This is a genomic window from Bradyrhizobium sp. SZCCHNRI3052 (assembly GCF_032484895.1).
GTDB lineage: Bacteria > Pseudomonadota > Alphaproteobacteria > Rhizobiales > Xanthobacteraceae > Bradyrhizobium.
This window is the reverse complement of sequence record NZ_JAUETW010000009.1, coordinates 1-56152: the sequence shown is the minus strand read 5'-3', so window position 1 is coordinate 56152 and position 56152 is coordinate 1. Positions and strand designations below refer to the sequence as shown.

The 56152-nt window shown below is 66.8% G+C and carries 53 protein-coding genes (1 of these 53 cut by a window edge); 27 read left to right on the top strand and 26 right to left on the bottom strand.

Translation table 11 applies throughout. From position 1 onward, the window contains the following. From ctaD to QW887_RS23240, 9 genes are all read left to right on the top strand, one after another. On the top strand, positions 1–428 hold the end of the coding sequence (gene ctaD / locus QW887_RS23280) for a cytochrome c oxidase subunit I (protein ID WP_315717924.1). The gene continues 1186 nt to the left of window position 1, outside the view; only the last 428 of its 1614 coding nucleotides appear in the window; its start codon lies beyond the left edge, outside the window; its stop codon occupies positions 426–428. Between the two features lie 147 nt (positions 429–575). Next, positions 576–1514: a heme o synthase gene (locus QW887_RS23275; RefSeq protein WP_315751287.1), complete on the top strand. Its 939-nt coding sequence runs from the start codon at positions 576–578 to the stop codon at positions 1512–1514. Between the two features lie 20 nt (positions 1515–1534). Further along, positions 1535–1711 (top strand): CoxF protein, encoded by a 177-nt coding sequence (locus QW887_RS23270; protein WP_315717922.1) that lies wholly within the window; start codon positions 1535–1537, stop codon positions 1709–1711. Between the two features lie 7 nt (positions 1712–1718). Continuing rightward, entirely contained in the window at positions 1719–2378 is a 660-nt protein-coding gene (locus tag QW887_RS23265) for a cytochrome c oxidase assembly protein (protein WP_409999276.1), read from the top strand. A gap of 87 nt (positions 2379–2465) precedes the next feature. Continuing rightward, on the top strand, positions 2466–3323 hold the full coding sequence (locus QW887_RS23260) for a cytochrome c oxidase subunit 3 (RefSeq protein ID WP_315751289.1): 858 nt from the start codon (positions 2466–2468) through the stop codon (positions 3321–3323). Positions 3324–3489: 166 nt separating this feature from the next. Continuing rightward, positions 3490–3879, top strand: coding sequence for a DUF983 domain-containing protein (locus tag QW887_RS23255; RefSeq protein ID WP_315717920.1), 390 nt, complete (start codon positions 3490–3492; stop codon positions 3877–3879). Between the two features lie 205 nt (positions 3880–4084). Then, positions 4085–4846, top strand: a complete 762-nt coding sequence (locus QW887_RS23250) for an SURF1 family protein (RefSeq protein ID WP_316195050.1) — start codon at positions 4085–4087, stop codon at positions 4844–4846. 84 nt (positions 4847–4930) lie between these two features. Beyond that, a complete protein-coding gene (locus QW887_RS23245; RefSeq protein WP_316195049.1) occupies positions 4931–5410 on the top strand; it encodes a MerR family transcriptional regulator in 480 nt (159 codons plus the stop codon). Further along, positions 5349–5753: a carboxymuconolactone decarboxylase family protein gene (locus tag QW887_RS23240; protein WP_315827985.1), complete on the top strand. Its 405-nt coding sequence runs from the start codon at positions 5349–5351 to the stop codon at positions 5751–5753. Before QW887_RS23245 ends, QW887_RS23240 begins: the two co-directional genes overlap by 62 nt. 25 nt (positions 5754–5778) lie before the next feature. On the opposite strand, the gene QW887_RS23235 is transcribed toward QW887_RS23240, so the two are convergent. The 4 genes from QW887_RS23235 to QW887_RS23220 all read right to left on the bottom strand — a co-directional run bounded on the left by QW887_RS23235 (position 5779) and on the right by QW887_RS23220 (position 8101). Beyond that, positions 5779–6366, bottom strand: coding sequence for an NADPH-dependent FMN reductase (locus QW887_RS23235; protein WP_316195154.1), 588 nt, complete (start codon positions 6364–6366; stop codon positions 5779–5781). 86 nt (positions 6367–6452) lie between these two features. Continuing rightward, positions 6453–7286 (bottom strand): PhzF family phenazine biosynthesis protein, encoded by an 834-nt coding sequence (locus QW887_RS23230; protein WP_316175651.1) that lies wholly within the window; start codon positions 7284–7286, stop codon positions 6453–6455. A 267-nt stretch (positions 7287–7553) separates the two neighbouring features. Further along, on the bottom strand, positions 7554–7781 hold the full coding sequence (locus QW887_RS23225) for a hypothetical protein (protein WP_316195047.1): 228 nt from the start codon (positions 7779–7781) through the stop codon (positions 7554–7556). After that, complete coding sequence (locus QW887_RS23220; protein ID WP_315717915.1) at positions 7778–8101, bottom strand: heavy metal-binding domain-containing protein; 324 nt, start codon at positions 8099–8101, stop codon at positions 7778–7780. The genes QW887_RS23225 and QW887_RS23220 overlap by 4 nt, the downstream gene beginning before the upstream one ends. A gap of 242 nt (positions 8102–8343) precedes the next feature. On the opposite strand from QW887_RS23220, the gene QW887_RS23215 reads away from it, so the two are divergent. From QW887_RS23215 to QW887_RS23195, 5 genes are all read left to right on the top strand, one after another. Further along, the gene (locus QW887_RS23215; protein WP_316175653.1) at positions 8344–8832 is read left to right on the top strand and encodes a hypothetical protein; all 489 of its coding nucleotides are present in this window, start codon (positions 8344–8346) and stop codon (positions 8830–8832) included. 1498 nt (positions 8833–10330) lie between these two features. Next, on the top strand, positions 10331–11746 hold the full coding sequence (gene thrC / locus QW887_RS23210; RefSeq protein WP_315717913.1) for a threonine synthase: 1416 nt from the start codon (positions 10331–10333) through the stop codon (positions 11744–11746). Then, positions 11746–13035 carry a pitrilysin family protein gene (locus QW887_RS23205; RefSeq protein WP_315751523.1) on the top strand — a complete coding sequence of 430 codons (1290 nt, stop codon included), beginning with the start codon at positions 11746–11748 and terminating at the stop codon, positions 13033–13035. Before thrC ends, QW887_RS23205 begins: the two co-directional genes overlap by 1 nt. 114 nt (positions 13036–13149) lie before the next feature. Further along, complete coding sequence (locus tag QW887_RS23200; RefSeq protein ID WP_315717912.1) at positions 13150–13737, top strand: GNAT family protein; 588 nt, start codon at positions 13150–13152, stop codon at positions 13735–13737. Between the two features lie 142 nt (positions 13738–13879). Continuing rightward, positions 13880–14497, top strand: a complete 618-nt coding sequence (locus tag QW887_RS23195; RefSeq protein ID WP_316165809.1) for a hypothetical protein — start codon at positions 13880–13882, stop codon at positions 14495–14497. A gap of 107 nt (positions 14498–14604) precedes the next feature. Here the strand turns inward: QW887_RS23195 and QW887_RS23190 are convergent, their stop codons facing one another. From QW887_RS23190 to QW887_RS23170, 5 genes are all read right to left on the bottom strand, one after another. Continuing rightward, positions 14605–15096 carry an ATP F0F1 synthase subunit B gene (locus QW887_RS23190; RefSeq protein ID WP_315717911.1) on the bottom strand — a complete coding sequence of 164 codons (492 nt, stop codon included), beginning with the start codon at positions 15094–15096 and terminating at the stop codon, positions 14605–14607. Continuing rightward, positions 15096–15671, bottom strand: a complete 576-nt coding sequence (locus QW887_RS23185; protein WP_315717910.1) for a F0F1 ATP synthase subunit B' — start codon at positions 15669–15671, stop codon at positions 15096–15098. The genes QW887_RS23190 and QW887_RS23185 overlap by 1 nt, the downstream gene beginning before the upstream one ends. Positions 15672–15699: 28 nt before the next feature. Further along, positions 15700–15927, bottom strand: a complete 228-nt coding sequence (locus tag QW887_RS23180) for a F0F1 ATP synthase subunit C (protein ID WP_006615622.1) — start codon at positions 15925–15927, stop codon at positions 15700–15702. 40 nt (positions 15928–15967) lie between these two features. Beyond that, positions 15968–16711: a F0F1 ATP synthase subunit A gene (locus QW887_RS23175; protein WP_316187859.1), complete on the bottom strand. Its 744-nt coding sequence runs from the start codon at positions 16709–16711 to the stop codon at positions 15968–15970. Between the two features lie 87 nt (positions 16712–16798). Continuing rightward, complete coding sequence (locus QW887_RS23170; protein WP_315717908.1) at positions 16799–17176, bottom strand: AtpZ/AtpI family protein; 378 nt, start codon at positions 17174–17176, stop codon at positions 16799–16801. 284 nt (positions 17177–17460) lie between these two features. On the opposite strand from QW887_RS23170, the gene QW887_RS23165 reads away from it, so the two are divergent. From QW887_RS23165 to QW887_RS23155, 3 genes are all read left to right on the top strand, one after another. Then, positions 17461–18084 (top strand): 2-hydroxychromene-2-carboxylate isomerase, encoded by a 624-nt coding sequence (locus QW887_RS23165; RefSeq protein ID WP_316195045.1) that lies wholly within the window; start codon positions 17461–17463, stop codon positions 18082–18084. A 102-nt stretch (positions 18085–18186) separates the two neighbouring features. Beyond that, positions 18187–18753: a hypothetical protein gene (locus tag QW887_RS23160; protein WP_315828027.1), complete on the top strand. Its 567-nt coding sequence runs from the start codon at positions 18187–18189 to the stop codon at positions 18751–18753. A gap of 24 nt (positions 18754–18777) precedes the next feature. Continuing rightward, positions 18778–19245, top strand: a complete 468-nt coding sequence (locus QW887_RS23155; protein ID WP_315717905.1) for a secondary thiamine-phosphate synthase enzyme YjbQ — start codon at positions 18778–18780, stop codon at positions 19243–19245. A gap of 109 nt (positions 19246–19354) precedes the next feature. On the opposite strand, the gene QW887_RS23150 is transcribed toward QW887_RS23155, so the two are convergent. Next, positions 19355–21025 carry an MFS transporter gene (locus QW887_RS23150; protein ID WP_316165574.1) on the bottom strand — a complete coding sequence of 557 codons (1671 nt, stop codon included), beginning with the start codon at positions 21023–21025 and terminating at the stop codon, positions 19355–19357. A 352-nt stretch (positions 21026–21377) separates the two neighbouring features. Between QW887_RS23150 and QW887_RS23145 the strand changes: the two genes are divergently transcribed. Next, on the top strand, positions 21378–22052 hold the full coding sequence (locus tag QW887_RS23145; RefSeq protein ID WP_315717903.1) for a response regulator transcription factor: 675 nt from the start codon (positions 21378–21380) through the stop codon (positions 22050–22052). Between the two features lie 834 nt (positions 22053–22886). On the opposite strand, the gene QW887_RS23140 is transcribed toward QW887_RS23145, so the two are convergent. Both QW887_RS23140 and QW887_RS23135 read right to left on the bottom strand, forming a co-directional pair. Beyond that, positions 22887–23249 (bottom strand): hypothetical protein, encoded by a 363-nt coding sequence (locus QW887_RS23140; protein ID WP_315827991.1) that lies wholly within the window; start codon positions 23247–23249, stop codon positions 22887–22889. 26 nt (positions 23250–23275) lie between these two features. Next, entirely contained in the window at positions 23276–24247 is a 972-nt protein-coding gene (locus tag QW887_RS23135; RefSeq protein WP_316195043.1) for an alpha/beta hydrolase, read from the bottom strand. A 103-nt stretch (positions 24248–24350) separates the two neighbouring features. On the opposite strand from QW887_RS23135, the gene QW887_RS23130 reads away from it, so the two are divergent. Beyond that, entirely contained in the window at positions 24351–25283 is a 933-nt protein-coding gene (locus tag QW887_RS23130; protein ID WP_316195041.1) for a LysR substrate-binding domain-containing protein, read from the top strand. Between the two features lie 14 nt (positions 25284–25297). Here the strand turns inward: QW887_RS23130 and QW887_RS23125 are convergent, their stop codons facing one another. From QW887_RS23125 to QW887_RS23100, 6 genes are all read right to left on the bottom strand, one after another. Then, positions 25298–28816 (bottom strand): PAS domain-containing hybrid sensor histidine kinase/response regulator, encoded by a 3519-nt coding sequence (locus QW887_RS23125; protein ID WP_316195038.1) that lies wholly within the window; start codon positions 28814–28816, stop codon positions 25298–25300. Positions 28817–29250: 434 nt separating this feature from the next. After that, a complete protein-coding gene (gene hemA, locus QW887_RS23120; protein WP_315717898.1) occupies positions 29251–30480 on the bottom strand; it encodes a 5-aminolevulinate synthase in 1230 nt (409 codons plus the stop codon). A 209-nt stretch (positions 30481–30689) separates the two neighbouring features. After that, positions 30690–31748: an MBL fold metallo-hydrolase gene (locus tag QW887_RS23115; protein ID WP_316195036.1), complete on the bottom strand. Its 1059-nt coding sequence runs from the start codon at positions 31746–31748 to the stop codon at positions 30690–30692. Positions 31749–31939: 191 nt separating this feature from the next. Continuing rightward, positions 31940–34078: a methyl-accepting chemotaxis protein gene (locus QW887_RS23110; protein ID WP_316175655.1), complete on the bottom strand. Its 2139-nt coding sequence runs from the start codon at positions 34076–34078 to the stop codon at positions 31940–31942. Between the two features lie 243 nt (positions 34079–34321). Further along, positions 34322–35056, bottom strand: a complete 735-nt coding sequence (locus QW887_RS23105) for a porin family protein (protein ID WP_315717895.1) — start codon at positions 35054–35056, stop codon at positions 34322–34324. A gap of 219 nt (positions 35057–35275) precedes the next feature. Beyond that, the gene (locus tag QW887_RS23100; protein WP_315717894.1) at positions 35276–35587 is read right to left on the bottom strand and encodes a hypothetical protein; all 312 of its coding nucleotides are present in this window, start codon (positions 35585–35587) and stop codon (positions 35276–35278) included. 285 nt (positions 35588–35872) lie between these two features. On the opposite strand from QW887_RS23100, the gene QW887_RS23095 reads away from it, so the two are divergent. Then, a complete protein-coding gene (locus QW887_RS23095) occupies positions 35873–37861 on the top strand; it encodes a methyl-accepting chemotaxis protein (RefSeq protein WP_316175657.1) in 1989 nt (662 codons plus the stop codon). Positions 37862–37942: 81 nt separating this feature from the next. Here QW887_RS23095 and QW887_RS23090 read toward each other — a convergent pair whose 3' ends face one another. From QW887_RS23090 to QW887_RS23080, 3 genes are read right to left on the bottom strand one after another with little or no spacing between them, the layout of a single operon-like run. Next, a complete protein-coding gene (locus tag QW887_RS23090; RefSeq protein WP_316175659.1) occupies positions 37943–40207 on the bottom strand; it encodes a xanthine dehydrogenase family protein molybdopterin-binding subunit in 2265 nt (754 codons plus the stop codon). Next, positions 40197–41255: a xanthine dehydrogenase family protein subunit M gene (locus QW887_RS23085; RefSeq protein ID WP_316175661.1), complete on the bottom strand. Its 1059-nt coding sequence runs from the start codon at positions 41253–41255 to the stop codon at positions 40197–40199. Before QW887_RS23085 ends, QW887_RS23090 begins: the two co-directional genes overlap by 11 nt. After that, the gene (locus QW887_RS23080) at positions 41252–41746 is read right to left on the bottom strand and encodes a (2Fe-2S)-binding protein (RefSeq protein ID WP_316175663.1); all 495 of its coding nucleotides are present in this window, start codon (positions 41744–41746) and stop codon (positions 41252–41254) included. The genes QW887_RS23085 and QW887_RS23080 overlap by 4 nt, the downstream gene beginning before the upstream one ends. A 196-nt stretch (positions 41747–41942) precedes the next feature. On the opposite strand from QW887_RS23080, the gene QW887_RS23075 reads away from it, so the two are divergent. Then, positions 41943–42533, top strand: coding sequence for a TetR/AcrR family transcriptional regulator (locus tag QW887_RS23075; RefSeq protein ID WP_315751324.1), 591 nt, complete (start codon positions 41943–41945; stop codon positions 42531–42533). Between the two features lie 281 nt (positions 42534–42814). On the opposite strand, the gene QW887_RS23070 is transcribed toward QW887_RS23075, so the two are convergent. The 3 genes from QW887_RS23070 to QW887_RS23060 form a co-directional block, all read right to left on the bottom strand. After that, the gene (locus QW887_RS23070; protein WP_315717888.1) at positions 42815–43111 is read right to left on the bottom strand and encodes a zinc-ribbon domain-containing protein; all 297 of its coding nucleotides are present in this window, start codon (positions 43109–43111) and stop codon (positions 42815–42817) included. Positions 43112–43157: 46 nt separating this feature from the next. Continuing rightward, a complete protein-coding gene (locus QW887_RS23065) occupies positions 43158–43859 on the bottom strand; it encodes an alpha/beta hydrolase (RefSeq protein WP_316175665.1) in 702 nt (233 codons plus the stop codon). A gap of 811 nt (positions 43860–44670) precedes the next feature. Next, complete coding sequence (locus QW887_RS23060; protein WP_315751330.1) at positions 44671–45471, bottom strand: IclR family transcriptional regulator C-terminal domain-containing protein; 801 nt, start codon at positions 45469–45471, stop codon at positions 44671–44673. A 211-nt stretch (positions 45472–45682) separates the two neighbouring features. Here QW887_RS23060 and QW887_RS23055 point away from each other — a divergent pair, with 211 nt between their 5' ends. Together QW887_RS23055 and QW887_RS23050 are read left to right on the top strand one after the other, a co-directional pair. Further along, a complete protein-coding gene (locus QW887_RS23055) occupies positions 45683–47041 on the top strand; it encodes an aromatic ring-hydroxylating dioxygenase subunit alpha (protein WP_316175667.1) in 1359 nt (452 codons plus the stop codon). Positions 47042–47234: 193 nt separating this feature from the next. Continuing rightward, positions 47235–48674 carry a glutamine synthetase family protein gene (locus QW887_RS23050; protein WP_316175668.1) on the top strand — a complete coding sequence of 480 codons (1440 nt, stop codon included), beginning with the start codon at positions 47235–47237 and terminating at the stop codon, positions 48672–48674. A gap of 15 nt (positions 48675–48689) precedes the next feature. On the opposite strand, the gene QW887_RS23045 is transcribed toward QW887_RS23050, so the two are convergent. Further along, positions 48690–49394, bottom strand: coding sequence for an SDR family oxidoreductase (locus tag QW887_RS23045; RefSeq protein ID WP_315717883.1), 705 nt, complete (start codon positions 49392–49394; stop codon positions 48690–48692). 257 nt (positions 49395–49651) lie between these two features. Between QW887_RS23045 and QW887_RS23040 the strand changes: the two genes are divergently transcribed. Further along, positions 49652–50689, top strand: coding sequence for a magnesium and cobalt transport protein CorA (locus tag QW887_RS23040; RefSeq protein ID WP_315717882.1), 1038 nt, complete (start codon positions 49652–49654; stop codon positions 50687–50689). Between the two features lie 207 nt (positions 50690–50896). Here the strand turns inward: QW887_RS23040 and QW887_RS23035 are convergent, their stop codons facing one another. Continuing rightward, on the bottom strand, positions 50897–52180 hold the full coding sequence (locus tag QW887_RS23035) for a hypothetical protein (RefSeq protein ID WP_315717955.1): 1284 nt from the start codon (positions 52178–52180) through the stop codon (positions 50897–50899). A gap of 120 nt (positions 52181–52300) precedes the next feature. Here QW887_RS23035 and QW887_RS23030 point away from each other — a divergent pair, with 120 nt between their 5' ends. From QW887_RS23030 to QW887_RS23020, 3 genes are all read left to right on the top strand, one after another. Next, entirely contained in the window at positions 52301–53029 is a 729-nt protein-coding gene (locus QW887_RS23030) for an SDR family oxidoreductase (protein WP_315717881.1), read from the top strand. Between the two features lie 16 nt (positions 53030–53045). Continuing rightward, positions 53046–53393 (top strand): hypothetical protein, encoded by a 348-nt coding sequence (locus tag QW887_RS23025; protein ID WP_315717880.1) that lies wholly within the window; start codon positions 53046–53048, stop codon positions 53391–53393. Positions 53394–53523: 130 nt separating this feature from the next. After that, positions 53524–55599, top strand: coding sequence for a HAMP domain-containing methyl-accepting chemotaxis protein (locus tag QW887_RS23020; RefSeq protein ID WP_315717879.1), 2076 nt, complete (start codon positions 53524–53526; stop codon positions 55597–55599). The last annotated feature ends 553 nt before the right edge of the window (positions 55600–56152 follow it).

Below are 56152 nucleotides of genomic sequence, written 5' to 3'. Positions count from 1 at the left end.
TCGTCGCGCACTTCCACTACGTGCTGTCGCTCGGGGCCGTGTTCGCCATCTTCGCCGGCTGGTACTACTGGTTCCCGAAGATGTTCGGCTACATGTACAACGAGACGATCGCGAAGGCGCACTTCTGGGTGACCTTCGTCGGCGTCAACTTGGTGTTCTTCCCGCAGCACTTCCTCGGCCTGTCGGGCATGCCGCGCCGCTACATCGACTATCCCGATGCCTATGCCGGCTGGAACCTGGTCTCGTCGATCGGCTCCTACATCTCGGCCTTCGGCGTCCTGATCTTCATCTATGGGGTGGTCGACGCCTTCATGCGCAAGCAGCAGGCCGCGAACAATCCGTGGGGACCGGGTGCGACGACGCTGGAATGGACCCTGTCCTCACCGCCGCCGTTCCACCAGTTCGAGGTGCTGCCGAAGGTGCAGTGAACCTGATCTCTCCGACGCGGCGCCATCCGGCGCCGCGTCGATCTCTGCCGGTGGCGCGCCTGGTGCCGGGCCGGAAGCGCGGTTCTGGCACTCCCTTTCCCCAGAGCCTTTTGAATTGAAGTCTGTGAATTGAAGTCTGGATTCGCCGTGTCGGTCATCGATCAGAACGCCATTGCCGTCGGCCCGCGGATTTCCGAGGCCGATGTCGGCGATTATCTCGCGCTCCTGAAGCCGCGGGTGATGTCGCTCGTGATCTTCACGGCGCTGATCGGCCTGCTGATCGCTCCGGGCCATTTCCACCCGGTGCTCGCCATCACCTCGCTGCTGTGCATCGCGGTCGGGGCCGGCGCCTCCGGCGCGCTCAACATGGCGCTGGAAGGCGACATCGACTCGCTGATGTCGCGCACCGCCAACCGCCCGATCCCGCGCGGCCGCGTCACCCGCCAGGAGGCGCTCGCCTTCGGCATCACGCTGTCGTTCTTCTCGGTGCTGACGCTCGGCATCCTCGTCAACTGGTTTGCCGGTGCGCTGCTCGCCTTCACCATCTTCTTCTACGTCGTCATCTACACGCTGTGGCTGAAGCGCTGGACTGCGCAGAACATCGTCATCGGCGGCGCCGCCGGCGCCTTGCCGCCGGTGGTCGCCTGGGTGTCCGCCACCGGCTCGATCGCGCCGGAGCCGCTCTGGCTGTTCCTGATCATCTTCTTCTGGACCCCGCCGCATTTCTGGGCGCTGGCGCTGTTCCGCAGCGATGATTACGCCCGCGCCGGCGTGCCGATGCTGCCGGTGGTCGCCGGCCCCGATGCGACCCGGCTGCAGATCCTGCTCTACACCATCGTCCTGGTGGCGATCGCCGCCGCGCCGTGGCCGCTCGGCTATTTCGATGCCGTCTACGGTGTCGTCTCGCTGGCGCTCGGCACGGGCATGCTGTGGCTCGCGGTCGAGGTGTTCCGCAAGCGCGAGCGCAGCGCCTCGCTACGCGCCAACCGCAAGCTGTTCGCCTTCTCGATCCTTTATCTGTTCGTGCTGTTCGCTACGCTCGGACTCGAAGCGGTCGCGCGCATGATCGCGCCGCTGATCTGGTAAGAGGCGCGAGACTGGAAAACATGGCGACCACGATGGCAGATCCGAACGAGCAAGAGGGCATCGTCCTCACCGAGGCGCAGCTGCGCAGCCGCCGTCGCCGCTCGATCGCGATTGCGCTCGCGCTCGGCGTCCTGGTGGTGCTGTTCTTCGCGGTGACCATGGTGAAGGGTCCCGCGGTGCTGAATCGGCCGATGTAGGGACGTGATGCAGGACGGGACGAAGCAGACCGCGATGGAGACAACCGACCAGATCGTTCCGGCGACCGCGCCGGCCGCGCCGCGCCGCGGCCTCAGCCGCGATGCGCTGGTCGGCGGCATCTGCGGCGCCGTCGTGGTGCTGATGGTCGGCGCGTCCTATGCCGCCGTGCCGTTCTACAACTGGTTCTGCCGCGCCACCGGCTTCAACGGCACCACGCAGGTGGCGACATCAGCGCCATCCTCGGCGCCGCTGGCGCGCCGGATCTCCGTGCGCTTCGACTCCAATGTCGCCGGCGGTTTGCCCTGGAAGTTCGAGCCGGAGAAGACCGAGATCGAGGTCGCGATCGGCGAGGTGGTCACGGTCTACTACACGGTCACCAACCAGTCGGCGCGCACCACCATGGCGCAGGCGGCCTACAATGTGTCGCCGCTGACATCGGGCGCCTACTTCCAGAAGATCAACTGCTTCTGCTTTACCGAGCAGACCATGGCGCCGGGCGAGACCCGCGAGATGCCGGTGGTGTTCTACGTCGATCCGGCGATAGCAGCCGATCACGAGAACGACAGTTTGAAGACGATCACGCTGTCTTACACCTTCTATCCCGTCCGCGACGCACCGAAGCCGGTCGCGGCGGGCGAGCCGGACAAACCGCGGGGCAGCCTATGACCGCGCGGACGTCCGATATTCGGGGACCATCGCTGTTGAACGACACCGTGCCGGCGCGACCGGCATCGATCTGGGGAGAGACTTGCCATGGCTGAGGCGCACGCCAAGCATCACGACTACCATCTCGTCGATCCGAGCCCTTGGCCGTTCGTCGGCTCGGTTTCGGCCTTCATCATGGCGTTCGGTGCGATCGGCTGGATGCACAAGATGTTCGGCGCCGCGCCGATCGTATTCGGCATCGGCACCATCGGCGTGCTCTACACCATGGCGAGCTGGTGGGGCGACGTCATCAAGGAAGCGCAATACAAGGGCGACCACACCCGCGTGGTGCAGCTCCATCACCGCTACGGCATGATCCTGTTCATCGCCTCCGAGGTGATGTTCTTCGTCGCCTGGTTCTGGGCCTATTTCAATGCCGCGCTGTATCCGAACTTCGAGGTGCAGGCCACCCGCGAGGCCCTGTTCGGCGGCGTCTGGCCGCCCAAGGGCATCGAGACCTTCGATCCCTGGCACCTGCCGCTGCTCAACACGCTGATCCTGCTGACCTCGGGCACCACGGTGACCTGGGCGCACCACGCGCTGCTCGAGGGCGACCGCAAGGGCCTGAAATATGGCCTGATCCTCACCATCCTCCTGGGGGCCACCTTCACCTGCGTGCAGGCCTATGAGTACAGCCACGCAACGTTCTCGTTCGCCGGCCACGTCTACGGCTCGACCTTCTTCATGGCGACCGGCTTCCACGGCTTCCACGTCCTGGTCGGCACGATCTTCCTGACCGTCTGCCTGGCGCGCGCCTATGCCGGCCACTTCACGCCCAAGCAGCATCTCGGCTTCGAGTTCGCCGCCTGGTACTGGCACTTCGTCGACGTGGTCTGGCTGTTCCTGTTCATCTGCATCTACGTCTGGGGCCACGGCGCCGAGGCGATGGCCCACGGCGCGCACTGAAGCCGGCGCGCACCGGTTCCGTCGAACGTGCTAAGAAGGGGCGGCCGTCGGGCCGCCCTTTCTCGTTGCAGCGGCGCCCGGCGGTTGATCGAAATGTGATCCGCTCTCGTCGCCTCCGGTTGTATCACCATGAGGCGTCGCCCGGCCGCTCAGGGGGCAAGACACCATGACCACCCATCCGCCCGTCACTTTGGCCCAGACCGTCCTGCGCGGGCTCGCCTGCCGCTGCCCGCGCTGTGGCCAGGGCAAGCTGTTCGACGGCTTCCTCAACCTGCGCAAGCGCTGCGAAGCCTGCGATCTCGACTATGCCTTCATCGACACCGGCGACGGTCCGGCGATCTTCATCATGATGCTCGCCGGCGCCATCGTGGTCGGCGCCGCGCTGATCGTCGAGGTGAAGTATCAGCCGCCGTTCTGGGTCCATGCCGCGCTCTGGGGACCGCTGATCCTGGTGACGACGCTGCTGCCGTTGCGCGCGATGAAGTCGCTGCTGATCGCCCTGCAATTCCACCACAAGGCCGCCCCCGGCCGCCTGGTGGACAAGACGCCGCGATGAGCTGGCGCCTGCGCGTGCGAGTCGCACATCTGAGCGGCGCCGAAGGTGTGCTCCCTCCCCCCTTGTGGGGGAGGGCTGGGGAGGGGGGTAGCCCCAGCGGCAGTCTTTGTTGGGCCACCCCCACCCCCAACCCCTCCCCGCAAGGGGGAGGGGAGCGCACCGTTCGCTCCGGCAAAGCGTTCACCTCGCCGCGGACATCTCCGCAATGACGAGTGCGCCCAGCCGCAAAACGTCCTCCCGCGCCTTCGCCGCCTTCACCGTCGTCATGGTCGCGCTGTTCGCAGGCCTCGGCATCTGGCAATTGCAGCGCCGTGCGGAAAAGCATGCGCTGATCGCCGCGCTCACCGATCGCGTTGCTGCTGCGCCCGCACCGCTGCCGCCACAAGACAAATGGCGTATGCTCACTCCGGAACGCGACGAATTCCGTCGCGTCAGCTTCACCGCGACCTACGCCGGACTGCCCGATGCGATGGTCTACAGCGCCGGCTCCGCCGTGCGCGAGGACGTCTCCGGGCCGGGCACCTGGGCGTTCCTCCCGGCGCGCTTGCCGTCCGGCGAGACCGTCGTGATCGACGCCGGCTTCGTCGCCAACACGATGCAGGAACGCGCGGTGCAGGACCGCGCCACCGCCAAGCTCGTCACCGGCGAGCCCGTGACCCTGACCGGCTATCTGCGCTTTCCCGAGGCTGCCGGTTTGCTCACCGCGGCCGAGAGCCGCGAAAAGCGGCTGTGGTTCACGCGCGACCATCGCGCGATGGCCAAGACGCTCGGCTGGGGCGAGGTCGCGCCGTTCTACATCGATCTGGAATCGCCGGTGCCCGACAATGGCATTCCCAAGCCCGGCCCGCTGTCGCCGCATCTGCGCGACGAGCACATGCAATACGCGATCACGTGGTTCTCTCTGGCCGCCGCGTTGATCGTCGCGTTCGCGGTGTGGGTGCGGGGTCGGCGCGCAGCGAACCGATGAGCCCGTAGTCCGCGAAACGTCGCTTGACTTAGAGCGCACTCGAACCCCTAGCCTGCGCGGCGTCGTGAATGGAGATAGGGGCGCATGAAGATCGGCGAGCTGGCCAGGCAGTCGGGGCTGACGCCCCATACGATCCGCTACTACGAGCGGATCGGGCTGCTGCCCAGGGCCGATCGCGATCATGCCCGCCAGCGGGACTACGACGCATCGATCCTGACCTGGATCGAATTCCTCGGCCGGATGAAGGCCACGGGAATGCCGATCCGGGACATGCTGCGCTACGCCGAGCTGCGTGCGGGCGGCGCTGCCACGGAGCCGGAACGACGCCGGCTCCTGGAGCGGCATCGCGACGCGGTCCGGACGCGGGTCGCCAGCCTGCAGGACTGCCTTCTCGTTCTCGACGGCAAGATCGCCGGCTATGCCGGCAGCAGCGAGAGGACGAACGATGATGACGCGATCCACGCCCAACCAGGCCACGACGACGAGCCCGATGCCGGGCGGCATGCCATCCGGCGCCAACAACGATCAGGATCGGCTGGCGCGCGGCCGGCGCGCGCTCGATAGCATCGACGGCGAGGCCGGCCGCAATGTGATCGCAGCGCTCGCCGACATCGCGCCGGATTTCGCGACCTACGTGATCGAGTTTCCGTTCGGCGACATCTATTCACGCCCCGGCCTCGATCTGCGCAGCCGCGAGATCGCGACCATCGCGTCCTTGACCGCGCTCGGCAACGCCACCCCTCAGCTCAAGGTGCACATCCATGCGGGTCTCAATGTCGGCCTCAGCCGCGCGGAAATCACCGAGGTGATCATGCAGATGGCGGTCTATGCCGGCTTCCCCGCCGCGCTCAACGGCCTGTTCGCGGCCAAGGCGGTGTTCGCGGAAGCGGACGCGAAGCCCGCATGAATTCGGGCGCCCGCGGTGAGCACAGTCATGACGATGGCTGTGTGTTCTCATCGCCTGCGGACGCGGCCAAGGCCAGTGCGGCGATCGCATCCGCGATGGCCGCACGCATGTCGGGGGCCGCGATGCGACCATCTGCGGTCATTGCCGTCGGCGGCACCGGTACGGCGACGCAAGCCTCATCGACGATCGTCGCGCCCGCGCGCTCCAGCACCCTGCGCAGGTCGGCATGGGCGTCGTGCGCGCCACCATGGGCCGAGCAGTTGATCCAGCCGATCGGCCGTCGATAGAGGCTGCCGGCACTGACGGTCCAATCGATCATGTTCTTGAAGCTGCCCGGCAGCGAGCCCGCATATTCCGGGATCGACAGCATGACGGCGCGGGCGTCGCCGAGCAGCTTGCGCAAGCGAATGACCGGCTCGGGCAAGGGATCGCAATCGTGGTCGGGATTGAAGTGCGGCAGCTCGCTCAGCCCGACGTAGATCGCCGGCGTGACATCCGCTGGCGCCAGCTCGGCCGCGGCGACGATCGCTGCACGGCAGGCCGAGCGGGCGCGCAGGCTGCCGCTGATCAGAACGATGAGCGATGTGTCCTGCTGCATCTCGGTCGACATCATCACGGCGTGCTCCGCTGGCGAACGAAGCGCTCGTTCTTGCAGCCCGCGCACTATGGCAGCCAAGCGCCCCGGGATTTCAAATCAAATCACGCGTGAATCAACCGGGCTCGCCCGGACACCCGGACCGGCGCGCCTGGAGGGCCGTCGAGATCGACCTGCAGGCAGCAGGGCACGCCCATGTGCTCGCCCTGGCGGATCACGATCGGCCCCTTGGTCACCCAGGCGAGCTCGCGCAGATAGCCGGCAAGCGCCGCGGCCGCCGCGCCCGTCGCCGGGTCCTCGTAGACGCCGCCGAACGGAAACGGGTTGCGGGCGTGAAACAGCTGCGGCGTCTCGGCGTGCACGAGGGCGAAGGTGCAGAAGCGCTCACGCTGTGCCAGCACCTGGCCTCGAGCGAAGTCGTAGCTGATGGCAGCCAGGCGGCTGCGGTCGCGCAGGGCAATCACTGGATGATCCATGCCGGCGTGAGCGATCACCGGCGGGATCCGCTCGTCGAGTTCGTCTTGCGACAGCCCGAACAGCGCCAGGATCTTGTCGAGCGCCGCAGATGGCAGGGCCCGGGTCAGCGTCGGCGGCGATCGAAACGCCGCGCTCCAGTCGGTCGCCGAATGATGCCCGTCGACAGTGATTTCGGCATGGTTGAGCGTCAGTGCGAACGTGCCGGAGCGCTCGTGCCTCGCCAGCGCCGCGCCGAGCGCAATCGTCGCGTGGCCGCAGAAATCCACCTCGGCCTGCGGCGCGAAATAGCGCACCCGCCATTTGTCGCCGATGGGCGCCGCGAACGCCGTCTCCGAATAGCCGATCTCCGCCGCCGTCGCCTGCATGGTGGCGGCCTCGGGCAGGGCCTCGCAGATGACGACCCCGGCCGGATTGCCGCCGCGTGGGCCGTCGGTGAAGGCTGCGATGTGCTGGATGATCATGGAGGTCTCGCGCTCGATCTCTGTGTTGGCGATGCTAGGCTTTCAGCGCTCGCAAGTGAAGATGTGCAAGACGTGACTCCACGCACCGCTGTCGTCCCTGCGAACGCAGGGACCCATACCGCGGAATCTATCGGTGAAGCGCAACTGCCAGTCGTCGTCCCACCGAAGCCGGTGGTTATGGGTCCCTGCGTTCGCAGGGACGACGGCGGAATGTGACGCGGCTTCCCTGTGTCGTCGGCGCGATGGTCTCCCGCGTTCGACCGCGGTCTACACGGATCGGCCCGCCCTCACATACGCCCGCTCGCCGGTCCGCGGATGAAACCACACGTCCAGCGTCTCGCCGCTGGTGGGATCGACGAAACGCTCCTCGGTCTTGACCCAGTCCGGGCCTGGCGGCGCCGAGAGCGCATCGCGCTTGTAGCCTCCCTGGCGGAAGACGAACCACACCAGGACGACCGCTGATATGACCGCGAGCCAGAGCACGAGATCGATCACGGCGCGGGTTCGATGACGGCGGCGGTGCCATAGGCGACGATCTCGCTCATGGTCTGGCCGATCTCGGCGCTATCGAAACGCATCATCAGAATGGCGTTGGCGCCCATCGAGGTGGCGTTGGAGACGAGCCGGTCGAGCGCATGGCGCCGCGCCTCCTCCAGCATCTGCGTGTATTCGTGGATTTCGCCGCCGACGATCGAGCGCAGGCTGGCCACCAGATTGCCGCCGAGCCCGCGGCTGCGCACCACCACGCCAAAACACTGCCCCAGCATCCGCACCGTGCGGTGGCCGGTCACGTTTTCCGTCGTTACGACGATCATGGGGGGCTCCATCTGATACTGGCCCGCTCGGGCAGGGGCGCTTGGATTTGACAACCCAGCCACGGTTCCGGTTCAAGGGAGCCACAAGTCTTGCCAGGGCGCCACGGCCAGACGGTGTTACAGCCCATAAACTGTTGAGCTTTGTTAACACTGAGTTTGGGCGTATTCGTTCCGTCGAACGCAAGGCATGCAGGCCGCTAGGCTCTCACTGCCCTATTGGAATCGATGACGGATCATAGCTCATGCCGATGAAGATGATCGCGCTCGCCGGAGCCCTGTGCCTCCTGCTCTCCAGTTCGATGGCATGCCGCGCGAACTCTGGTCCGTGGTGCAGGCCTGACGCTGCAATCCTGAGCTTCAAGAACCAACAGGGGCACGATCTCGCAAGGATCGAGCTGCGCGCCCTCAAGCCCAACTGCAACCGAAATCCGGAGAAGCTTGGCGCAAGCGTGGAAAGATCGATGCGCATCGAGCATGGCGGAGGGTGGACAGATGTTCCGGCGGAGTGCGTAGCCGGTGTTTCCTTTGAAGCAGATGGGTTGGCGCTGTCGGGCGACGATTCGGGACTTGGCATAGCGCTCGCCGGGAAATCGACTGACACGGCCGAGCGCGTGAGGCTCGTCATTTATAAGTCGCGTGAAAGGATCGCATGCTTTCGCATCGAGCCATGTCCGAGCGCCGAGGATCAGTCGGACGAAGTCCGCGAGTGCTACAGAGAGTTGACGCGCTAAGCCCGCTCGGCCTGCGGATGACTGCAGACCGAGAGCGTCAGGAGACCTCTATCCCCGCCATTGCGAGGCATCGTTGCGCCGACGCAATCTGTGGATGGAGCCGGGTTGTTTCGTTCATCCGGCCGCGCGATGCGCGACCGGATGGCTCGCAATGACGGCTGCCGACTGCGTCTTACTCACCTGGGCGCGTAACCCGGCATGTCGCTGCGCTCATGCGGGCTACTGACCAGCGCCCCCAAAACTCCGCTGTCGTCCCTGGTCGGCATCCGTCGATGCATGCGCGTCGTCGGGCTTCCACGGGACGACACCGGGAGTGAAGCTGCTCTGCGGTCTGCATTGCGGAGCAGCGCCTGCCGCACTCGTCTGAGTCGCCCGACGGGCTGCCAGGATCTAGGCCCGAGCGCACCGCGAACTAATACGCCTGGCTGCTCCGAAACTTTCTTTTGGCGAGCAGGTCCAACGCCATCAGCCAATCCAGTCCAGTCTGCGCGAAAATTCCTCTTTCATATTTTCCGAAATCGTGGTTGTCTTTGTCTATCCCGCCTCGTTGCGAGGGGCGTACGCGTCGTCACGGACGTGAGGTGGGGTGCGATGGACGGGTCGGCTGCAACTGACGAGTGCGGCCGGCACGGACGGTGAAGTCGCGTGGTCCTGATACCCCGACGCTGGTATCAAGTTGGCGCTGGTGCCCATGCATCGCGTCGATGACGGTGGCCAACAAGCCCGGTGCACCGAGGAGAGCGCGTATAAGTCGTAAGCCATCGCGCAGGGAAGGCCGGGTCGCTCTGGCTGAACCTGTGGTTCCTGCCCCGTGCATTCTTGTTCGCACGGGGGCCGCGGGTGCCAGCCGGCATCCGGTCTTCCCTGCGCCCTCTGCTTCATGGAGGGAGAATTTCTTGCAGAGCTCGGGCGCCGATCGCGCCGCGAGAAGGCAAAGCTGCGCGGACCGGGATCAGACGGTTCCGCGGGCGGGCGATCTGTGAAGCCGTCGGCTCTCTCCACGTCATTGCGAGGAGCACAGCGACGAAGCAATCCAGAGTTCCGCCCCCCACCCCTGGATTGCTTCGCTTCGCTCGCAATGACGGAGGAACGACCGATGTTTTCGTCGGGCAGTCGCGAATGCGGCCCGGTTGATCGCCACATCCACCGCCGTCATCCCCGCGAAGGCGGGGATCCGGGACGCCGCGGCGGTGCGGTCGACCGCGGCCGCCGCGGCGTACGGGATCGCCCGGTTGAACCGGGGATGACAGCGGTGGGGCGGATGGTCCGCTGGACCGGCCCGGGTCAGCCGTTGCGACCCAAGTCTCGTAACCGATGCCCCCTGACCCATGCTCCGTAACGCCGCCGTAACCCGCAGCCGTGACCATCACTGCGGCAACAACCGGTTTCGCAACAAGGTCAAAACCATTATGGTGCCGGACCATGTTGCCGCAAGGCGGTTCCGATTTCGAATTCAATCAACGGGTTATGGCCTGGTGACGCAGGTCAGGAGAGCGGTTTGACGCGCTATGTTTCGACCCGCGGGGAAGCCCCCGCGCTCACCTTCTGCGATGTGATGCTGACCGGGCTCGCCCGTGACGGCGGCCTGTACGTGCCCGAGACCTGGCCGCAGCTGACGCCCGCGACGATCGCGTCGTTTTTCGGCCGGCCCTATTGGGAGGTCGCCGTCGAGGTCATCAAGCCGTTCGTCGCCGGCGAGATTTCCGACGAAGAGCTCGGCCGCATGGCCAACGAGGCCTATGCGACGTTCCGTCACCCCGCCGTGGTGCCGCTCGACCAGATCGCGCCGCATCAGTTCGTGCTGGAGCTGTTCCACGGCCCGACCTTGGCGTTCAAGGACGTGGCGATGCAGCTGATCTCGCGGCTGATGGACCACGTGCTGGCCAAGCGCGGCGAGCGCACCACGATCGTCGTGGCGACATCAGGCGATACGGGTGGCGCGGCGGTCGAGGCCTTCGCCGGCCGCGACAATGCCGACCTCATCGTGCTGTTCCCGCATGGCCGCATCTCCGAGGTGCAGCGGCGGATGATGACGACGTCGGGCGCGGCCAACGTCCATGCGCTGGCGATCGAAGGTCATTTCGATGACTGCCAGGCGATCGTGAAGGGCCTGTTCAACCATCACGGCTTCCGCGATTCGGTCAGGCTGTCGGGCGTCAACTCGATCAACTGGGCGCGCGTCGTCGCCCAGGTGGTCTACTACTTCACCTCGGCGGTCGCGATCGGGGCACCCCACCGCGCCGTCGACTTCACCGTGCCCACCGGCAATTTCGGCGACGTCTTCGCCGGCTATGTCGCCAAGCGCATGGGCCTGCCGGTGCGCACGTTGCGCGTCGCGACCAACGTCAACGACATCCTCGCCCGGACGCTGACGACCGGCATCTACGAGGTGCGCGAAGTGCATGCGACGGCTTCGCCCTCGATGGACATCCAGGTGTCGTCGAATTTCGAGCGGCTGTTGTTCGAAGCCGGCGGCCGCGACGCCGGCACCGTGCGGCGGCTGATGGACAGCCTCAAGCAGTCCGGCCGCTTCGTGCTGCCGGATGCCATGCTGGCGGCGATCCGCGCCGATTTCGACGCCGGCCGCGCCGACGAGACCGAAACCGCGGCCGCGATCCGCGCCGCCTTCCGCGAGGCCGGCGATCTCGTCGATCCGCACACGGCGGTAGCGCTGGCGGTGGCCGATCGCGACGGCACCGATCTGTCGGTGCCGAACATCGTTCTGTCGACCGCGCATCCCGCCAAATTCCCCGATGCGGTCGAGGCCGCCTGCGGGATGCGGCCGCATTTGCCGGTGTGGCTCGAAGGGCTGATGAGCAGGCGCGAGGACATCAGGATCATGCGGAACGACCAGGCCGAGGTGGAGAAGTTCATCCGCTCGGTCAGCCGGGCCGCCAAGCAGGGAATTGCATGATGGGCGTGGAAGTCACCAAGCTGCCGACGGGGTTGACGGTCGTCACCGACACGATGCCGCATCTGGAGACGGCGGCGCTCGGGGTCTGGGCCGGCGTCGGCGGCCGCGACGAGAAGCCGGACGAGCACGGCATCTCGCATCTGCTCGAGCACATGGCGTTCAAGGGCACGACCACGCGCAGCGCCCGCGAGATCGTCGAGACCGTCGAGGCGGTCGGCGGCGATCTCAATGCCGGCACCTCGACCGAGACCACGGCCTATTACGCCCGCGTGCTGAAGGCCGACGTGCCGATGGCGCTCGACGTGCTCTCCGACATTCTCGCCAATCCGTCCTTCGTGCCGGAGGAGCTGGAGCGCGAGAAGAACGTGATCGTGCAGGAGATCGGCGCGGCGCAGGACACGCCCGACGACGTCGTGTTCGAGCATCTCAACGAGCTCTGCTTCCCGGACCAGCCGATGGGCCGCTCGCTGCTCGGCACCGCCAAGACGCTGGAGGCGTTCGATCGCGACAAGCTGCACGGCTATCTGTCGACGCATTATCGCGGGCCGGACATGGTGGTCGCCGCGGCCGGCGCCGTCGATCATCAGCGCGTGGTCGAAGACGTGACGAAACGATTTGCCAGCTTCAATGGCGGGCCGGCGCCGAAGCCGCTGCCGGCGGCATTCGGCAAGGGCGGCTCACGCGTCGTGCATCGCGATCTCGAGCAGGCGCATCTGACGCTCGCGCTCGAAGGCGTGCCGCAGGCCGACCCGTCGCTGTTCTCGCTGCAGGTGTTCACCAACATCCTCGGCGGCGGCATGTCGTCCCGGCTGTTCCAGGAGGTGCGCGAGAACCGGGGGCTCTGCTACTCCGTCTACACGTTCCACGCGCCCTATAGCGACACGGGATTCTTCGGCCTCTACACCGGGACCGATCCGGCCGACGCGCCCGAGATGATGGAGGTCGTGGTCGACATCATCGGCAACGCGGTGGAGACCTTGAGCGAGGCCGAGGTCGCCCGCGCCAAGGCGCAGATGAAGGCCGGGCTGTTGATGGCGCTCGAGAGCTGCAGTGCCCGTGCCGAGCAATTGGCGCGGCATATCCTGGCCTATGGCCGGCCGCAGACGTTGCAGGAGATGGTCGCCAAGATCGAGGCGGTCAGCGTCGAGAGCACGCGCGATGCGGCGCGGGCGCTGCTCGCACGCAGCAAGCCGGCGGTCGTCGCGCTCGGCACCGGCAGGGGTCTGGACACGGCGGTCACTTTCGCCGAAGGTCTGACCGGTTCGAGATCGAAAGCCCAACTGCACTGAACGTGGTGCGGCTCGGTGCCGTCCGCGCATTGCAATCCGCCAGCGCTCGGCATCGGAGCTCTGGGGTAGGTCGGAGCAGGCTTCGACCCGGAAAGAGCAGGGGGAGCATCACAGATGGCCCTGTTTCGCTTGCCATCCAACGGACCGGCTGCGCTGGCTCCGCGCGGCCAGGGCCTGCTGTTGCGCGCGCCGCAGATGGCCGATTATGCGCAATGGGCGCGGCTGCGCGAGATCAGCCGCGACTATCTCACGCCCTGGGAGCCGATCTGGCCATCCGATGACCTGACGCGCTCCGGCTTCCGCCGCCGGCTGCGCCGCTATGCCGAGGACATCTCGGCCGACCGCTCCTATCCGTTCATCGTCTTTCGCGAGCAGGACGGCGCCATGCTCGGCGGCATCACGCTCGCCAATGTCCGCCGCGGCATCGTTCAGGCCGGCACCATCGGCTATTGGATGGGGCAGCCGTTCGCACATCATGGCTATATGACGGCGGCGCTGCGGCTGCTGCTGCCGACCCTGTTCGGCGAGCTCAATCTGCACCGGGTCGAGGCGGCCTGCATCCCGACCAATACGCCGTCGATTCGCGTGCTGGAGAAATGCGGCTTCACCCGCGAGGGCCTGGCGCGTCGCTACCTCTGCATCAACGGGGTCTGGCAGGACCATTACCTCTACGGCCTGTTGCACGAGGATTTCCGGGGGTAGCAATCGTGATCGGGATCGCCGCGGGAGTGGCCGATCGGGGCTGGTTCCGGCCTCTGAAATGGGTATAGACGCCTGGGCTGGGCGACCGAGTTGCCGGGGATATCAGACGATGCGAGAGACGAGCGTGATCAGGGCTGGAACGTTGGCAGCCGTGCTGCTGGCCTTGGGAGCCGCCGGCGCGGCGCCGCCGGCAGCCGCCCAATCGCTGACCGACCGCTTCAAGAGCCTGTTCGGCGGCGGTTCCGACAACAAGGGGCAGGAGAACCTGCCCGCCAGCGGCGGACCGCCGGTCGATCCGACCGAGGGCCTGACCTGTCCGCCGGTCAACATTCGCGCCGGCGCCTCGACCTACGCCGTGGCCGCGCCCGGCAAGCAGGCCGTCGGCAACGACGTCCGGTTCCAGGCGTCGATCACCAAGACCGCGCGCGAATGCAGTCTCAACGGGGCCGAAATCACCGCCAAGATCGGCATCCAGGGCCGCATCGTTGCCGGCCCCGCGGGCGCGCCGGCGAGCGTCGACATTCCGATGCGCATCGCCGTGGTCCAGGGCGGCATCGGCGAGAAGGTGATCGCCACCAAGTCGTATCGCACCACGGTGCAGATGACCGAGGACGGCAGCGTGCCGTTCACGATCGTCGCGGAGGACATGGTCTATCCGGTGCCGCCGCCCGGCGCCAATGCCGACAATTACGTCTTCTACATCGGCTTCGACCCGCAGGCGCTGACCCCGGAGCGGCCGCACGGCAAGAAGCGGCGGTGACGATTGCCGTGGCGCGAGGCGCTCGCCGCAGAGCGTGAACAGCAAAAGGCCGGTGCGATGGGATCGCACCGGCCTTTTGAAGTTGATGGATGGAGACGGACTGCCGCTCAGTTCAGCTTGCGGCCGACTTCCGCGATGCCTTTGGCGACGAGGTCTTCGCCAAGAGCGCCCTTGACCGACTGCGACAGCACGGTCGCGGCGGCCTGGACGGCGGCCTCCGCCGCAGCGGACCTGACGTCGGCGAGAGCCTGGGCCTCGGCGAGGGCGATCTTGCCCTCGGCGGCCTTGGTGCGACGGGCGACGAAGTCTTCCATCTTGGCCTTGGCCTCCGCCGCGATGCGCTCGGCTTCCGCCTTCGCGCTGGTGACGATCTCCTCGGCCTCGCGTTCGGCGCTGGCGCGGCGGGACTTGTAATCGGCGAGCACTTTGGCCGCCTCTTCCTTGAGCCGCTTGGCCTCCGCCAGCTCGGATCTGATGCGCTCGGAGCGATTGTCGAGCGCCTTCAGGACCGTGCGATGGACACCGAGATAGGCGAACAGGCCCATCAGGATCACGAAGGCAATCGCAACCCAGGTTTCCGGATCAGCGAGCAAATGCATCAGGCTGTTCCCTTCAACGATGCATCGACCGCAGCCTCGACCGTCTTGGCCGCGGGGGCCTTGCCGGTGAGCTGCTTCACGATCGCGCTGGCTGCGTCTGCGGCGATGCCGCGGACATTGCTCATTGCGGTCGTGCGCGTGGTGGCGATGGACTTCTCAGCCGCCGCGAGCTTGGCCGCGAGGCTGTCTTCCAGCGCCTTGCGCTCGGCGTCCGAAGAAGCCGCGAGCTTCTCGCGGGTCTCCGCTCCGATCGCCTGGGCACGGGCACGAGCCGTCGCCAGCTCGCTCTCATACGCCTTCATCGCGGCTTCGGATTCATCCTTCAGCCGCTGCGCTTCAGCCAGATCGCCGTCGATCGACTTCTGGCGGGCGTCGATGACGGCCCCGACCTTCGGCAGCGCCACACGCGAAACGATCACATACAGCGCCACGAAGGCGATCACCAGGGAGACGATCTGGGAGGGAAAGGTTTCCTTCTGGAAGGGAGGGAAACCATGCCCGCCATCGGCCTCAGTATGGGCGCTTGCGGTGCCCTTGGCCTCGCCGCCCTTGGCCTCGCCATGACTTTCAGCCACGGGCTTCTCCTGTCCGGCTCAGGCCGTCTTAGACGGCGTACAGCAGGAGCAGGGCGATCAGCAGCGAGAAGATGCCGAGCGCTTCGGTCACCGCGAAGCCGAAAATCAGGTTGCCGAACTGGCCCTGAGCGGCCGACGGATTGCGCAGAGCGGCCGACAGGTAGTTGCCGAAGATGATGCCGATGCCGGCACCCGCGCCACCCATGCCGATGCAGGCAATGCCCGCGCCAATGTACTTCGCTGCAACCGGATCCATGAAACGAACTCCTTTGAGGGGTTTGGTAGAGAGGGCCGGATCAGTGGCCCGGATGGATAGCATCGTTGAGATAGATGCAGGTGAGGATCGTGAAGACGTAGGCCTGGAGGAACGCGACCATCAGCTCGAGGCCGGTCAGCGCGACCGTGAGGCCGAGCGGCAGCAGCGCGCCGACCTTGCCGACGAAGCCGAGCGCGCCGAGCATGGTCACGAAGCTCGCGAACACCTTCAGGGTGACGTGGCCGGCCAGCATGTTGGCGAACAGACGGACGCTGTGCGAGATCGGGCGGGAGAAGAAAGAGATGATTTCGATCACGACCACCAGCGGCAGGATCACCGCGGGGATGCCGGACGGCACGAACAGCTTAAAGAACTTCAGGCCGTTCTTGTAGAAGCCGTAGATGATGACCGTCAGGAACACCAAGAGCGCCAGCGAGAAGGTGACGATGATGTGGCTGGAGACGGTGAAGGTGTAGGGGATGATGCCGACGATGTTCGAGACGAAGATGAACATGAACAGCGAGAACACCAGCGGGAAGAACGTCATGCCGTGCGGGCCGGCGCTGGTTCTGATGGTGTTGGCGACGAATTCGTAGGACAGCTCGACCACCGACTGGAACCGGCCCGGCACGAGCGCGCGCCCGGCGGCCATCATCATGACGGCGATCAGCACGACCGCGAGCAGCATGTACGCGGACGAGTTGGTGAAGGTGATCTCCTGATTGCCGATATGGCCGATCGTGAAGATCTTGTTGAGGTGGAATTGATGGATCGGATCGATCATCCGCGTGGCGTCTCATTGTTCACCGGCCACGCCGGCGCTTTGCAATTCACTCGTTGGTCTTCCGCGCCGAGGTCTTCCGCGCATGCCTCACTGGCGGGGCCTGTCGGGAGCTATGCCTGCGGATCTCACCACGTTCAACACGCCGGCGGCGAAGCCGAGCAGGAAAAACACGATGAATCCGAAGGGCGATGTCGACAGCAAGCGGTCGAAGCCCCATCCAAGCACCGCGCCGACGAGGACACCGGCAATCAACTCGGACGACAGTCGCAGGCCACGCGCCATGGCCGAAGCCCTGGCTGCAGTGTCACCGCTGCCGATTCCAGGTTGATCAGTCCCGATCGAGCGGCCGTCGCGAATTTCGGACAACCGTTGGTCGAGACTTCCGAGCCTTGCGGAAAGCGCAACCTCATCGGGCGACTTGTCGCGATCCTTGTGTCCGCTGCTCTCGTTCGTGTCATCCGCCATGTGCCATCCGCCACGTGTGGAGACCCGACCCGGCCGCGAGTTTCAGGAATTAGCGCCCCATCGCCCTTTAAAGCCGGGCGGACCATACTGACCGCATCCCCCCAAGTCAAGATTGCGTGTTGAACTGTTAGATGCCTGAATTTACGCGTTTTCTCGGCTTTTTCGTCAGATCGGTCGCGCGTGTCACCGCGCCGCATCAACAGTGTTGTGTGCGGCTGCGATCTTGCACCTGTCAGTGCCCTCTGATCCGATGTCGCTGACCTCCAACCGGCACGGGAACCCGCATGTCGCGCCAGATCGATTACTATTTCTCGCTGCAGTCGCCATGGGCCTATATCGGCCACCGGCTGTTCCGCGACATCGCCGCGAGCCACGGCGCGACCGTCAACCTCAAACCGGTCATGCTGGTGGATCTGTTCGCCGAGACCGGCGGGCTTCCGCTGGCCAAGCGCCATCCGGCGCGGCAGCGCTATCGCATCGTCGAGCTGAAGCGGTGGCGCGACAAGCGCGGTCTCGATTTCCACATCCAGCCGAGCAACTGGCCCTTCAACGCCCGGCTCGCCGACGGCGTCGTCATCGCGGCGCAGCAGGCCGGCCTCGATCCCGAGCCCTATCTGCAGCGCGCCTTCCCGGCCATCTGGGAGCAGCAGCTCAATCTTGCGGATGCCGAGGTGATCGCCGGCTTGGCCGATGCAGCCGGGCTGCCGGGCCGCGATCTCGTGGCGCAGGCGGCGACGGACGTGGTCGGGGCGGCCTACGAGCAGAACCGGCAGGACGCGATCGGGGCCGACGTGTTCGGCTCGCCGGCCTATGTGCTGGACGGCGAGATCTTCTGGGGGCAGGACCGCCTCGAGCTGCTGGCGGACGCGTTGAAATCCGGTCGCTCCGCCTATACGTCCGAAGCATAGGTGCGGCCTGTGGCAGGGGATCGCACCTGAGGCAACGTCATGGCCGCGACACAATGTCGGCGTGCATGGCGGCGGTTGCGAATGCGCCTTGGAGAGCCAGCCATGAGTCTCACGAAGCCGTACCGGCCGTCCCTCCTCGCGCTGCTGGCGTTGAGCTGCCTGGGCGGAGAGGCGTTTGCGGTCGAGGACACCGCGCCTGACGGCGACAAGGGACGCTATACGATGTCGACGACATCGGACGGCGTGATCCGGCTCGATACCAAGACCGGTGCGGTCTCGATGTGCAACAACAGCAGTGGATCGGGCTTTGCTTGTTACGCGGTGCCTGATGAGCGCGCCGCGCTGGACGCCGAGATCGGCCGTCTGCAGGCGGAGAATGAAAAGCTCAAGGGCCAGCTCGCGTCGCGCGATCAGAGCATCTCCGGCAAGATTGATGAGCCGCTGCCGAAAGATCAGGCGCTGCCCAAGTCCGATCAGTTGAGGAAAGCCGAACCCAGGACGGGGGACAAGCCGGGTGAATCGAAATCCTCCGATGGAACGCGCAAGCTCGAGATCCCGCTGCCCAGCGACCAGGACATGGACCGCATGATGGGGTTCCTCGAGCAGGCCTGGCGCCGGCTGCTCGACATGGCAACACGGGTGCAGAAGGACGTCTCGGGCAGGATCTGAGACCGCTTCGAGGAGGCTGTATCCATGTCGGCACGATCGGCCTCGCGCACGGCACTTTCGGTCGTCGCGATCGATACGGTGGCGACGTCGATCCTGACGGCGCAGACTTCGGGCCGCGGCTTCACCGATCTCACGCGCGAGGTCGAGGCGTTTCTGCGTGAAGTATCCGCCAGGGAAGGCGCGGTGACCCTGTTCGTTCGCCACACCTCGGCGTCGCTGACGATCCAGGAGAATGCCGATCCCACCGTGCTGCACGATCTCACCACGGCGCTGGCGCGGCTGGCGCCGGAGGATGCCGGCTGGATGCATGACACCGAGGGGCCGGACGACATGCCGGCACACGTCAAGACCATGCTGAGCGCGGTCTCGCTGCAGGTGCCGGTGCAGGACGGACGCATGATGCTCGGCACCTGGCAGGCGCTCTATCTGATCGAGCATCGTGCGCGTCCGCATCGGCGCGAGGTGGTATTGCAGTTCATCGGCGCGGCCTGAGGCCATAAAGAGAAAACCCGCGGGTCTGAAATGCGGAACGGCCGCGGAGTGATCCGCGGCCGCTCGTCGTTGGAAGCAGATGCGAGCGGGGGTGCCGCTCGCCTCGTGATCACTTCGCCTGGATGTCGACGTCCTTGGTTTCCGGCAGGAACAGGAAGCCGACCACCGCAGTGATCACGGCGAAGAAGATCGGGTACCACAGGCCGGCATAGATATCGCCGGTCGAGGCCACGATCGCGAAGGCGGTTGCGGGCAGGAGGCCGCCGAACCAGCCGTTGCCGATGTGATACGGCAGCGACATCGAGGTGTAGCGGATCTTGGTCGGGAACAGCTCGACCAGCATCGCGGCGATCGGGCCGTACACCATGGTGACGAAGATCACCAGGATGAACAGCAGACCGATGATGGCAGCCACCTGCGGACGGAAGATGTCGAACGGATGCGCCATCTTGACGATGCCGGCATCACCCGCCTTCGGATAGCCGGCCTCGCCGATCGCGGCCGTCAGCGCCGGGTTGCTGGTCTTCGCGTCGGTGTAGGGCACTTCCTTGCCGTTGAAGGTGACCTTCACGCCGGAGCCGGCCGGGCCATAAACGGTCGAGTACCTGACCGAGGACTGGGCCAGGAAGGCGCGGGCGGTGTCGCAAGGCGCGGTGAAGACGCGGGTGCCGACCGGGTTGAACAGATCGCCGCAGCCGGCGGGATCAGCCACCACTTCCACCTTCGTCGCCTCGATCGCCTTCTCCAGCGCCGGGTTGGCGTTGGTGGTGATCATCTTGAAGATCGGGAAGAAGGTCAGTGCCGCGATCAGGCAGCCGCCCATGATGATCGGCTTGCGGCCGATCTTGTCGGACAGCATGCCGAACACGATGAAGAAGCCGGTGCCGAGCAGCAGCGACCAGGCGATCAGCAGGTTGGCGGTGTAGCCGTCGACCTTCAGGATCGATTGCAGGAAGAACAGCGCGTAGAACTGGCCGGTGTACCAGACCACGCCCTGGCCCATCGTGGCGCCGATCAGCGCCAGCAACACGATCTTGGCGTTGCCCCAGTTCGCGAACGCTTCCGTCAGCGGCGCCTTCGAGCTCTTGCCCTCGTCCTTCATCTTCTGGAACACGGGCGATTCGTTCAGGCGCAGACGGATCCAGACGGAGACGCCGAGCAGCAGCACGGAGACCAGGAACGGAATGCGCCAGCCCCATTTGGCGAAGTCGGCCTCGCCGATGATGGTGCGGGTGAACAGGATGACCAGCAGCGACAGGAACAGGCCCATCGTCGCCGTCGTCTGGATGAAGGAGGTGTAGTAGCCGCGCTTGCCCATCGGGGCGTGCTCGGCGACATAGGTCGCGGCGCCGCCATACTCGCCGCCGAGCGCGAGGCCCTGCAGCAGGCGCAGGCCGATCAGGATCACCGGTGCCGCGAAGCCGATGGTCTCGGCGTTCGGCAGCAGGCCGACGATGAAGGTCGACAGGCCCATGATCAGGATCGTGACCAGGAAGGTGTATTTGCGGCCGACGATGTCGCCGATGCGGCCGAACACGATCGCGCCGAACGGGCGGACCAGGAAGCCGGCGGCGAACGCGAGCAGTGCGAAAATGTCGCGGGTGGCTGCCGGATAGCCGCTGAAGAACTGCGCGCCGATGATCGAGGCCAGCGACCCGTAAAGATAGAAGTCGTACCACTCGAAGACGGTGCCGAGAGAGGAGGCCAGAATGACGAAGCGTTCGTCCTTCGTCATGCCTCCCGATCTCGCTTGTGTGGCTACCATTGTTGACATCGGCATTCGCTCCCCATGATTGTTGTGATGATGGCTTTCGCCTCCGCATGCCGGACTTGGACGGCGCAGGTCGCGGAGACCTTGCTCTTCAGTAACATTGCAGTGAAACCCGCCCCAATACGACTTTCGGCTCTGCCCTCTGCGGCGCGCGGGAAAGATGGGGACATTGCGGCGGATCAAGTTCGGTGAGCGGCCGTCGCGCTACCGATGTTGCGTTGCACAAGGTTCGGATTAACCGCCTTCCCTGCAAGTGGAATTGGACGCTTGCATGCAACCGGTGGCCGGGCGAGTATTTCCGGAAAACCGGGCGCGTGCAGTTGCAGCATGTCGTCGGTCTCGCAAGGTCAAGTCTGGATTCATGGCGGCTGCCAGCACCCATCTCGTCATTGCCGATGATCACCCGCTGTTCCGCAACGCTTTGCGGCAGGCGGTCGCGAGCGTGCTCGCGGAGGCGGTGGTCGACGAGGCCGGTTCGTTCGAGGACCTCACCGCGCTGCTGGAAAAGGATTCCGAGGTCGATCTCGTACTTCTCGACCTCACCATGCCCGGCATCTCCGGCTTCTCGGGCCTGATCTATCTGCGCGCGCAATATCCGGCGATCCCGGTCGTCATCGTGTCGGCGAGCGACGATGGCGCGACAATCCGCCGCTCGCTCGATTTCGGCGCCTCCGGCTTCATCCCGAAGCGGTTCGGCGTCGACACGCTGCGCGATGCCATCAAGAAGGTGATGGACGGCGACGTCTGGGTGCCGCCCGACACGGACTTGGCGGCCGGCGCCGATCCGGAGATGACCAGGCTGCGCGACCGTCTGGTGACGCTGACCCCGCAGCAGGTGCGGGTGCTGATGATGCTGTCGCAGGGGCTGCTCAACAAGCAGATCGCCTACGAGCTCGGTGTCTCCGAGGCGACCATCAAGGCGCATGTGTCGGCCATCCTGCAGAAGCTCGGTGTCGAGAGCCGGACGCAGGCGGTGATTGCGGCGGCGAAGATCGCGGGCAGCGCCTGGCGGCAGGACGCGCCAACGGGGAAGTAAGCGACGGGAAAATCTGGATGAGTCGTCATTCCGGGTTCGGCTCTGCGAGCCGCCCCGGAATGACGATACCCCGCAGCTATCTGCCGGAGTCACCATTGGCCGGCGCTTGATGACGTCTTGCAGTGTATGTGGACAGCGTCCATTCCGCACGCCTTCTGCTCCACTCGCGACACACCTTCACGGCCTCGCGACGCATCGCGCGTCCGAGCTTTGCTCATTGTCCGCCCTCTCGAAGACAGAGGGCGCAGGGAAGGCCGGGCGCTGGCCGCGCCCGTGGCCCGCCTGCAGAAAAAAGCAGGCGGCAGTCACCACAGGTCTGGCCGAACACACCCGGCCCTCCCTGCGCGATGGTTTTGACGGCTGCTCCGTGCTCTCCCCGGGGACCGGCGTTCTTGCCCCCGTCATCCGCAACATCGTCGCTACGGACTTGGCATCAGCACCGGGATGCCAGGACCACACGGCTTGACCGTGCGCGCCGGATCGTTCGTCCGCAGGACCAAGCCCGCTGCGACCCGACGCGCCCACCGCATCCCGCACCCCACGTTCGTGACGATCGCGAAGCGCCCCTCATGACGAGCACGGGACGACTCAAGGGGTAGCACGATTTCTGGAAAAAAGAAAGTCTGTATCTAGGGGGACGCAGAGCAAAGTGCGCAAGCTCCGCTTAGGCCCATCTCCGTGCAAGTCTCCCCAAAGCCACGGTAAGATTCCGCAGGTGTGCCAAGGCGCCCTGCCGCGAGGTTTGCGACGTTGAGTTTTGTTGGACTGTTACCGAGGCCTTCCAGTCTTGTGGAGCAAGTGACGCCTTGTTGGTCCGTACATCAATCCGGTCGGCTAGACCTGATCTTTGAGATCGAGTGTAGCAATCTTCTCCCTCACTTCGTCGCTAAGATAATTGGGATTGACCGTTCGCAGATATCGAAGTGCTTCTACGTCATTGGCCTTGTACTCAAGGCGTCGCTTGTAAAATGTTAGGCGACCTTCGGATTCCGAGATTATCTGACCCCAGGTCTTTACCCAAACTCGAACCTTCGGCTCGTCATACTCGGCCAACCCGGCGTAGCCGGCGGCGTCGAACAGCTCGACCCACCGATCCCACGAGCCGGGCTTCAGCCACAGGCCGTGGATGAAGATGATCGCGCGCCTTTGCGAGGCGTTGGCTGCCACGATCGCATCATCGCATGTGTGGGTCGACATGATCGGCGCCCTTCTGCTGCGTTGGATCAGTTGCGCGGCGGCGTGGCGGCGGACTGCCCGTTGAGGAAGGCGTCGATCGCAGCGACCGTCGCGGCCGGCTGCTCCTCCATCAGCCAATGGCCGGAGCCGGGGATGACCTGCTCCTGCACGTTGGACGCGCCGGCCCGTGCCACCACCGCCATGGTCGGGCCGAAGGACGCCGCGCCACCGATCGCCAGCACCGGCATCGTCAGCTTGCCATGCGCCGCGAGCCAGGCGCGGTTGTCGATCGCGTCCTGATCGAAGGCGGCGAACTGGCTGAAGCCCGCATGCATCCGCCCCGGGCCGGCATAGAGCTGCGCGTAATGGACGCGCGCGGCCTCCGGGAAGTGGGCAGGGTTAGCCGAGAACTCGTTCCAGAAGCGGTCGAGATAGATGCGCTCGCGCCCCTCCACCAGGCGCTCCATGTCGGGGCCGCCGAAGCGGAAGTGCCACAGCAGCGGGTTCTTCAGGATCTCCTCCCACGGGCCGATGCCCGGCACCGGCGCATCCATCAGCACCAGCTTGGTCACGCGGTCGGCGTGCCGTGCCGCCAGCGCGTAGGCGACCATGTTGCCGATGTCGTGCGCCACGACCTCGGCGGTGCGGGCGCCCAGCGCGTCCATGACGCCGGTGATGTCCTCGGCCTGGTTGGCCTTCTCAAAACCTTTGTCGGCGCGGGCGGACAGGCCGAGCCCGCGCAGGTCGGGCACGATGACCGTGTGGTTCTGCGAAAGCTTGGCGGCGAGCGGCACCCACATGTCGCCGGTGTCGCCATAGCCGTGCAGCAGCACCACCGCGGGTCCAGTGCCGCCGACGCGGACGTGGAGCGTGGTGCCGTTGGTCGGGATCTCCTGGGTGCGGAAGGTCTTGGGGAAATTCCCGGGCGCCTCGGTCGCGTCGGCGAGGGCGGCGCTGGTCAGGACGGTGAGCGCGGTGGCGGCAAAGGCGGTTCGTTGCAGCAGGCGGGGAAGGGTCATGGCGATCTCCTCAGTGGCCGTGTTGATGCACGCGAAGCTAGACGAGCGAGGTCCGCGGTATTAGAGGGTGGCCACGCCAAGGATTTTTGATCGGGACGCAAAGATGGTATTGGCCAGCGCGGACCGTGCGCGGGAGCTCGAAGTGTTCTGCGCCGTCGCCGGCAGCGGCAGCTTCTCGGCCGCCGGTCGCAGTCTCGGGCTGACGCCATCGGCTGTGAGCCGGACGCTCGACCGCATCGAGGCGCGGCTTGGCGCACGGCTGCTGTTGCGAAGCACGCGGGCGCTGACGCTGACCGCCGAGGGGCAGTCCTATCTCGCGGCCGCCCGTCGCATTCTCGCCGACCTCGACGAGGCCGAGCAGGCGATCGCAGACCAGGGCGCGCCGCGCGGGCGCATCCGGGTCAGCGCCGCCCTCTCGCACGGCCGCGTCTGCATCGTCCCTCTGCTCGGCGAGTTCGTGCGGCGCTATCCGAACATCCTGGTCGACATCAATCTCAGCGACGGCCTCGTCGACGTGGCGGCGGGGCAGGCGGATGTGGCGATTCGCGGCGGTCCGCTGCCCGACAGCGCGCTCACCGCGCGCCGCCTCGGCGACAACGGCCGCACCATCGTCGCCTCGCCCGACTACCTGGCGCGCTGGGGCGTGCCGGAGGCGCCGGAAGACCTCCACAACCACAATTGCCTGAACTTCAGCTTTCGCCGCGCCGAACCGGTGTGGCCGTTCCGCCGCGGTGGCGTCGACTATGCGCTGAAGGTGCGCGGCGCCGTCGAAGCCAACAGCGGCGACACGCTCAGCCAGCTCGCGCTCGATGGCGTCGGCATCGCCCGCGTCGGCGATTTCAGCCTCGGCAACGCGATCGCAGAGGGGCGGCTGGTGCCGCTGCTCGAAGCGTTCAATCCCGGCGACAGGGAAGTCTTTCACGCCGTCTTCGTCGGCGGCGCCAACACGCCCGCGCGTGTTCGGGTGTTCGTGGACTATCTGGTCGAGCGGATGGGGGACAGTCCCGGCAAGGCAGCAATGCGGCGAGGGTCGTGACTTGGCAGCCGCCCTTACTCCGCCGCCACCATCTGCTGAATCCGCCACTGTCCCAACAACGCCCGCAGCGATGCCGGCTTCAGCGGCTTGTTGAGCACGGCGATGTTGTCGTCGCGGGCGGCGGCGCGGACGTGGGGGCTGCGGTCGGCGGTGATCAGGATCGCGGGCAGCGCCTCGTTGAAGCGGCGGCGGATGTCGCGGATGGCAGCGATGCCGTTGCCGCGGTCGAGATGGTAGTCGACGAGCAGGCCGGTGACGGCGCCGTCGCGCGCCGCGATCGCCTCCATCGCGGACTCCGGATCAGGGACGGCGATCACCTCGGCGTCCCACGCCGTCAGCAGGGTCTTCATGCCGTCGAGGATCGCCGGATCGTTCTCGATGCAGACGATCAGGGCGCCCGCAATCGGCGTCGTCGCCAGCGGGGTCGCGGTGGTGACGGCGGCGGTGTGGTTGATCGCCTTGGCGATCGGGACGGTGACCGAGAACACCGAGCCGCCGCTGCGGTTCGAGGCGAGCGCAATGCCGTGGTTCAGCACGCGCGCGATGCGCTCGACGATCGACAGCCCCAGGCCGAGGCCGCGCGCGATCCGCGCGCCCTGCTCGAGGCGGTGGAATTCCTTGAAGATCTCGCCGCGCTTGACCGGGGGGATGCCGACGCCGGTGTCGTAGACGCCGATCTGCAGCGACTGGCCGTGGCGGCGGCAGCCGACCAGCACGCGGCCCTTGGGGGTGTACTTGATGGCGTTGGAGATGAAGTTCTGCAGCAGCCGGCGCAGCAGCAGACGGTCGGACTCGACCGGCAGCGACGACGGCACGAACACCAGCTCCAGACCCTTGGCGCGCGCGGCGGGCGCGAACTCGATCTCCAGCGAGCGCATCAGGTCGGCCATCTTGAAGCTCGAGACCTGCGGCGTCATCGCGCCGGCATCGAGCCGGGAGATGTCGAGCAGCGCGCCGAGAATCTCCTCGATCGCCTCGAGCGAGTCGTCGATGTTCTCGACCAGGCGCGAATCCTCGCCGGCCGTCTGCCGCTCGACGAGGCTCGTCACGTAGAGCCGCGCCGCGTTCAGCGGCTGCAGGATGTCGTGGCTGGCCGCCGCAAGGAAGCGCGTCTTGGAGATGTTGGCGTCCTCGGCGGCGCTCTTCGCCAGCGCCAGCTCCGAGTTCAGCCGCGTCAGCTCCTCGGTGCGGTCGCGGACGCGCTTCTCCAGCGTCGCATTGGCGCGCTCCAGTGCCTCGGCGGCTTCGAACGAGGGCGTGACGTCGGTGAAGGTGATGACGAGGCCGCCATCCGGCATGCGGTTGGTGCGGACCTCGATCACCATGTGGCGGTCGGCGAGGCGTTCCAGATAGGGCTCGCCTTCGGTGGTGTAGGCGGCGAGCCGCCGCGCCAGCAGCGCCTCGCCGTCCTCATAGGTGGGCGCGCCGATCGTGCCCATGAATTCGAGGATTTCCTTCAGCGGACTGCCGATCTGCACCAGATCCGGCGGCAGCCCGAGCAGGTCGACGAACTGGCCGTTGGAGCAGATCAGTTGCAGGTCGGCGTCGAACACCGCGATGCCCTGGCGCACATGATTCAGCGCGGTCTGCAGGATCTCGCGGTTGAAATGCAGCGCGGCGTGGGAATCGTCGAGCAGCTTGAGCGCGGCCTTGGCGGACACCGTGCGCTTGCGCAACAGCAGCGACATCACGAGGCGCGACGACGCCGCGCCGATCGACGAGGCGATCAGGTGCTCGGCATGGCGCAGCAGCTCGAAATCGGCCGGCGCGGCCGGATCGAGCGGGAGGTTGCGCTGGGCGGCGAACGCCTCGAACGAGGCGCGGGCGCGGTCGGGACCGAGATATTGGCCGACCGTGCTCTGGATGTCCTGCACCGTCACGGTCGAGCGCCAGCGCCGGAAGCTCGGCGCACTCGGCGTCAGCTCGGCCGGCACGAAGATGTCGGCCTGCAACAGCTCGATCGACGACGGCTGCCGCGCCAGCGACAGCACGACGTAGGTCAAGAGATTGAGCGACAGGCTCCACAGCACGCCGTGCAGCAGCGGCGGCAAATCGGTGCCGAGCAGCGCCTGCGGCCGCAGCGGCTCGAAGCCGAACGGACCGTGCTGCAGGAACAGGATGCCGGCGGTGGAGGTGTCGAGGAAGCTCGGGATGAACAGCGTGTAGAGCCAGACGGCGAAGCCGACCAGCATGCCGCCCATCGCGCCGCGCGCGGTCGCGCGCCGCCAGAACAGACCGCCGAAGAAGCTCGGTGCGAGCTGCGCGATGGCGGCGAACGACAACAGGCCGATCGCGGCGAGCTGGGTGTTGCCGAGCGCGCGGTAGTAGAAATAGGCCATCACCATGATGGCGAAGATCGCGATGCGGCGGGTGCCGAGCAGGAAGCCGGCGAAGTCGCGGCCGATCTCGCGCTGCTCCTGGCGCTGCAGCACCAGGGGCACGACGATGTCGTTGCACACCATGATCGACAGCGCCACGCATTCGACGATCACCATCGCGGTCGCCGCCGACAGGCCGCCGACGAAGACCAGGATCGACAGCCATTGCGAATTGGCTTCGATCGGCAGCGCCAGCACGTACATGTCGCTGTCGACGGCGCCGAACGGGAAGGTGATGAGGCCTGCGAGAGCGATCGGGATCACGAACAGATTGATCGCGATCAGATAGAGCGGAAACAGCCAGCGCGCACGCGACACCTCGGCATCGTCGGCGTTCTCGACCACGCTGACATGGAACTGGCGCGGCAGCAGCATCGCGGCGCAGAACGACAGCAGGGTCATGGTGAGGAAATTGCCGATGCCCGGCACATATTCCAGCGCGCGCTCGGCCTCCGGCGATTTCATGGCCCGCTCGATCAGCTCGACCGGCGAGAACATCCAGAAGGTGACGAAGGCGCCGGCGGCGATGAAGGCGACCAGCTTGATGATCGACTCGGTCGCGACCGCCAGCATCAGGCCGTGCTGGTGCTCGGTGGCGTCGGTCTGCCGCGTGCCGAACAGCACCGCGAAGACAGCCATCGCCAGGGTGACCATCAGCGCCATGTCGCCGACGAAGGGGATGTGGGCGAAGGCGCGGTCGTCGATCAGGATGGTCTGCAGCGACGAGGCGACGGCCTTGAGCTGCAGCGCGATGTAAGGCACCGAGCCGATGATCGCGATCAGCGCCACGGTGGCCGCCACCGCCTGGCTCTTGCCGTAGCGGGCGCCGATCAGGTCGGCAACGGAGGTGATGTTCTGCGACTTGGCGAGCCGGATCACCCGGCGCAGCAGCGGCGTGCAGGCGCCGACCATCAGGATCGGCCCGAGATAGATCGCGAGGAAGTCGACGCTGGTGCGGGAGGCAAAGCCGACCGATCCGAAGAAGGTCCAGGACGTGCAGTAGATCGCCAGCGACAGCGGGTAGATCAGCCCGGCCAGCCGACCGCGGCTCTCTGCCGGCCGCCGTTCGCCGGCCCGGTTGCCGCGGCTGGCGACCAGGAACAGGAACCCGATATAGCCGAACGCGGCCAGGATCACGCCCCAGTCGTGCAGCATCTCCTACGCGTCTCCGACGTCTTCCTCGAAGGCTCCGGGCTGATCCCGTTGTCCGGGAAATCTAGCCCGTTGCTGGAGGCAGGGCGATAGCGATCTTGCCGAGAGAGCGCGGAGCTGGAGTCATCGTTAGCGCGGGAGACCCCGCAGTCTCCGCCGTCGTTCCGGAGCGCCCGCAGGGCGAGCCCGGAATCCATGTCGCCTGATGCTGTGCTGCCCGATGGATTCCGGGCTCGTGCTCCGCACGCCCCGGAATGACGGAGAGGGTGTTGCTCGGTCAGCTGGGCGGCAAGCGGGGCAAACGGGCCACCACGTTCTCCGCCGTCATTCCGGGGCGCCCGCAGGGCGGGCCCGGAATCCATGTCGCCTCATGCCGTGCTGCCCGATGGATTCCGGGCTCGTGCTTCGCACGCCCCGGAATGACGGAGAGAGCGATGCTACTCCGCCGCCAGCGGCTTCTTGTGCAGCGCCAGGCCGAGCCGTTCCCAGACCTGCAGCAGGGCTTCCGCCAGGCGGTCGATCAGGCCGTCGTCGTGGTAGGGCGAGGGCGTGATACGCAGGCGCTCGGTGCCCTTGGCGACCGTCGGGTAGTTGATCGGCTGGATGTAGATGCCGTGCTCTTCCAGCAGGAGATCGGAGGCCTGCTTGCACTTCTCGGGATCGCCGACGAACAGCGGCACGATGTGGGTGTCGTTGGTCATCACCGGCAGGCCGGCGGCGTTGAGGACCGCCTTCACCCGCGCGGCGCGGTCCTGGTGGCGCTCGCGCTCCCAGCTCGACGATTTCAGGTGCTTGATCGCAGCCGTGGCGGCCGAGCAGATCGGCGGCGGCAGCGCGGTCGTGAAGATGAAGCCCGGCGCGTACGAGCGAACCGCGTCGATGATCTCGCCCTTCGCGGCGATGTAGCCGCCGAGGCAGCCGAACGCCTTCGCCAGCGTGCCTTCGAGAATGTCGATGCGGTGCATGACGCCATCGCGCTCGGCGATGCCGCCGCCGCGCGGGCCGTACATGCCGACCGCGTGCACCTCGTCGACATAGGTCATCGCATTGTAGCGCTCGGCGAGATCGCAGATCGCCGCCAGCGGCGCGACGTCGCCGTCCATCGAATACAGGCTCTCGCAGGCGATCAGCTTCGGCCTGTTAGGACCGGCGGCGATCAGGAGCTGTTCGAGATGGGCGAGATCGTTGTGGCGCCAGATCTGGCGCTCGCAGCCGGACTGGCGCACGCCCTCGATCATCGAATTGTGGTTCAGCGCATCCGACAGGATCAGGCAGTCGGGAATCAGCTTGGCGAGCGTGGCGATGCCGGTCTGGTTCGACACGTAGCCGGAGGTGAACAGCAGCGCCGCTTCCTTGCCGTGGAGGTCGGCGAGCTCGGCCTCGAGCTGCACCAGGGGATGATGGGTTCCGGCGATGTTGCGGGTGCCGCCGGCGCCGGTGCCGACGCGGGTTGCGGTCTCGACCATCGCGCCGACCACCTTCGGGTGCTGGCCCATGCCGAGATAGTCGTTGGAGCACCAGATCACGACATTGCGCGGTCCGCTCGGCGAGTGCCAGGTCGCGTGCGGGAACCGGCCGGCGATGCGTTCGAGATCGGCGAAGACTCGGTAGCGACGCTCATCATGCAGGCGACCGAGGGCGGCACTGAAGTACTGGCTGTAGTCCATCACGAAACCCGAACTGGCGCGCTGCAGTGCAGCACCTGGAGCGAAAACCTCGCGGCATGCGTGGCGTGAGGTCTTCTTAGAGCGTTTCCAGAGCGGCTGTCGAGCCGGAATCCCAAGGCAGGAATTGGGCGATTTGTCCAAGGGGGCAGTGATCTCGGCCGAACGGCGCCGGGATTGCGGCGACGCGGCGGCGTCGCGGCCCCGCAGCCTCAGGTGGTGCGATAATGCAGCACGCCGTCGACGTCCTGGCTGGTCAGGCGGCCCTCGACCAGCATGTAGTTGACATGGGCGATCAGCTCGCCGGCGGCGAAGCCCATCTGGTGCGGGTCGAGCACGTGCTTGTGGAACACGACCGGCACGAGCTGCGCCGAGGTCTTCGGCTCGTCGCGGCAGGCGTCCGCGATCATCCGGCAGCGCTCCTCGTGGTGGTCGGCGAGCTGCTTGATGCGCGTCTTCAGCCCGTAGAACGGCACGCCATGGCCTGGCAGCACCAGCACGTCATAGGGCAGGGTGGTGGTGAGGCTCGCCAGCGAGGCCAGATATTCGCCGAGCGAGTTCTGGTCCGGCTCGACCGCCCAGACGCTGACATTGGGCGAGATCTTGCTCAGCACCTGGTCGGCGGACAGGAACAGCTTGTCGGCGGCGCAATACAGCATGACCTGGTCGAGCGCGTGCCCGCCGCCGGTGATGACCTTGAAGCGCCGGCTGCCGATCTGGATCTCGTCGCCGTGGGAGATGCGGCGGTAGGAGGCCGGCAGCACCGAGACGCGCTGCAGATATTCCTGGCCGCGGCCGAGCAGCTTGTCGGTCAGGGTCTCGTCCATGCCGTGACGGCGGAAGAACAGCCGCTGGGCATTGCGGCGCTCCTCGGTGCCGCGGTTCTGGTGATAGACCGACTGCAGGTACTCGACCTGCGACATCACCAGCGGGCAGTTGAAGCGCTCGACGATCCAGCCGGCGAGTCCGACATGGTCGGGATGTGAATGCGTCACGATCAGCCGGCTGATCTTGACGTGCTTCAGCGGGCCATCGAGCAGCCGCGTCCAGGCGGCGATCGACTCCTCGTTGCCGAAGCCGGAGTCCACCGCGACCCAGCCATCGCCATCGGCGAGCAGATAGATGTTCACATGGTTGAGGCGGAACGGCAGCTTCAGCCGCAGCCACAGCACGCCGGGCGCGACCTCGACGACCTGGTCCTCGCCGGGATGCTGCTCCCAGGGATAGCGCAGGGCTTCGGCGGAGGAGGTGGCGGTGTCGGTCTTGGTCATGCCTCATCGATTAACGGCCGCCGCGGACGAGCGCCAGCCGAAAAACACATGGCTGCTTGGCATTCCGGGGTACGGAAGGTGCTTCGGGTCGCGCCAGCATGACCTGCCTCGACGCCTTCTGCTTCGCCACGCCCCCGTCATTCCGGGGCGAGGCCGCAGGCCTCGAACCCGGAATGACCGGCGAGTAGCAACTACGCCGCTCGGATGTTGGTCAGGAACGCATCGACCTCGGCGCGCAGGGTGTCGGCCTCGCGCCGCAGCGCTTCGGAGGCACTGAGCACCTCGTTGGCGGAGGTGCCGGCCTGGGCCGAGGCGCTGGAGACGCCTGTGATGTTGTTGGAGACCTCGGTGGTGCCGGAGGCCGCCTGCTGGATGTTGCGGGCGATCTCGTGCGTCGCGGTGCCCTGCTGCTCCACGGCGGCGGCAATCGCGGTGGTGACGTTGTCGATCTCGGCGATGGTCTCGCCGATGTTGCGGATCGCCGACACCGCCGACGAGGCGACCTGCTGCATGCCTGCGATCTGGGTGCGGATCTCGTCGGTGGCCTTGGCGGTCTGGCTCGCCAGGCTCTTCACCTCCTGCGCGACCACCGCGAAGCCGCGGCCGGCCTCGCCGGCGCGCGCCGCCTCGATGGTGGCGTTGAGCGCGAGCAGGTTGGTCTGCGAGGCGATCGCCTGGATCAGGTCGACGACGACGCTGACGCGGCTCGCGTTGTCGGCGAGTCCCTGCATCGTCGAATCGGTGGCGCCGGCTTCCTCGACCGCCTTCTTGGCGATCTGGGCCGAGGTCACGACCTGGCGGCTGATCTCCGCGATCGACGACGACAATTGCTCGGTGCCGGCCGACACGGTCTGGACGTTGACCGAGGTCTCCTCGGCAGCCGCCGCGACCGCATTGACCAGCGAGTTGGACTGGTCGGCGGTCTGTGACATGCTCTGCGCGGTCGCCTGCATGGCCGTGGCGGAGTTCTGCAGCGTGCCGAGGGCGCTGCGCACCGTCGCCTCGAACGTGGCGATCTGGGCCTCCATGCGCGCGGCGCGCTCGGCCTTGGCGGCATTCTCGCGGTCCTGCTCGGCGGCCAGGGTGCGGGCACGGACCATGTTCTCGCGGAACACCTGCAGGGTGTCGACCATCGTGCCGATCTCGTCGCGCTGCTTCGAGGCCGCAATCTCGGTGTCGAGATCGCCGCTCGACAGCGTCTGCATCGCCTGCTGCAGCCGCTTGATCCGGCGCAGGATGTTGCCGCCGACATAGAGCCAGACGAACAGCACCGAGCCGAGCAGCGTGGCTGCGCCGGCACCGGCCATGCCGAGCGTTGCCAGCTCGATGTCACGGCCCGCCGTGCCGGTGGTGCTTTCGGTCGACTTGCGCACGCCTTCGACGAGCTGCTGCACGCTGATGTCGAGACCGACATTGAGCTTGCGCGTCTCCTCCAGCACGGTCTGCCCGTAGTCGTTGGCGTCGAGCTCCTTCTCGCGCGTCTTGAACACGCGGGCCTTGCCCTCGCCGAGCGCGGCGAGCTTCAGCGCGGCATCGTGGATTGCCTTGGTGCTGCGGCCGGTCGGCAGCAATTCGAGATTGGATTTGAGCTGCGCCACCGCCTCCTTGAACTGCCGCTCGATCGTCTCCAGCGTGTCGCTGTCGTTGGCCGATAGCGCGGCAGCCATCTGCGCCACCAGCAGGTTGCCGGACGCGATCACATTGCCGAGCTGCTCGACGAACCGTGCGGCTGCCGTTGCGTCGTCTGCCGACACCTCGGCTGCGCCGAGCACGGCGTTGAGCTGCGTCTGGGCATCCAGCATCGGCTCGTTGGCGGCGGCAGTGAAGTCCGCCTGCGCCTTGCGCAACGCGTCATACTGCTTGTTGTGCAGGGCCGCCACTTCGAGCCGCTCGCGTGCGGCCGACACCAGGCTCTGATTGGCCTCGTTGATGTTCTTGATGGTCTCGGCGAGCGGAGCCACCACGCTCTTCGCGGCGCCGAGCGCGCTGATCTCGCTCAGGCGCTCCTGCGTGGTCTTCTGGATCTCCTGCATCTTCTTCAGGCGCTCGTTGAGCGCGTCCTCGCTCTGGGACTGCAGCAGCGCCGGGCCGAGGCTGGCCAGGCCGGAGCTCTGCGCCAGCAGCTGCAGGCTCGAGGTCAGGCGCGGAATCTCGCGGCCCGAGAGTTCGACCATGGTGCCGCCGACGTGTCGCAGCATCAGTCCCGCAGCGACGCTGATCGCGATCGCCATGCCCGCGATCACTGCGAAGGCTGCGAACAGGCTGCCGCGGACGCCCCATCTGGGTCGCAGGACTCCGAGCACCCTGCTGAAGCTGAACCGAATCGCCATCTCTGGTGTCCCCCGATATGCACTACTTGGAGCTGTTGCTTGCAGGCAGTATCGCGGCGGGCGGTTAACAAATCCGGGAAACTACTCGGGCAGTGCTGAGTTTTCTCGCATTTTCGCATTTCACCGTGCGGCATTTAACGGGACGGAAGGGATTGTTGGGCCGCGCTTTCGATAACCTATGACAGAAAAGGCCGGCATCGCTGCCGGCCTTCCCGTCGTTTGTTGTTATTTGACGCCTGCGGATCAGTAGCGGGCCGCGAGCGGAGCGCCCCAGTTGAAGCGGTAGTTCACGCCAGCCTTGAAGGTGTGGTCGTCGGTGGTGAAGCTGCCGGTCGGCACCAGCGCGGCGGGCGCCGTGAAGGTAGCGCTGCCGAAATTGTAGTACTGATACTCGGCCTTGGCCGACCAGTTCGGCGCGAACATGTATTCGAGTCCGCCGCCGACGGTCCAGCCGTTGCGATGGTCGCCATTGGTCGCGAAGCCGACCGGCGTGCCGGCGAACGTCACCTTCTCGTTGTTGTCGGAATAGGCGTAGCCGCCCTTCACGTAGAGCAGGCCCGGACCCCAGGTATAGCCGAAGCGGCCGGTGATCGAGCCGAGGCCGCGCTGGCTGTTGGTGTAGACGAGGCCGCCGGGGAAGGCGGCGCCGACGCTGCCGCTCAGCCAGCTGTACTGGCCCTCGGCGCCGATCACCCAGGTCGGTGCGAACTGCCAGTCGGCGCCGACCTGCAAGCCGCCCAGGAAGCGGCCGTTGGAGTTGTTGCCGGTGGCGAGGCCGGAGAAGTTGTTGTCGCTGGAGAACGCGCCGCCGAGATGGGCGCCGAGATAGAAGCCGGTCCAGTTGTAGATCGGGGCGGCGTAAGCCGGCGGCGCCTTGGTGGCGTAGGGATAGGTCCGGGCGCCGAGATCGGCGGCGACAGCGGACTGGGCCGAAGCCAGCGCGGCGACGGCAACGGTTGCGAACAGGATCTTCTTCATGGCGGGTCTCCGATACTCAACTAACAAGGCTCGCGCATCGCGCGCCGTCGATGGATCGGAGATAGATCGCTTTTGAATAAAATGCTGTCACTCCCGCAGCACACCGGCCTCCAACCCGACCTTCTCCGGGCAAAGGTTCTGGCGTAGTTAGCAATACACTAACGAAGGCTGAACCGGGAGTTAACGCCGGACTCCTTTGTGCCGCCGCGGCACAACCGGTTAAGGCGCGTTAAGAGCTCGATGCAGAGCCGCGACTGCGTCGCGCAGCTGCTCGCGATGAACGATGTCGTCCTTGGGCATCGAAGCGATGCCGGCGGCGAGCTCGTGCAGAATCGCGGCGAGCAGTCCGAAGTTCAGGTGCATATGGATCGACTTGCGGACGTCCTCTGGGCCGGGCCGCTCCAGGGTCAATGCCAGGCCGGATGATTCGAGATGGGCTTCGAACCGCGAGGAATGCTCGAACGTGCCGGCATAGAACTTGTCGGGATATTCGAGCGCGATCTCAGCCTTGTCCGGGATGGGTTTCGACATGGTGGCTCCTGAAGCGACGATCCGTAAATGTTCGCAGATCCGCCTCCCGCCGCCTTGCGCCAGGTCATAGTGGGAGGAGCGCCTGCATCCTCTGCCGAAGCGGGTTGGACCGCATTTCTACGGGGGCGGAAATTTACCTTCCCTGAGAAAAGGTTGTGCACGCTGATCAAATTAACGACTCGATGCCGGTCGTTCCGGACGGACCAGCTCCATGCAAGCGAGCGGAGAGGGCTCCGGCGGGGCGACGGCGGGTGCAGTCCACCCTCCAGCGAATGTGCCGCCGACATGAAGATGCGTCTCTCCATTTCCACGTTCATTGCGGCTTTTGGCCTTGTGCTCGCACTCGGCTTCGGTGCGGTCGTGCTGACCAGCGCCTATGCGCTGCGCGAGCTCAAGGTCGGCGGGCCCCTCTACGACAAGATCAAGCTCGGCAATGATCTGGTGGCCGACATCCTGCCGCCGCCTGAATATGTGCTCGAGGCCTATCTCGAGGCGACCCTCGCACTCCGGACGCCGAACGATCTCGACACGCACGTCACGAAGCTGGCGCAACTGAAGAAGGACTATGAGGATCGCAAGACGTTCTGGACCGGCTCGGCGCTGCAGCCTGATCTGAAATCGCTGCTGGTCGAACGATCGGACGGCGAGGTCCGGAAATTCTGGCAGGCCCTGGAGGCCGAGTTGATCCCGGCGCTGCGCTCCGGCGACATGGCGAAGGCCGATGCCGCCTATGCCCGGCTGGCCGAAGCCTACGCCGCCCACCGCGCGGTGATCGATACGCTGGTCGACAAGGCGAACAAGCTGAATTCGGACATGGAGGCGACGGCGGCGACCCAGGATCGCAGCATCTCCATCATTGTGTGGACCGTGTCCGGCATCGTTCTGGCTCTGGTCGTCGCCGGCATGTCGGGGCTGGTGATCGGCGTCGTCCGTCCGCTGTCGCGCATGACCGGGCTGATGCGGCGGATCGCCGAGGGCGATCTGTCGGCCGACATTTCCTATTCGGAACGCGGCGACGAGATCGGCGCGATGGCGGGCGCGCTGAGCATCTTCAAGACCAACGCGCTCGAGAACGCGAGCCTCCGCGACAGGCAGGAGCGCGATCGTGCGGCCGCCGAGGAGCATAAGAAGCGCGCCATGCTCGACATGGCCGACGTGATCGAGCGCGAGACCGAGACGTCCGTCGAAGCTGCGGCCGGCGCATCGCGCCAGGTCGAGGCCGTCGCCGCAGGCCTCTCGAAACTGGCCGAGGAGCTGTCGACCGATGCGCAATCGGTGGCCGCAGCCTCGGAGAAGTCGCTCTCCAATGCCCAGACGGTCTCGTCGGCAGCCGAGCAACTGAGCTCGGCGATCCGCGAGATCTCGAGCCAAGTGGCGCGCGCCAGCACGATCACCAAATCGGCGGTGACCGAGCGCGAGAAGGCGAAGAACACGATGCTCTCCTTGTCCACGGCCGTGGACAAGATCGCCGAGGTCTCCAACCTGATCGGCGGCATTGCCGAGCAGACCAACCTCTTGGCGCTCAATGCCACCATCGAGGCCGCGCGCGCCGGCGATGCCGGCCGCGGCTTTGCCGTGGTTGCGGCCGAGGTCAAGTCGCTGTCGGATCAGACCGCCAAATCGACCGAGGAGATCTCGCGCCTGATCGGCGAGGTGCAGACCACCACGCAGGCGACCGTCGACGTCGTCGAAGGCATCGGCAGCCAGATTTCCGAGATCGACGAGGTCGCAGCCTCGATCGCCGCGGCGATGGAGGAGCAGCACGCGGCGACCCAGGAGATCAGCCGCTCGGTCCAGTCATCGGCCAGCGCGGCGCGCGACGTGTCGTCCAAGATCGGCAATGTCGGCAGGGACGCCGGCATGGTCAATGATCGGGCCGCCGAGGTGCGCAACGCCATCGGCTCCGTGGCAACGGGCCTGACCTCGCTCCGTGCCACGCTGGTGAAGGCCGTCAGGACGGCGACCGCCGAAGCCGATCGCCGTCAGTCGCCGCGGTTGAAGTCGAGCCTGTCGATCAAGGTCGTCGACGATCGCAGGGGCGCGGTGAAGGCCGATCTGGTGGACATTTCCGAAGGCGGCGCCTGGTTCCGGTTCGACCCCGAGCCGGGCATCGGCGATCGCGGCGTCATGGAATTCAGCGGCTTCGACGGCAGCGTGCCGTATCGGGTTCGCGCCCGTGAAAAGGACGCGCTGCATGTCGAGTTCGACCCCGGCCAAAATCGCGAGGCGTTCCTGGCATGGTTCAGGCGGACCTTCGCACGGCAGGCGGCCTAGACGGAGCGAGGTCGCTTGCCTCCGCTCTCGGTCAGGAGAACGGAGGCATTGCTTCGAACGGGCTTCGTCAACGCGCCAATGTCATTGGCGCGAGACCAGATCGCTGATCCGCACCGGAAAGCGCCTGATCCGAATGCCGGTCGCGTGCGCCACCGCGTTGGCGACCGCCCCGGCAGAGCCGGTGATGCCGATCTCGCCGACGCCCTTGACGCCGAGCGGGTTGACGAACGGATCGTGCTCCTCGACCGTGAAGGCCTCGATCGCCGGAACGTCGGCATTCACCGGCACATGATACTCGCCGAGATTGGCATTCATGATCCGCCCGGTGCGGCGATCGGTGACCGCCTCCTCGTGCAGCGCCAGCGAGATGCCCCAGATCATGCCGCCGACGAGCTGGCTCTTCACCAGCTTCGGATTGATGATCCGCCCCGCCGCGAACGCGCCGACCATGCGGGTCACCCTGACCTGGCCGAGATCGGGATCGACCTTCACCTCGGCAAAGACAGCGCCATGTGAATGCATCGCATATTGCTCGTTGGCCGCAGGGTCCGGCATGCCGCTGCCGGAGCCCTCGACCTGGTCGAGGCCGGCGCGGGCGAGGATGTCGGCGTAGTTCTCGCCGCGGCCCTCGTCGTCGCGCCGAAGCAGCCGACCGTTGCGCGCGATCACGCCGGCGTTGCCGGCGCCGAACAGCGGCGAGCGCTGGTCTGATGTCGCGAGCTCGGCGAGCCTGGCGATGACGGCGGCGCCCGCATTGTGGATCGCAGTGCCGACCGTCGCCGTATGTGCCGAGCCGCCGGCGATGCCGGCATCCGGCAGGTCGGAGGTGCCGGCCTTGAACGTCACCCGGTCCAGTTCGAGCGCGAGCGAGTCTGCCGCGATCTGTGCGAAGGCGGTCAAGGCGCCCTGGCCCATGTCGTGCGCGCCGCTCTCGACGACGCCGGTGCCGTCGCGCCGGATCACCGCGCGGGCCTGGCCCGCGAACATCAGCGCATGGAACGTCGCCGTGCCCATGCCCCAGCCGACCAGGAAGCCGTCCTTGTCGCGCATCATCCGCGGCTTCAGCGGCCGCTCCCACCAGCCGAACCGCTCGGCGCCTTGCGTGTAGCACTCGCGCAGCGCCTTGGATGAGAACGGTTTGCCCGTGGCCGGCTCGACCTCGGCGTAGTTCTTGACCCGGAAGGCGAGCGGATCGAGGCCGCAGGCTTCCGCCATTTCGTCGACGGCGCTCTCCAGCGCGATCGATCCCGGCGCGATTCCGGGGGCGCGCACGAACAGCGGCGTGCCCGTGTCCATGCGTACCGCGTCATAGGTCGTCGCGATGGCCGGCGCGGCATAGAGCGTGTGCGTCACATGCGCCGCCGCTTCGTAGAAGTCCTCGAAGCTGGAGGTTGCGATCCTCGCGTGGTGACGGATCGCCGACAATTGTCCGGTGCTGCTGGCGCCGAGCTGCAGCGTCTGCCGGGTCGGCGAGCGATGGCCGAACGGGCCGTAGAGCTGCTCGCGCCGCGCCACCAGCTTCACCGGGCGGCCGACCATCCTGGCGGCGAGAATGCCGAGGACCTGCGGCCCGGCCATCAGGCCCTTGCCGCCGAAGCCGCCGCCGAGATAGGGGCTGCGGATCAGGATGTTCTCAGGCGCGATGCCGAACAGCTCGGCAAGGCGGCCGCGCATCATCACCAGGCCCTGGGTCGGCGTGTCGATGATGAGCCTGTCGCCCTGCCACTCGGCGACGATCGCGTGCGGCTCCATTGCGTTGTGATAATGCGGCGGGGTCTCGTAGATCGCGGTGATCTGCTTGTCGCTGCCCGCCAGCGCGGCCTCGACATCGCCGTGATGGCTCTCGGCGGGAAAACCCATGCCGACGACAGGCGGCACATAGGCGTCGGCGGCATCGAGACCGATGCGGGCCGGCTCGGCCTCGTAGCGCGGCGACAGCAGCGCGGCGCCCTCGGTCGCGGCTTCCAGGCTTTCGGCAATGACCAGCGCGACCGGCTGGTTGGCGTAGCGCACACGGTCGTTCTGCAGCGCCTCGAAGCGGAATGCGAACGGGTTCGGCTTGCCGTCGGGATCGGCGTGCAGCGGCGGCCGGTTGGCGGAGGTCATCACCTCGACCACGCCGGGATGCGCCTTGGCGGCTTCGACGTCGAGCGCGACGACGCGGCCGCGCGCGATGCTGGAGACGGCGAGCACGGCATAGAGCAGGCCGGGCGGATTGTTGTCGGCGGCATAGCGCGCCGTGCCGGTGACCTTGGCACGGCCATCGACGCGCGACAGCGGCTGGCCGATGTTGGAGCCGTGTCTGACATGGGCGGGATCGCGGGAGAGATTGAGCTCAGGCGTCATGAAGTGCTCCTGGAACGGCGGAGAAGGGAGAGGCCGGCAGCGCCGGCACGCGCGACGGCGTGCCTTGCGCAGCGGCGGCAAGCGCGCGCATGATCAGGCTGCGCGCGAGAGGGATCTTGTGGGCGTTGTCGCCGGATGGCTTTGCATCGCGCAGCGCGATGTCGGCAGCCTGCTGGAATGTGTGCGGCATAGCCGGCTGGCCTGCGAGCAGCGCTTCGGCCTGGTGGGCGCGCCACGGCTTGGCAGCGACGCCGCCGAGCGCCAGACGTGCGTGCTTGATCGCGCCGTTCTCGATCACGAGACCGGCCGCGGCGGAGACGACGGCGAACGCATAGGAATTGCGCTCGCGCACCTTCAGATAGCGCGCGTGCCTTGCGAACGCCCGCGCCGCCGCGGGCAGCCGGACCGCGACGATCATCTCGCCCGGCGCGAGCACGGTCTCGCGCTCCGGCGTGGTGCCGGGCAGGAGATGCAGCGCCTCCAGTGCGACCTCGCGCCGGCCGGAGCCGCCTTCGATCTCGACGATCGCATCGAGCGCGGCGAGCGGCACGCAGAAGTCCGAGGGGTTGGTGGCGATGCAGGCCTCGCTCCAGCCGAGCACGGCGTGCTGATGGGTGTCGCCCCCGCGCGCGTCGCAGCCTGCGCCGGGCGCGCGTTTGTTGCAGGCCGAGGCCGGATCATAGAAATACGCGCAGCGTGTCCGCTGCAGCAGATTGCCGCCGACGGTGGCCGCATTGCGCAACTGTGCCGAGGCGCCCGACAGCAGCGCTTCGGCGACCGCCGGGAAATCGCGCGCGAAGGCCGCGTCATGCGCAAGGTCCGCATTGCGGACCAGCGCGCCGATCCGGACGTCGCCATTGCCTGAAGTCTCGATCCGCGTCAGCTCCTTGATCTGCGAGATGTCGACCAGCCGCGCCGGCCGGACGACATTGCCCTTCATCAGATCGAGCAGGTTGGTGCCCGAAGCGAGATAGGCCGCGCCGGGCGCGCTGGCCGCTGCGACCGCCTCCGCGACCGTCGACGGCTTCACATAGTCGAACCGGTTCATGCCGCGCGCTCCTTGTCCTCGGCGAGCGTCGCCTGGGCGTCGAGCACCGCCTCGACGATGCCGACATAGGCGCTGCAGCGGCACAGATTGCCGCTCATGCCTTCGCGCACGCGCTCCGGATCGCCGCCGGCGTGACCTTCGTTGATGAGCCCGACCGCGCTCATGATCTGGCCGGGCGTGCAGAAGCCGCATTGCAGGGCATCGTGGGCGATGAAGGCTTCCTGCACCGGGTGCAGCCGGTCGCCTTGCGCGAGTCCTTCGATGGTGGTGATCGCCGCGCCGTCGAGGCTGATGGCCAGCGTCAGGCAGGAATTGATGCGGCGGCCGTCGACCAGGACGGTGCAGGCGCCGCACTGGCCGCGGTCGCAGCCCTTCTTGGTGCCGGTGAGGTGGAGGCGCTCGCGCAGCAGGTCGAGCAGGGTGACCCTGGGGTCGTCGAGCGCAAGCGTTCGCGGCTCACCGTTGACGGTGAGTCTGACAGTCCAATTCATGCGTTGTTCCGATCGAAGCGATGGCCTAATCGGATCGCAGCGGACACCGCCTTACGGGCGAATGTCCGTCCAGATCCAGCGACCGCGGGACGACAGCTGAGGAAGGTTGGCTGTCCCGGGTGGCAGGTCTATTTATACGGAGGGTTCCTCCGTTTAGCAAGGGGACATGAACGGTCCGTCATCAAGAGCTGGTGAGATGGAGACGAAACCACAAGACCGCCATCGCAAGCCGCGCGCCGATGCGCAGCGCAACCGCGAGCGCGTGCTCGAGGCGGCCAAGGCGGTGTTCAGCGTCGGCGGCGCCGAGGCCAGCCTGGAGGCGGTGGCGCGCCAGGCCGGCGTCGGCATCGGCACGCTGTATCGCCATTTCCCCACCCGCGAGGATCTGTTCGAAGCGGTGTACCGGCGCGAGGTCGAGCAACTCGCCGAGCTTGCGGAAGAGCTGAAGAGCGAGCAGTCGGCGGTCGAGGCGCTCCGCCGCTGGCTGCGCTCGACGGTGCAGTTCGTCGCCACCAAGAAGGGCATGATGGCCGCGCTCGCGATCGTCATGAACGCGAACTCTGAGCTCGCGGCCTATTCGCACGGCCACCTCACCCGCTCGATCGGCGCGCTGCTGGCGCGTGCCGTCGCGGCCGGCGAGATCCGCAGCGACATCAGCGCCGACGACGTCCTGCGCGCGCTGATCGGCATGTGCTACATGCACGACCAGACCGGCTGGCAGCAGAGCGTGCTGCGGCTGTTGGATGTGTTCGTGGATGGGTTGCGGGTGGGGAAGGGGCGGGCGTGAGATTGCCTCGCGCTGCGTATTAGCCGCTCATTGACTTGCCCGGGCCGACACGTCCGACGGCACTCTCGTCCGGGCGATACTCCGTAGATCCGGATGCTCCCTCCATCGTCATTCCGGGGCGCGCGAAGCGCGAGCCCGGAATCCATAACCACGTTCTGTTGCTGAAATTCGCAGTGCCTCTGTACGGCCCTCTCGCTCCACAACCAAGACCTGTGAGTATGGATTCCGGGCTCATTCGCTGCGCGAATGCCCCGGAATGACGAAGTTGGCGTGGGGTGATGCTATGAAACCGGCGTCCCGCAGGCGGCGCAGAATTTCGCGCGGGGTGTTCTCAACGGCTTTCCACACGACGTGCACGCCGGACCGAAATCACTTCGTCGATGGTGCCAGATCGCAAGGGCATTCGTCTCGTCAAAGCCGGTCAGTTCACGGTAGCGCTGCAGCACGCCCGCTTTGCTATCGACCGCAGCGGTGGCTTGCCCGAGAGTACATTCATTCAACCGCCGGTAGTCTTTGATGTCGTCGATCCGTTTCCTCAGGAGAGGCTCGATCTCCACCCACTCCTTCTCATCGAGCATGGGCACCTCGATGCCACAACGCCAGCAATATACTGTGATGGCCATCTCACCCCCGCAACCACTCCATCAGCGCCTGCGCCGTTTCCTCCGGCTGCTCGGGCTGCGGCAGGTGGCCGCAATTCTCCAGCACGACAAGCCAGCTGCCGTCGATGCCGACGGCCATCTCCTTCGACAGGCTGTTCGGGATGGTGTTGTCGGTGTCGCCGGTGAGCACCAGGGTCGGGCAGCGGATCGCGGTCAGTGTCGGCCGCGAGTCCGGACGCGACATGATCGCCGTCAGCTGCCGGATGAAGCCGATGACGCCGACCTCCTCGGCCATGTCGTGCACGAGCTGGCGCAGCCGCGGATCATCCTGGCGCGACGGATGCACGAAGCCCGAGAACAGCTCGTCGACCACGCCGTGATAGTCGCCCTCCTTGGCGCGGGTGATCATGGTGCGGCGGCGGGCGCTCGCCTCCGGCGTGTCGGGCCGCGCCTGGGTGTTGATCAGCGCCAGCCGACCCACGCGTTCCGGCGCCTGGCGCATGATCTCGAGCGCGATGTAGCCGCCCATCGAATGTCCCGCGAGCGCGAAGCGCGGCGGCGCCTCGGCCAGGATGCGGCGCGCGATCGCGGCCATGCTGTCATCGCGGATGTGGTTGGCCACCATCACCGGCCCGAGCCGCCACAGCGCCGGGATGACAGGCGCATAGATGCGGGGCGACGAGATCAGGCCAGGCACCAGCACGAGCGGCAGCGCATCAGTCATGGGTCTTCCCCCCGGAAACGGCATTCACCTGCAGGTCCGGGTGTTGTCCGCCCGGCATGCCATTTACGCGCGAGAAGCGGCCGATGTCCAACGATGTGCTGCGGCTCGCGCCCGCCGCCCCAGGCCGACAACCTCGTCCCCAGCCGAGTCCTGGCTCCTCCTGCGCCTCTTCGCGGCAGCGGGGGGGCCGGTCGGATGATCGCGGTGATCGGGTTGCCCGCGATGCTGCTTGGGCCGCGGCGCCTTCGGCTTTCGTGATTGCGGCGCCATTCGCGGCAATCTGGTGGCGTCGTCCGCAATTCGCGCGTGAGATCGGAGATCGAACTACTTCCGCTCCGGATCATGCCACCATCGCATGCAGCGCGATGATACCTGGACGGACCATCAATCGTGGCAAACAGGGTCGGGCGTCACGATAATATCACGTAATGGGCGTGGGCCGCGGCGTCGCAAGGCCTGCGACCACAACGATTAGTTCGCGCGACCGGTAACTTCACGTGGCCGGCGATGGCCGGCTCTCTCGTGCTGCTGCGGAGATAAGTTGGTAGCACCGCGCTGTCGGTGATGACATCGGAACGAGTGTCGCGCGAAGTCCGGCTCTCACGAGAACGGCGAGTGCGCCGATCCGCGATGCAGCGAGGGGCGGGACGACGTGCTCGATCAGCGGCGCGACGATGCCTCCCGGCGATGTCGCTGCCGGATGGAGCAGCGGCGCTCGTGGCCGCGAGTTCGATGCGAAGGTTGCGGTGGCGTGACCTGATGCGCGAGCGAGAGCCAGCGCGCGCCGGCGGCCGAGGCCTCTCCCCGACGATCAGACGAGCAGAGGCTGCGCCGTCGCCGCGAGCTTCTTCAGCAGCGGCAGGAAGCGCTCCTTCATCTCGTCGACGCCGATGCGATCGACGTGGCCGCCGATGTTGGCGGCGGCGATGATGCCGCCGTCATATCGGCGAATCGGCACTGAAATCGAGCGGAAACCCTGCTCCGCCTCACCGTCGACGAGCGAGTAACCGTCGTCGCGGACGGCGATGATCGACGCGAGCAATGCTTCCTTGTCGGTGATCGTCTGCGGCGTCATCTCGGTCAGCGTCATGCGCTCGACGGCCTGGCGCAACTGATCGTCCGGCATCCGGCTCAGCAACACGCGGCCGACCGACGTGCAGAACGCCGGCAGCCGATAGCCGATTTCGAGCCCGGTCGAGAACATCCGCGTCGAGGTCGCGCGCGCGATGAAGACGACCGACTCGCCGTCGAGGACGGCGAGCGAGCAGACCTCGCGCGCCTCGCCGGCCATGCTGTCCATCAACGGCTGCATCACGCTGTTGATCTGGTTGGAGGCGAGATAGCTGGAGGCCAGCAGCAGCACGCGCGGCGTCAGCGAGAACAGCCGGTCGTCGCCATGGACGAAGCCGGAGGCCTTCAGGGTCAGCAGAATCCGTCGCACCGTGGCGCGGGCGAGGCCGGTGAGTTCCGCGGCCTTGCTCAGCGTCATCGGCCGGCCCTCGCGGCTGAAGGCTTGTATCACCCGCAGGCCGCGATCGAGCGCTTCCACGAACTCGGGACCGTCGCCCCGAGCCTGCTTCTTCTCCTCATCAGTGCGCTTCAGTTTCGGCATCGGCCTGACATGATCCGCTGTTGTTGTTTTCGGCCGCAGTGAAGCTGCAGTCCGTTGGCCCCTCGGCTTCGGTTGTAGCTTTTTCACTTGCGCTTCTCCCCACTTAAAGCGAATCTAATCTGGGCGAACATGTGTTCGTCTAGCGAACATTATTAGATGATCGCGTGACGCTCAACGCCCGACTTGCGACGGAACAGGAGAGACGGCCATCATGATGAGCCAGGAGCAGAACGACCTGATCACGCGCGTCGGACCCGGCGCGCCCGCCGGTAAACTAATGAGGATGTACTGGCAGCCGGCCGCGCTGGTCCATGAGCTCGCGGGCGAGCGGCCAGTGCGCGCGGTGAAGCTGCTCGGTCAGGACTTCGTGCTCTTCAAGGATGCGCAGGGCCGCTACGGACTACTTGATCGCGATTGTCCGCATCGCGGCGCAGATCTCGCCTTCGGACGGCTGGAGAACGGCGGGTTGCGTTGCGCCTTCCATGGCTGGCTGTTCGACGCCGACGGCAATTGTCTGGAGACGCCGGCCGAACCGGCGGGCTCGCCGCTGTGCAAGAACGTCAAGCAGCGCGCCTATCCCGTGGTCGAGAAGGGCGGCATCCTCTGGGCCTGGCTGGGCGAGGGCGCCGCCCCGGCGTTCCCGGATCTCGACTGCTTCACCGCGCCAGACGCCTACACCTTCGCCTTCAAGGGCCTGATCGAGTGCAACTGGCTGCAAGCGCTGGAGGTCGGCATCGACCCCGCGCACGCCTCGTTCCTGCACCGCTTCTTCGAGGACGAGGATACGTCGACCGCCTATGGCAAGCAGTTCCGCGGCGCCTCCGCCGACAGCGAGCTGCCGATGACCAAGGTGCTGCGCGAATACGATCGTCCGATCATCAATGTCGAGGGGACCGAATACGGCCTGCGCATCATCGCGCTGCGTGAGATCGATGCCGAACGCACCCACGTGCGCGTCACCAATCAGCTGTTCCCGCATGCCTTCGTGATTCCGATGAGCACGGAGATGACGATCACGCAGTGGCACGTGCCGGTCGATGACGAGAGCTGCTATTGGTACGCGATCTTCACCAGCTATGGCGTGCCGGTCGACCGGGCGAAGATGCGGGCGCAGCGGCTCGAGCTCTATGAGCTGCCCGACTATCGCTCGCGCAAGAACAAGAGCAACGACTACGGCTTCGATCCACGGGAGCAGGCGACCGCGACCTACACCGGCATGGGCAACGACATCAACGTGCACGACCAGTGGGCGGTGGAGTCGATGGGCCGGATCCAGGACCGCACCCGCGAGCATCTGGGCCAATCCGACAAGGCGATCATCCAATATCGCCGGCTGCTGCGCGAGCAGATCGAGAAGGTCGCGAGCGGCGAGCCGCCGATGCTGTTCCTCGATGCCGCCGAGGCCCGCAGCGTGCAGGGCCCGGCGACGATGGACGGCATCGGTCCGACGCGCGGCTGGGAGACCTATTGGATGGAAGTCGACGTCCGCCGCCGCCGCAACGCCCCCTGGGCCCCGCCGGTGCCCGCGGATATCGTGCGGCGGGCCCCGCATCTGAGCGCGGCGGAGTAGCTCCTTTGCTCCGAGTTGCCGTAGGGTGGGCAAGGCCGGCGGAACGGCGCAGCGTGCCGTCCGACGGCGCGCCCACCATTCACGCGCACCGTCAAGGCGGTGGGCGCGTCGCGTTCGCAGTGTCCACTGGCGCAACAGCGGAGGCAGCGCCGCGAGCGCGCCTTTGCCCGTCCTACGATTCGAGGAGCCATCGTTGAGTTTCGTCGACAAGCATCAGTTGTGGAGCGTCGAGCAGGCCGAGGCCGCAATGCGCATGCGCCGCCTCGCCGAGGAGCACGGCCTCACCACCATCCGCTTCTCGTTCCCGGACCAGCATGGCATTCTGCGCGGCAAGACACTCACTGTCGATGCTGCTCTGTCCTCGCTCGAGGACGGCTGCTCGATCACAACGACCCTGCTCGCCAAGGACACCTCGCATCGCACCGTGTTTCCGGTGTTCACCGCCGGCGGCGGCTTCGGCATGGCCGAGATGCAGGGCGGTAGCGATGCACTGATGGTCGCCGATCCGACCACGTTCCGTGTCCTGCCCTGGGCGTCCGGCACCGGCTGGGTGCTCTGTGATCTGTACTTCGCCAACGGTGCGCCCGTCCCGTTCGCCACGCGCAATCTCTATCGGTCGGCATTGGCGACGCTCGAACAGCGTGGCTATCAGTTCATGGCCGGCCTCGAGGTCGAGTGCCACATCTTCAAGGTCGAGGATCCCAGGCTCGCGCCCGGTGATGCCGGCTCGCCCGGTCAGCCCGGCGTGCCGCCGACGGTCAGCCTGCTGACCCAGGGCTATCAATATCTCACCGAGCAGCGCTTCGATCAGATGGAGCCGGCGCTCGAGATCATCCGTGCGAACCTCGTCGCGCTGGGCCTGCCGTTGCGCTCGATCGAGCTCGAATACGGGCCGAGCCAGTGCGAATTCGTGCTGCAGCCGGGCACCGGGCTGGCGCCTGCGGATACGATGGTGCTGTTCCGCAGTGCCGTGAAGCAGATTTGCCAGCGCCACGGCTATCACGCCACCTTCATGTGCCGGCCGCGCATTCCCAACGTGATGTCGTCGGGCTGGCATCTGCACCAGTCGCTGGTGGCGCGCGACGGCAGCAACGCCTTCATGACGGAGGACGCCGAAGGTCTGTCCGCGCTCGGCCGCCACTACATGGCGGGTCTGCTCGCGCATGCGCGCGCCTCCGCGCTGTTTTCGACGCCGACGATCAACGGCTACCGGCGCTACCGCGCCTATTCGCTGGCGCCGGACCGCGCGATCTGGGGCCGCGACAACAGAGGCGTCATGATCCGCGTGCTCGGCGGCCCCGGCGATCGCGCCACCCGGCTGGAGAACCGCATCGGCGAGCCGGCCGCCAATCCCTATCTCTACATGGCCTCGCAGATATCAGCCGGCCTCGACGGCATCGACCGCAAGCTCGATCCGGGACCGTCGGCGGATGTGCCCTATGAGACCAAGGCGAGCCTGCTGCCGAAATCGTTGCGCGAGGCGGTGGATGCGCTGAAGGACGACGCGTTCTTCCGCGAGGCGTTCGGTTCGACCTTCATCGACTACTACACCTTCATCAAGAACGCCGAGCTCGAGCGCTTCCAGCAGGAGGTCTCCGACTGGGAGCAGCGCGAATATTTCGAGATGTTCTGACGGCGCGGTGGCCCCTCACACGCTGCGCGTCAGCCCGCCGTCGACGCGGATGTTCTGGCCGGTGATGTAGGCGGCACCCTCGGAGGCCAGGAAGGCGATGGTCGCGGCGATCTCCTCGGACTTGCCGTAGCGGCCCATCGGCACCGTCTTACGGCGCTCCTCCGTCGCCGGCAGGCTGTCGATCCAGCCCGGCAGCACGTTGTTCATGCGGATGTTGTCGGCCGCGTAGGTGTCGGTGAAGATCTTGGTGAAGGATGCGAGCCCGGCGCGGAACACCGCCGAGGTCGGGAACATCGAAGACGGTTCGAAGGTCCAGGCGGTCGAGATGTTGATGATCGCGCCGCCCTTATGCGCCTGCATGATCGGCGTCACCAGGCGTGTCGGGCGGATGACGTTCAGCAGGTAGGTATCGAGGCCCGTGTGCCACTGCTCGTCGGTCAGCTCCAGGATCGGCGCTCGCGGGCCGTGGCCGGCGCTGTTGACGAGCACATCGATGCGGCCCCAGCGGTCCATCGCGCCGTCGACGAGGCGTTTCAGATCGTCGCTGGACGTGTTGGAGCCGGTGATGCCGAGGCCGCCGAGCTCGGCCGCCAGCGCCTCGCCCTTGCCCGACGACGACAGGATCGCGACGTGGAATCCATCAGCGGCAAGCCGGCGCGCGGCCGCTGCGCCCATGCCGCTGCCGCCCGCGGTGACCAGTGCGACACGTTGTGTGGCCATGACGATGACTCCTGCCTTTCACGGATGACGACGGCGATCATGTAGCGCCGTTCTCCCGGTGGCGTCGAGCAAAACACAGGAACGCGCCGGTCGCCATGACGGCGAGCGACAGATCATCAACAAGCCGTATCGGCACCGATCTGATCCGGCGCGTTGCTTGACCGGCGGCTGCAACGCGCCGAAAATCGGAAACAGGCCGGTGCAACGGGAACGCGCCACCGCGTGGATCCGTTCAGACCGGACAGCAGGGAGGCACGATGCGCCACGTGACGACGCAGACACCGGCCGATACGCCGGCCGTTCAGGTTCGCGGCGCGTCGCGCGAGCCCGGCGTGGTCGCGGCGAGCGCCTATGCCGATGGCCGCCGCGTCGCCGACGTCGCGATCGAGGAGGCCGGCGCCTGGAGCAGGCGGCCGGGCCATGTGGTGTGGATCGGGCTGCACGAGCCGGATGCGGCGCTGCTGCAGCGCGTCGCGGATCAGTTCGGGCTGCACGAGCTCGCGATCGAGGATGCGTCGAAGGCGCATCAGCAGCCCAAGGTCGAGCGCTACGGCGACGCGCTGTTCGTCGTCGCCCGCACCGCGCAGCTCGTCAAGGAGCACATCGTGTTCGGCGAGACCCACATCTTTGTCGGCCCCGGCTTCGTGGTCTCGGTGCGCCACGGCGCCTCGACCTCCTATGGCGCGGTGCGCGAGCGCTGCGAGAGCTGTCCGGGCTCGCTCGCCAAGGGCGAGGACTACATCCTCTATGCGATCCTCGATTTCATCGTCGACAACTACCGGCCGGTGACCGAGAGCATCATGGCCGAGGTCGAGACGCTGGAGGAGGTGGTGCTGCAGCGGCCGCTCGCGCGCCACGAGGTCGACCTTCTGTATCGCCTGCGGCGCGACTTGCTGCGGCTGCGCCGCGCCGTCGGCCCCGTGGTCGACGTCTGCAAGCGGCTCGAGCATGTCGACAACGTCGCGATCGACGCCGAGATGGCGCCGCTGTTTCGCGACGTCCTCGACCACGCCAAGCGCGCCGAGGAGGATGCGGATTCCTTGCGCGAGATCCTCGCCTTCGTGTTCGAGGCCAGCATGATGGCCGGCCAGGCGCAGCAGACCGACATCGCCCGTCGACTCACGGCCTGGGCGGCGATCCTCGCGGTGCCGACGGCCGTCGCCGGCATCTACGGCATGAACTTCGAGCACATGCCGGAGCTGAAATGGCAATACGGCTACTACGCCGTGCTGGGCTTCATCGCCACCGTGTGCAGCGTGCTGTACTGGCAGTTCCACCGGCGCGGATGGCTGTGAGGGGAGGGGCCGTCGGTCCCTGCTCGCGAAGCGGGTTCAGCCACTTGCGAACGGCGCGAAGGCGTTGCTCCAAATCTCCTGCGCCCAAGCGAGGCGCGGTGCCAGGGCGCTGAGTGCGGTGGCGCCGCGACCGCCGGGCACGACGTGGCGCGTGTGGCATCGAAATCGTTTGCCGTTGAGGAGGCAAGGCGTGCCATGGCGCAGCGGTCATGCCGCGGCGGATCGCCCCTGGTGCGCGGACCACCACGCGGCGATCGCGTCCGTCAGTTCGTCCCAGGTCGCGGTCGGCAGGTCGGGCACGGCGACGCGCACGCTGTAGCGATCCGTGGTGGCGTCGTGAAACCATTCCGTCGCAGCGAAATCGAAGCCGAAGCTGCCGGCGTGGCGGATCGGCAGCCCGGCGCGCCGGAGATCGTCGCTCATGGCGGTTGCGGCTTGCCGCGCGGTGGCCTCGTCGAGCGGCGCGCGGCCGGCGAGCGTGACGTAGAGCCCGTGCGCGAAGTCGAGCTCCGCGGTCAGGCCGTGCAGCGCGGTCGCGAATTGACGCCGCGCGCGCCGGCTGTTGCGCAGGATGGCGGCGACGCGCCGCGCGGTCAGTTCGCGATAGGCGGGCAGGCCGACATAAGGCGGGAAATGCGCCGGCAGCGCCGCGCCGCCGAGCAGCCTGACGGCATTGCGCGTCTCGTCCGGCAGCGTCTGAAGCACAACGCGGCCCGCGGCGGCGGCCTTGCTCCAATCGATGAAGGCGACCGAGCCGAGCCGGCCGTATTCGGCGCCGAGCGAGTCGAGCTTGGTGTGGCTGCGCACCATCACGACCGGCACGTCCCAGCGTCGCGCCCAGGCCAGCACGCGGCGAACGCGGCCGGAGCCGTTGGCAAAGCAGGTGGTGTCGAAGATCAGGAGATCGATCACTGGGCGGTCGCAATTCAGTACGGCTTCGAAGCGCGGCGCGGTCGCGCTGGAATCGATCAGCAGCAGCCGCGGCGCGGGCGAGGGCTGCGCCAGCGCGGCGGCAAGGTCACGGGTCAGCGTCACCGGGCGCAGATGCCGCGCATGCGCCGCGACCAGCTCCTGCGTCTCGCCATAGGAGCCCGGCAGCATCAGCAGGTCCGCCGTACCGAGAACGGGCCGCGTCGCCAGCAGCAGTGCCGCGATCGCCGCCATGCCGGAGATGGTGTAGATGGTGTCATGACGGCTTTCGCCCGCCGCATAGAACGACGGCCCGCGCACGTCGAGATCGGCGCGCTGATAGTCGTAGCTGAAGGCGAACGGGCCGGCGCGATGATCGTCCGCATCCGCCCAAGCCGTCTCGGTCGCGGTCCAGTCGCTGAGCGCGTGCTCGGCCTTCAGCGCGGCCGCGAGCTGAAACTTGCGCCGGACGACCTCCATCACGGAGCGCGGCGCCGGCAGCGCATGCGGTCGCCGCAGGCAGCAATTCAGGAGCCGCAGCTCCTGATGCTTGCGGGCGAGATAGGCTTCGATCGTCTCCATCGGGCTCTTCATGGGTGATGCTGGCGGCCGGGATGCAACGCGCAGGGATTGCGATGGGTCCAACGGAGTGCGGCAATGCCGCGCGGTTTGCTGTAGTCTGGCCGGACAAGGAGGAGATGAATGGGCAGGGAACTCGAAGGCAAGGTGGCGGCGGTCACCGGGGCGGCGTCGGGCATCGGCCTCGCCAGCAGCGCGGCGATGCTGGCCGCCGGCGCGCGCGTCGTCATGATCGATCGCGACGCCGCGGCGCTGGCGAGCCTGCGCGAGCGGCACGGCGAGGCCGTGATCCCCGTGGTCATCGACCTGCTCGATCCCACGGATTGCGCCACCCTGCTGCCGCGCGTCCTCGATGCGGCCGGCCGGCTCGACATCCTTCACGCCAATGCCGGCAGCTATCTCGGCGGCGATCTCGTCGACGCCAGGACGGACGCGATCGACCGCATGCTGAACCTCAACGTCAACGTCGTCATGAAGAACGTGCGCGACGTGCTCCCGCACATGATCGCGCGCGGCTCCGGCGACATCATCGTCACCAGCTCGCTCGCCGCGCATTACCCGACGCCGTGGGAGCCGGTCTATGCGTCGTCGAAATGGGCGATCGACTGCTTCGTGCAGACGGTGCGCCGCCAGGTCTTCAAGCACGGCATCCGCGTCGGCGCGATCTCGCCAGGCCCGGTGGTCACCGCGCTGATCGCCGACTGGCCGGCCGAGAAGCTGAAGGAGGCGCGCGAGTCCGGCAGCCTGCTGGAGCCCTCAGAGGTCGCCGAGGTGATCATGTTCATGCTGACCCGTCCGCGCGGCATGACCATCCGCGACGTCGTGATGCTGCCGACGAATTTTGATCTGTAGGGACATCCAAATTTTCATGAGCTGGAATCAGCCCCAAGTGATCGCCGCGCGCCAGGACATCCTTCAAGTGGCGCGGGATGTCCTGTCCGGCGCCGTGTCTCCGATCGAGGGTGCGCGAAGCATCGCAAGGCTTCGCTTCACCGCGCGGCTCGAGACCGATGTCGACATTCTTCCCCTGGTTGGAATCGACTCCGAAACGGACGCGCTCCCGCTTGGCCGCGATCGCGAGCACTGGCAGGCGCAAGCGCTGATCGACCTGCAGGGGGCGATCGATGACGCGCAGCGCTGGGCGCGCGACGTGGCAGACAGCCGTTGCCGAAGCCTTCTGGCTCGCTCGGACAGTCTGTTGCGCTGGCCGGGTTGACGGCCGTTCCAGGCTGCCGCCTTCACAGCGTCCGCGTATGACGATGAGTCCGGGAAACTACGGGGGCCGAATTAAGCGCAACCTTAATCATAAGGAACCTAGCGTGAGCCCGCGCAATCCGGGGGCAATAATGAAGATCGGCCGACTTTTTGCAATTTCCATGCTGTCGGTGACGGCTTTGGCCGTCCTGCCTGCTGCTCAAGTCGTGATCGAGCAGGTCAGGGCTGTCAGCCACAAGGCCGAGGCGATCAAGACGGTCGAGGCGTTCGGCGCCGTGCTGCTCTACGCGCAGGACGTGGTCGGCCATCGCGCCCCCTACATCACGCCGATCTTCCAGGATACTCCCGCCACGCCCGCGCAGCTCGAAGGCGTGCGCAAGATCAGGCAGTCCGCCGACGCATCCTTCGCCAGGGCGCGCGCGCAGCTGGCGAACGTCTCCAACAGCGAGGCGATCACGCGCAGCCTGGACCAGGCCTCGTCCAAGCTGAACGAGATCCTCGCCAAGGTGGACCCCGCGCTGACCGCGCCGCTGACCGCGCGCGATCCGGCCGTCATCAAGAGCTTTCTCCCCGGGGTCACCCAGGTCGCCCTGGCAATCGAGCCGATCCTGAACCAGCTGCAGAACCGCATCGCCAATGCCGACGCGTCGCTGACGACGCTGCTCGACGTCGCCCGCACCGCGCAGGACCTGCGCGTGACCGCCGGCGGCCGGGCTGCCGCGCTGTCGCCGGCGCTCAGCGCCCGCCGCGCCGTGGCACCGGCCGAGAAGGCGGCGATGGATCGCGCCCAGGGCCGCACCGAGGCCGATCGCGAGCGCCTGGATGCCGGCATCGACCAGCTCGGCAATCCGGAGCGGCTGCTGACGGCGTTCAAGGAGGCCCGTGACGCCTATTTCGGGCGCGCCGTTCCGATCGTCGACAAGGACATCGCAGCCGGGCTCGGCGATCTCAACTACGCACTCACCGCCGACAGCCTGGCCGAGGCGGTCGTCCCGGCCGTGCAGAAGTTCTTCGTCGTGCGCGACGCCGCGATCGCCGAGGCCCGCGAGCGTGCCGTCGCGGCGCGCGATGCGGCCTATCTGATGCTCGCGCTGGCGACGGCGGTGGTCGCGGCCCTCGCCGGCATTCTCGTGTTCGTCACCATGCTGCTGCGCCGCCGCGTGATCAACCCGATCGTGAACCTGACCGGCCTGATCGGCGAGATGGCGGCCGGCCACGACGACGTGGCGATCCCGACGATCAATCGCGACGACGAGATCGCCGCGATGACCGGCTCGCTGCAGACCTTCAAGGAGGCGCTGCTGGAGAAGAAGCGCGCCGAGCAGGCGGCCGCGGCCGACGCGCAGGCCAAGATCGAGCGCGGCCAGCGTGTCGAGCGCTTCACGCGCGAGTTCGAGATGGCGATCGGCGAGGTCGTCGGCGTCGTGTCATCAGCGTCGGCCGATCTGGAGCGCTCCGCCGCCACGCTGACGACGACCGCCGGCCGCTCGCTGGAGCTCGCCACCGTAGTGACCTCGGCCTCCGAGGAGGCCTCGACCAACGTGCATTCGGTCGCCGCGGCTGCCGAGGAGATGAGCTCGTCGGTCAACGAGATCAGCCGCCAGGTGCAGGACTCCGCGCGCATCGCCAACGAGGCGCTGGCGCAGGCGCGCAAGACCAATGACAACGTCGCGGAGCTTGCCAAGGCGGCGGCGCGGATCGGCGACGTCGTCGAGCTGATCAACGCGATCGCCGGCCAGACCAACCTGCTCGCGCTCAATGCCACCATCGAGGCCGCCCGCGCCGGCGAGGCCGGCCGCGGCTTCGCGGTGGTCGCCTCGGAGGTGAAGGCGCTGGCCGAGCAGACCGCCAAGGCGACGGGCGAGATCGGCCAGCAGATCGGCGGCATCCAGGCGGCCACCCAGGAGTCGGTCGGCTCGATCAAGGAGATCGGCGAAACCATCGCCCGGATGTCGGAGATCGCGTCCGCCATCGCTTCCGCCGTCGAGGAGCAGAGTTCGGCGACGCGCGAAATCTCGCGCAACGTCCAGCAGGCGGCGCACGGCACGCAGCAGGTGTCGGCGAACATCGCCAGCGTCCGGCATGGCGCCGACGAGACCGGCTCGGCCTCCTCGCAGGTGCTGTCCGCCGCGAAGTCGCTGTCCGGCCAGAGCAGCCGCCTCCGCGACGAGGTCAGCCGCTTCCTCGACTCGGTGCGCGCGGCGTGAGGGTGCATTATGCGTGGCCTCGACGAGGGCCGCGCATCGCCACCCGATCGCAGCAGCTATAGCCCGCATGAGCGCAAGCGACATGCGGGGCCAGCCCCCTCAGATATCGGTGCCGCTCATCCGGGCTACAGCTACTCAGATCTGCGCTGCTGCCGATGCTCCGCGATCGGACCGATCGCGCCCTTTGTTCTTCTCGGCTGCCCCGTTCTCCCGCGAACGCGGGAATCCATAACCCCAGGCGGATGTTAGCTTGCGAGACACGTTCAACTGAAGTGGACCCCACGCACGGGACCATGGATCGCCGAAAATTAAGGTGTGATCGCGCCTGCCCTGTCGTTCAAATCAAGCAGCTTCCTGCTGCTGCGTCTGGGCCTGCTGTGGGTATGTGGGCAACGCGTTTGCGTTGTCCAAGCGAAGCGGCATATCCACAGTCTGGGCCGCCTCGATCACATCCATGCCGGCGCGCCATACCGCCATGGGAGATCGTGTCCCCAAGCGTGGTGTAGCTGGCGGCCCACCGCGTTCGCCGGCTGGAGCCGGGCCTGTCAGCTGG

What these genes read in the sequence shown, in the direction of transcription:
- QW887_RS23135 (WP_316195043.1), bottom strand. Translation starts at nt 24,247, where the DNA reads ATGACCCTTCCCCGCCTGCTGCAACGAACCGCCTTTGCCGCCACCGCG.
- QW887_RS23250 (WP_316195050.1), top strand. Translation starts at nt 4,085, where the DNA reads ATGACGAGTGCGCCCAGCCGCAAAACGTCCTCCCGCGCCTTCGCCGCC.
- QW887_RS23040 (WP_315717882.1), top strand. Translation starts at nt 49,652, where the DNA reads ATGCGCCACGTGACGACGCAGACACCGGCCGATACGCCGGCCGTTCAG.
- QW887_RS23045 (WP_315717883.1), bottom strand. Translation starts at nt 49,394, where the DNA reads ATGGCCACACAACGTGTCGCACTGGTCACCGCGGGCGGCAGCGGCATG.
- QW887_RS23080 (WP_316175663.1), bottom strand. Translation starts at nt 41,746, where the DNA reads ATGAATTGGACTGTCAGACTCACCGTCAACGGTGAGCCGCGAACGCTT.
- QW887_RS23090 (WP_316175659.1), bottom strand. Translation starts at nt 40,207, where the DNA reads ATGACGCCTGAGCTCAATCTCTCCCGCGATCCCGCCCATGTCAGACAC.
- QW887_RS23175 (WP_316187859.1), bottom strand. Translation starts at nt 16,711, where the DNA reads ATGATCGATCCGATCCATCAATTCCACCTCAACAAGATCTTCACGATC.
- QW887_RS23270 (WP_315717922.1), top strand. Translation starts at nt 1,535, where the DNA reads ATGGCGACCACGATGGCAGATCCGAACGAGCAAGAGGGCATCGTCCTC.
- QW887_RS23155 (WP_315717905.1), top strand. Translation starts at nt 18,778, where the DNA reads ATGTCGGCACGATCGGCCTCGCGCACGGCACTTTCGGTCGTCGCGATC.
- QW887_RS23065 (WP_316175665.1), bottom strand. Translation starts at nt 43,859, where the DNA reads ATGACTGATGCGCTGCCGCTCGTGCTGGTGCCTGGCCTGATCTCGTCG.
- QW887_RS23255 (WP_315717920.1), top strand. Translation starts at nt 3,490, where the DNA reads ATGACCACCCATCCGCCCGTCACTTTGGCCCAGACCGTCCTGCGCGGG.
- QW887_RS23025 (WP_315717880.1), top strand. Translation starts at nt 53,046, where the DNA reads ATGAGCTGGAATCAGCCCCAAGTGATCGCCGCGCGCCAGGACATCCTT.
- QW887_RS23055 (WP_316175667.1), top strand. Translation starts at nt 45,683, where the DNA reads ATGATGAGCCAGGAGCAGAACGACCTGATCACGCGCGTCGGACCCGGC.
- QW887_RS23150 (WP_316165574.1), bottom strand. Translation starts at nt 21,025, where the DNA reads ATGCCGATGTCAACAATGGTAGCCACACAAGCGAGATCGGGAGGCATG.
- QW887_RS23035 (WP_315717955.1), bottom strand. Translation starts at nt 52,180, where the DNA reads ATGGAGACGATCGAAGCCTATCTCGCCCGCAAGCATCAGGAGCTGCGG.
- QW887_RS23230 (WP_316175651.1), bottom strand. Translation starts at nt 7,286, where the DNA reads ATGATCATCCAGCACATCGCAGCCTTCACCGACGGCCCACGCGGCGGC.
- QW887_RS23020 (WP_315717879.1), top strand. Translation starts at nt 53,524, where the DNA reads ATGAAGATCGGCCGACTTTTTGCAATTTCCATGCTGTCGGTGACGGCT.
- QW887_RS23130 (WP_316195041.1), top strand. Translation starts at nt 24,351, where the DNA reads ATGGTATTGGCCAGCGCGGACCGTGCGCGGGAGCTCGAAGTGTTCTGC.
- QW887_RS23260 (WP_315751289.1), top strand. Translation starts at nt 2,466, where the DNA reads ATGGCTGAGGCGCACGCCAAGCATCACGACTACCATCTCGTCGATCCG.
- QW887_RS23200 (WP_315717912.1), top strand. Translation starts at nt 13,150, where the DNA reads ATGGCCCTGTTTCGCTTGCCATCCAACGGACCGGCTGCGCTGGCTCCG.
- QW887_RS23115 (WP_316195036.1), bottom strand. Translation starts at nt 31,748, where the DNA reads ATGACCAAGACCGACACCGCCACCTCCTCCGCCGAAGCCCTGCGCTAT.
- QW887_RS23140 (WP_315827991.1), bottom strand. Translation starts at nt 23,249, where the DNA reads ATGTCGACCCACACATGCGATGATGCGATCGTGGCAGCCAACGCCTCG.
- QW887_RS23125 (WP_316195038.1), bottom strand. Translation starts at nt 28,816, where the DNA reads ATGCTGCACGACTGGGGCGTGATCCTGGCCGCGTTCGGCTATATCGGG.
- QW887_RS23110 (WP_316175655.1), bottom strand. Translation starts at nt 34,078, where the DNA reads ATGGCGATTCGGTTCAGCTTCAGCAGGGTGCTCGGAGTCCTGCGACCC.
- QW887_RS23235 (WP_316195154.1), bottom strand. Translation starts at nt 6,366, where the DNA reads ATGATGTCGACCGAGATGCAGCAGGACACATCGCTCATCGTTCTGATC.
- QW887_RS23030 (WP_315717881.1), top strand. Translation starts at nt 52,301, where the DNA reads ATGGGCAGGGAACTCGAAGGCAAGGTGGCGGCGGTCACCGGGGCGGCG.
- QW887_RS23145 (WP_315717903.1), top strand. Translation starts at nt 21,378, where the DNA reads ATGGCGGCTGCCAGCACCCATCTCGTCATTGCCGATGATCACCCGCTG.
- QW887_RS23180 (WP_006615622.1), bottom strand. Translation starts at nt 15,927, where the DNA reads ATGGATCCGGTTGCAGCGAAGTACATTGGCGCGGGCATTGCCTGCATC.
- hemA (WP_315717898.1), bottom strand. Translation starts at nt 30,480, where the DNA reads ATGGACTACAGCCAGTACTTCAGTGCCGCCCTCGGTCGCCTGCATGAT.
- QW887_RS23170 (WP_315717908.1), bottom strand. Translation starts at nt 17,176, where the DNA reads ATGGCGGATGACACGAACGAGAGCAGCGGACACAAGGATCGCGACAAG.
- QW887_RS23190 (WP_315717911.1), bottom strand. Translation starts at nt 15,096, where the DNA reads ATGCATTTGCTCGCTGATCCGGAAACCTGGGTTGCGATTGCCTTCGTG.
- QW887_RS23105 (WP_315717895.1), bottom strand. Translation starts at nt 35,056, where the DNA reads ATGAAGAAGATCCTGTTCGCAACCGTTGCCGTCGCCGCGCTGGCTTCG.
- QW887_RS23075 (WP_315751324.1), top strand. Translation starts at nt 41,943, where the DNA reads ATGGAGACGAAACCACAAGACCGCCATCGCAAGCCGCGCGCCGATGCG.
- QW887_RS23165 (WP_316195045.1), top strand. Translation starts at nt 17,461, where the DNA reads ATGTCGCGCCAGATCGATTACTATTTCTCGCTGCAGTCGCCATGGGCC.
- QW887_RS23220 (WP_315717915.1), bottom strand. Translation starts at nt 8,101, where the DNA reads ATGATCGTCGTAACGACGGAAAACGTGACCGGCCACCGCACGGTGCGG.
- QW887_RS23245 (WP_316195049.1), top strand. Translation starts at nt 4,931, where the DNA reads ATGAAGATCGGCGAGCTGGCCAGGCAGTCGGGGCTGACGCCCCATACG.
- QW887_RS23205 (WP_315751523.1), top strand. Translation starts at nt 11,746, where the DNA reads ATGGGCGTGGAAGTCACCAAGCTGCCGACGGGGTTGACGGTCGTCACC.
- QW887_RS23070 (WP_315717888.1), bottom strand. Translation starts at nt 43,111, where the DNA reads ATGCTCGATGAGAAGGAGTGGGTGGAGATCGAGCCTCTCCTGAGGAAA.
- QW887_RS23095 (WP_316175657.1), top strand. Translation starts at nt 35,873, where the DNA reads ATGAAGATGCGTCTCTCCATTTCCACGTTCATTGCGGCTTTTGGCCTT.
- QW887_RS23160 (WP_315828027.1), top strand. Translation starts at nt 18,187, where the DNA reads ATGAGTCTCACGAAGCCGTACCGGCCGTCCCTCCTCGCGCTGCTGGCG.
- QW887_RS23240 (WP_315827985.1), top strand. Translation starts at nt 5,349, where the DNA reads ATGCCATCCGGCGCCAACAACGATCAGGATCGGCTGGCGCGCGGCCGG.
- QW887_RS23265 (WP_409999276.1), top strand. Translation starts at nt 1,719, where the DNA reads ATGCAGGACGGGACGAAGCAGACCGCGATGGAGACAACCGACCAGATC.
- QW887_RS23100 (WP_315717894.1), bottom strand. Translation starts at nt 35,587, where the DNA reads ATGTCGAAACCCATCCCGGACAAGGCTGAGATCGCGCTCGAATATCCC.
- QW887_RS23215 (WP_316175653.1), top strand. Translation starts at nt 8,344, where the DNA reads ATGCCGATGAAGATGATCGCGCTCGCCGGAGCCCTGTGCCTCCTGCTC.
- QW887_RS23085 (WP_316175661.1), bottom strand. Translation starts at nt 41,255, where the DNA reads ATGAACCGGTTCGACTATGTGAAGCCGTCGACGGTCGCGGAGGCGGTC.
- QW887_RS23060 (WP_315751330.1), bottom strand. Translation starts at nt 45,471, where the DNA reads ATGCCGAAACTGAAGCGCACTGATGAGGAGAAGAAGCAGGCTCGGGGC.